Origin of the sequence: Streptomyces sp. NPDC056987, assembly GCF_042673865.1 — a bacterium.
In the GTDB taxonomy this organism is placed as follows: Bacteria; Actinomycetota; Actinomycetes; order Streptomycetales; family Streptomycetaceae; genus Streptomyces.
Genome location: NZ_JBHURV010000010.1, coordinates 77236 through 133994, shown reverse-complemented (window position 1 = coordinate 133994; position 56759 = coordinate 77236). Strand labels below are relative to the sequence as shown.

Genomic DNA, 56759 nt, shown 5'->3' with positions numbered 1-56759 from the left:
GATGGCCGCGACCGCCTGCTGCACCAGCGGTTCGGCGAAGAGCAGCGGCCGGGTCGCCCGCACGGCGGGGAAGTGACCGGTGCACAGCAGAAGGGTCGCGGCGGCGCCGTCGCGCTCCGCGCGGGCGACGGCCTCTTCCATACGGGGGATCAGCGCCGCGTGCCCGAGCACCACGGAGCCGCCGTCCCGCAGCCGGGAGACCAGCGGCGCCTCACCGGGCTCCGGGGCCAGCAGGCGGCGGGTCTCCTGCCCGGCCTCGCCGTCGAACGGGTCGTTGTCGAGCGCGCCGTGCTCGACCAGGCGTACGCCCGGCAGCAGCGGTTCGGCGTCGGGCCGCAGATCGGAGCGCGGGGCCTGGCCGATGGTGACCAGTCCGAGAGCGGGCGGGGCCGGCTGATGCGCGGCGCTGTCCGGGACGTCCATGTGTCACTCCTTCAGAGAGCTGGAGGGGAGTCGGAGGGGAAGCTGGATGGCTCCGGGCGGAGTTCCCCGCCCGGGTCACATGACCTTGGTCAGCTGGCCCACGTCGTTCAGCGAGCTGCCCGCGACCAGTCCGGCGCCGACCAGGGACAGATCGTTCTCGGCCTGCTCGTCGGACTCCTTGCGCGCGGCACGGTCGGTCAGCCCGCGGCGGCGCCACATCGTGTAGCCCCGCCGGACGACGAGCGCCCCGAGCACCATCCAGCCGGCGTTGGGCGTGGCCACGAGCAACCCGGTGGCCAGCAGGACACCCATCTGCCGGGACGAACCACCGATGAACTGGATCAGCGCGCCCGGGATGGCCCACAGCAGCATGGTCCGCAGGGTGTCGGGGTCGAGGCCGGTCTTGATGGTGGTGACATAGACCTCGGAGACCGGCGGTATCCGGCCGTCCGCGAAGAAGGACTTCCAGGCGATGGCGACCACGACGAGCGCGACGCCGAAACCGACGAGCTGGGCCAGGTACTGCTGGCGCCGCCCTTCCATCTCGAAGGGGAGCCACGGGGCGGCGTCCTTGCGCAGCAGCCACCCGGCCTTGAAGTCGTAACCCAGGTCGGCGAAGGCGGGGCCGGTGGAGGCGGTGTACCCCACCAGCAGGGCGAGCGGCACGGTGGGAATGTGCAGGACCAGGCCGACGATCAGCACGATCAGGGTGACGGCGAAGGCGGGGAACCAGCCGGAGTGCATCGCCGCCAGACCCACGATGAGCTGGTGCACGAGGGCGGCGGCACCGGCCAGCGCCACCCAGCCGATCAGGGCGGGCAGGGACATCCCGGCCACCACCCCGCCCGCGACGGCGACCACGACCGCGCCGCAGAGGAAGAGCACCATGCCTTCCAGCAGCCCGCGGCGCAGCCGGGCGGCCCCGACCGTGGGTCCGTGCTCGGCGTCGTCCGCCGGACTGCCCGTGGTGTCCACGGCATCCGTCGCGCCGGTGTCGTCCGAGCCGCCGGTACGGCCCCGTCCCTTGCGGCCCCTCATCAGCAGCAGGGCCTGCACCAGGGCGACCAGCCCGGCGCCTATCATCAGGCCGTGCGGCACCCGGTCGGCGGTGAGGTTCACATCGAGCAGCTCGGGGGCGTACTGGGCGACGGTCAGGCCGGTGCCGAACATCAGCAGCGCCCATATGTTGCCCAGGAAGCCGACACCGGCGGCGCTGGTGGGGAGCTTGAACAGGGCGCCGACCAGGCCGACGACCGCGCTCACCCCGAGCACCGCGGCCTTGCGTCCGCCGCTGTCCCCGGCCTTGATCGTCTCCGCGGCGGCGATGCCCGCGGGCCAGGAGTTGGTGGCCGGCAGCAGCTTGGAGTCGAAGACCCGGTACAGCACCCAGCTGTCGACCGCCAGCCCGATGGCGGCGCCGCCCAGCATGGGCCACACCAGGTCGGTACGGCCCAGCGCGAAGGGCACCGCGATCGGCGTGAGCAGCGAGTTGGCGGCGGCGAACGTGGAGCCGGAGATCGCCGACTGCACCAGGTTCTGCCGGTGCTGGGAACGCATCCGCATCAGCGCGCCGAGCGGGATACGGCCGATCATCATCGCGATCAGGGCGCCGATCACCGCCGTGTTGGGGGAGATGCCGAGCGAGGTGATCAGCACGATGCCGATCAGGGCGCCGAGGACCGACATCGCGAGGGTGATGACGAGCGTGATCGGCTCGAAGGCTCTGGGGTGCCGTTCCGTCGGCGCCGCCGTGGCCGGCGCGGCGGTCGAAGCTCTCGGGTTCAAGGGGACTCCTGGGTGGGGACGACGCGACGCGACGGGACGGTGGCGGGGAAGGGCGGAGGGAGCGGAGAAACAGCGGTCCGACGGTCGTCGGGTCCGGCGGTCGGGCTCAGGTGGCGGCGGTGAGCCGGTCCGATTCACGGGCGGTGAGCCGGTCCGGGCAGGGGTTGAGCCGGTCCGATTCACGGGCGGTGAGCCGGTCCGAGCAGGGGTTGAGCCGGTCCGATTCACGGGCGGTGAGCCGGTCCGGGCAGGGCCCGCCCGGACCGGCTCCGGGTCACTGCGCCGGGGCGGGCGCCTGCAGCCGGGTCATGGGGCCGTACAGCTCCACCAGCCGCGCGAACTCGTCGGCGTCGTGGAACCGGGCGACCCCGCGGCCGAACTCCTTGGCGGTCTCGATCGCGAACCGGGCGGCGGCCGCGATGTCGGTCTCGTGGCTGGCGCCGGTGGCACAGCCGGCCACCGGCGTGGCCGCGGTGATCGCGAGGCCGACCACCGGCGCCTCGGTGGCGACGGCGGGCTGGAGGATGGAGTTGATGTGGTGCACCCCGTTGCCGTACGGGGTGATGTCCTGCGTGGTGACGGGCAGCACCCGCGCGGGCTCGCCGGTCACGGTCTCCAGGACCGACAGCAGGTCCTCGCTGACCCGCAGGACCCAGCCCTGGAGGATGGTCGGCGACAGCGCGATCCCGCGGTGGCTGAGCAGCCGGTTGCCCTTGGTGGTGTCGATGGACACGACCGCGTCCATCTCGGGCGAGATCTCCTCGCGGTTGCACACCAGCGTGTCCACCGGGGAGTCCATGAACGGTACCGGGTCGTGCGGACGGGTGGGAGCCCAACCGCACACATGGGTGGAAATCATCACATCGCCGTCCAGGACATCGCCGCGGGCGTGCATGTCCAGCAGCTTCGCCGCGGCCGACAGCGCCGCGACGGCGCCGTCGGCGTCGGAGACCAGCCCGACGCGCTCCGGCCGGGCCCCCACTCCGCCGAGCCTGCCGAGCACACCGAGGGTCGGCGCGTCACCACCGGCGAGCCGGCCGTTCCGGCCGGGGACGGTCACGGAAACGAAGTCCGTGCTGCCCTGGTCGCCCTCGACCGTGCGTACCTCGATCGCCGGCGCCGTACGCGCGTCGGCGCCGGCCGCGACCTGGACGGCCCGCAGATGCGCGGCGAGCAGTTCGCCGCTGGTCTGGGGACGGTCGAGGAGTTCGATGATCTCAAGGACGTGCTTCAGCAAGGGAGGACCTCTCAACGGTGTTCAGGCAGGTGCGGCGGCCTGATGCGGGGAGTTCCACGCGGCACGCGGCTTTCGGGGGATCGCCCCGGCAGCGGATCGAGGCCGGATCAAGAACCCGGCCACGGCCGCTCAGGAACTCGGCCATCTCGACAGCGCGACGACTCGACAGCTCCCGGTCGCATTGGTTTCACGCCGACCTGGCTCAGAGTCCGCCTCCTGGCCCACAGGGCGCAATGGTTTCTCGATATCCGGGATTGTTTACGATTCAGCCATGACTGACAGAACACCGGTAACGGACACCCCGCCCCTCCAGACCGCGGACCGCGTCCTCAGCCTGCTGCTCTCCTTCGACCGCGAGCACGCGGAGTGGGGCGTCACCGAGGTCGCGACCGAGTTCGGCCTGGACAAATCCGTGGCCCAGCGGCTGCTGGCCGCGCTGGCCTACCGCGGGTTCCTGGTCTCCGACAAGCGCTCGCGCCGCTACCGGCTCGGCCCCGCCGTATGGCACCTCGCCCGGGTGTGGGAGCGGGACGGCGGACTGGCCAGCCTGGTCCGCCCACCGCTGCGCGCGGTGGCCGAGTCGGTGGGGGTCGGCGCGCTGTTCGCCGTGCCCGACGGGGTGCACATGCGCTGCGTCACGGCCGTGGACGGCGCGACGGGCCCCCTGCGCATCTACGGCCTCGCGGGCGAGCTGTACCCGGCGCACGCCGGGGCCACCTCCCGCGCCTACTTCGGTATGCTCCCGCCGGGCGACCGGGCGGCGCTGCTGTACGGTCGCCCCATGGCGCGGTTCAGCGACCGTACGCTGACCGATCCCGTACAGCTGGAGGAGCTCTTCGCCGAGGTCCGGCGCAAGGGCTACGCGTACTCCGAGGGCGAGTACGATCCGGAAACCGCGGCGCTCGCCGCCCCGGTGACGGTGGGCAGACGCGCGGTGGGCACCCTGTCCCTGGCCGCCCCGCTCGATGTGTTCCGCACCCGCAAGGCCGAACTGGTCGCGCCGCTGCTCCAGTGCGCGGCGGATCTGGGCCGGCTGCTGACACCTGTACGGCCACGGCGCGACGGAGCGTCCGGCGCCCGCTGACACCAGACCCCGAACTCCCACCTTCCCAGGAAAGGCCAAGGCCACCATGCGGTTGCTGCTGCTCTCGAACTCCACGGCCCCCGGACGCGGTTACCTCGACCACGCACAGGAGGAGATCCGCACGGCGCTCGACGGCAGGCGCCGGCTGGTCTTCGTGCCGTACGCCCTCGCCGACCACGACGGTTACACCGCGCGCGTCGCCGAGGCGCTCGCGCCCCTGGGGGTGGAGGTGACCGGCGCCCACACGGCGTCGGACCCGGCGGAACTGGTGCGGGGCGCGGAGGCGGTGTTCGTCGGCGGCGGCAACAGCTTCCGGCTGCTCAAGGCGCTGCACGAACATGACCTGGTCCGGGCGATCCGCGAACGGACCGACGCCGGCGCGCTCTACATGGGGTCGAGCGCGGGCACCAACATGGCCTGCCCGACGCTGCGCACCACCAACGACATGCCCATCGTCCAGCCGCCGAGCTTCGAGGCGCTGGGGCTGCTGCCGTTCCAGATCAACCCCCACTATCTGGACGGCAGCCCCGCCACCGCGCACATGGGCGAGACCCGGGCCGAGCGGCTGGAGCAGTTCCTGGAGGAGAACGACGTCCCCGTGGTCGGCCTCCGCGAGGGCACCTGGCTGCGCCGGGAGGGCGACCGGCTCACCCTCGGCGGCATCGAGGCCGGAGCCGTGGTCTTCCGGCGGGGCGAGCAGCCGTCGGAGATCCGTCCGGGCCACGACCTGAGCGCACTGCTCCAGGAGCGGCCGCGGTTCGACACTCCGACGGCCTGACGGCGGCCTGACCCCGCCCGGAAGCCCGCCGGAAGCGATCCGGACGCGGGCCGGACGCCGACCGGTTACGCGAGATCCAGGACGGCTTTGCCGTGGAGGCGGCGGTCGAGCAGCACCTGTACGGCCTCGGAGTGGCGAGTCCAGGGGCCGCGCCAGCTGATGCCCGGATCGAGGCGGCCCGCAGCGATCTCTCCGGCCAGCCAGGTCAGATCGGTGGAGAAGTCGGCGGCGGGGTCGCCGAAGAGGAAGAAGGTGTGGATCGACCGGTCGTGGCGCCCTTGGTCGCCCCGCAGCGCATCCGGTGGGAGCACCGCGTCGGCCTCGGAGGAGCGGCCCACGCTGAAGAGGCTGCCGCCCGGCGACAGGGCGGCGAAGGCGTCGACGAGGTACGGTCCGCCGACGTTGTCGAGTACGGCCGACACCGGCTGCCGCACGGCGGCCGGCTCGGGGTGGACCTCGTGGGCGCCCAGGGCTCGCAGCCCGTCCGCCTGGGCGGGGTTCCGGCTGATCGCGACGACGTGCGCGCCCGCGCGGGCGGCCAGCTGGACGGCGTAACGGCCGACGCCACCGGAAGCACCGGTGACCATCACCCGGCGGCCGAGCAGCGGTCCCATCCGGCGCAGCACATGCAGGGCGCTCAGTCCGGCCACGGGGATGGTGCTCAGCGCGCCCGGGTCGGCGTCCTCCGGTGCGGTGCCGAGCAGGGTGGCGGGTACGGCCCGCAGCTCGGTCCAGCCGCTCTCGCCGAGGGTGACGACCCGCTCCCCCTCGGCCGGGCCCGAGCCGTCGGCGGCCGCCCGGACGACCACGCCGGCCGCGTCCCAGCCGAGCACGGTGCCGTCGGGCGTCTCCGGATGGATCGCCCCGTGGATCTCACCGAAGTTCAGCGAGACCGCCTCGACCCGCACGAGCGCCTCGTGGGCGGCGGGCCGCGGGTCGGGGATGTCCGTCAGGGACAGATGGCCGGGTGAGGTGTGGTCGACGACGAGTGCGCGCATGGGGAGCTCCTCTCACGAAGTGCCACAGTGAGGCGTTTGTGGCCTGCAACGGCGCCTTCTCGCCTTTGTGGGCGATCTGGCCGCGGAGGCCGCGTTCGTCGAGGACTGAACGTGTTTTGGCCGAGTCGTAGCCGGCATCCAGGTGCACGGTGATGTCGTCGGGCAGCGGGCCGAGGTCGTTCAGGAGGTCCAGGGTGGGAGCGAGCAACGGGGAGTCGTGGCAGTTGGCCCCGGCCAGGACTCGGCCCAGGGGGATGCCGTAACCATCCGTCATGGCTGAGCGTTTCATCCCCCGTTTGCCTCGGTCGACGAGCGAACGTCCGGCGGTTTCCCCGCCTCCGGGGGCCTTTGCGATCGACTGTCGATGGCGATCTGCTCCAGCACGAGACCGACGATTCGGTCGTAGGCGTTCAGGACGATCTCCCTGAGCTGGGCGAAGGCGCCGAGCCGGATCCACTCGTCGCGACGGCCTCGGATCGTGGTGGCTGAGCAGGTGGAATCGGCGATGGCTTGGTAGGAGCAGCCGAAACGCAGCACCTGCAGCAGTTTGTCGAAGACGATCCGGTCGCTGACCCGGCGGCGGTGGCAGGCCGGCGGGTGGGCCGGATCGTAGACCGGCCGCACCGGCAGCAGGGTCGCGAATTGGTCCCAAAGCGGTTCGGTCAGCCATGAGGGAAGCGCAGGCACAGGTTTCCCAGTGATCACAGAGCGCCATCACTGCAGTTCCATGAGGATGTCGGCGCGGGCGTAGTAGTCGGCCACGGGGAGACGGTCGCGGGTGATCCTGCCGAACCCAGCGTCCTCGTAGAGGTGAAGGGCGGGGGCCAGCATGCTGTTCGTGCCGAGGAACAACCGGGTCCCATCGAGTGCCCGGGCGCGGTCGATCGCTGCGGCTATGAGTTGGCGGCCGATGCCGCGTCCTTGTGCGGCGGGAGCCACGGCCATCTTCGCCAGCTCGAACACGGCGTCCGGATAGGCCAGAAGTGCGACGCACCCAACTACAGTGCCGCTGCCCGGCTCGCGCGCCATGAGTACGTCGCCGCCCGGGCCCACGATGCGGCCGAACGGATCTCCGAGAACGGCCAGGTCCTCTTCCTGCAGCGTGAACAGACGCGAGATCCACTCCTCGTTCAGCGCGTAGAACGCGTCTGCGTCACTCTGTGAGCCGATCGAGGAGATCATGGTCGGGGCAGAGGTGTGCGGCATGCGAAGGGTTCCCTTTCCGGTGTGGCTTCCCGTAGCCTCCGACTTCACTCACCCATGTGTCCAATACACGCCTTGACCTCTATCAATAAGCTCAAACTATGGATCAGCGAATCGAGCTCCGTCATCTGCGGTACTTTCTGGCTGTGGCTGAGGAACTGCACTTCGGCCGCGCCGCCCAGCGGCTGCACATCGCTCAGCCCGCCCTGTCCCAGCAGATCAGGCAGCTTGAGAAGATCATCGGCGTTGAGCTGTTCCGGCGGACCTCTCGAAGTGTTCGACTCACAGAGGCGGGAGCGGCGTTCCAGCCAAGGGCCCGGAACCTTCTGGGCCGTCTGGCGGCCGACCTCGACGAGGCCGGGCGCGTCGGCCGAGGTGAGGCCGGCCGTCTGGATGTCGCCTTCATCACCTCCGCCACGGCGATCGTCAGCGAACACCTCCGTGCGTTCTCCCGCCGCCGCCCGGACGTCCAGGTCAAACTTCACGACGGTTTCACCACCGATGTCCTGGCGGCCCTGGAGCGGGGTACGGCCGACGTCGGGATCGTGCGGGACGCCGAGGAGCGCGACGCCCTCGAACTTTCTCTCCTGGCATCGGAACGGTTCGTCGCCGTCATCCCCACAGAGCACCCCGCCGCAAGGGGTGACCGCGTGGAAGCAAGGGCGCTGGCCGCTGACCCGCTGATCCTGTTCCCGCGTTCAGCAGGAACTCACGCGTTCGACTTGAACACGCAGCCGTTGCGGAACGCCGGCATCGACGTCCAGGTCGCGCAGGAGTGCTCGAACTGGCACACCATCATCATGTTCGTCGCGGCCGGACTCGGCGTCAGCATCGCCCCCTACAGCGTCACGACGCTGCTCCCCGCAGGCGCCCGCAGGCTCGAACTCGACGGGCCTCCTACCGTGAGCCGGATCTTGATGGCCACCCGCCGAGGAGACGACCGTCCTCTCCTGCAAGCCTTCATCGCAGCATCCGAGTCCAGACAGGCCATTGCCACGACCGGACGATGAGCGTGCGCTGACTTGGAGCGAGCACCTCCAAGCAAGGGCCACTCGAAGGCGTACCGTGCGCAGCCTCATCCGCCGTGCCCGGAGCACCCACCGCTGCAACAACAGCCCAAGCCGACGCCCCCGAAACCGCCCCTATCCGCGCAGCCTCTTAGCTGGGGTGCGTGCCCCGCCGGTCACTCACGGTGGGTGGGAGCGGTGGCAATCGGACCGGGTGAGCGATGGTCAGGTCGGAAGGGTGGTTCGGGGCTGCCGTTGAGGACCCGGGCGGCCCCGGATCCCCCAATCGGTACCAGGAAGTGCCCAGAACGGGACTCCCAGTACATGACTCCCCCGAAAGACACCTCCCACGTCACACCAGATCACACACGCCACACCCCTTACACCTCACGCCACCGGACCAGCCCGACAGCCCCTCCACCCACCAAGAATGACCAGCGGGGCATGAAGCCCGACCAACAACCGGACCGCAGACGCTTGACGAGACCCGGACCGCCCCAATCCACGACCGCGCGCCCCGCAGGGCGAACCGGCCCGCAAGCCTGGGTCCGACCTCGGCAACAAGCTGGCTTTCCCAGGGGACCCCTCCCCCCCCCCGCTCCCTCCCCACCGCTCTTCCAGCGGTGGAGGGACGAGGGTCAAGGGTGGAGCGCAGCGACATCGGCGAAGCCGACGCGACGAAGGAGCGCCCTTGACGCACGGCACGGAACCGCGAACATCAGACCCGGGAGGGGGCGGGCCCACGGTGATCAATGGACCACCGGCCCGCCTGGACGCCGGCCAGGAACGTCTGAGCATCCGGCCGAGCGATCACGACCGGGGTCCGCTCGGGGCACTTGGAGTCACGAATCGCGACCCGGCCACCGAATGCGGCGAGCTCAACGCAGTTGTTGGCGCCGCCGCTGTATGAACTCCTGCGCCACTGGACCCCGGTGAGATCGATCAGCTCCATGGGCCCACCCGGATGCCCTCGATGAACGCTCGGGCATCAGCACGCGCGACGACGAGCGGTGACCTGTCCGGGCACTTGGAGTCGCGAATGGCGATCCGGTCGTCGAATACGGCGAGTTCAACGCAGTCGTTGTCTCCACCGCTGTAGGAGCTCTTGCGCCACTGAGCCTGGGTAAGGTCGAGTTCGCGGTTCACTGAGGCAGCTCCTTGATGATCTGCTCGATTCGGGTACGCGTATCCGGCGGGCTGAGGGCCAGCGCGCGCAGATGGTCGAAGACATCTGCGTACCCGTCCACGTCCCCCGACTCTTCAAGGTAAACGGAGTTCTTGCGGAGCTCCAGCCATACCAGGTCCGGATTCGGCTCCGGGAAGCTCATCAGCACGAAGGGGCCATAGAAGCCCGGATGCGCTCCGCAGGCCAACGGCAACAACTGGACTGTCACATGAGGCAGTTCAAGGAGGTCAACCAGCTTCTTGAGCTGATCCCGCATTATGGCCGGAGATCCGATCGGGCGGCTCAGGGCCACTTCGTCGATGATCGCCCAGAACTTCATGGGATTGTCGCCACCCAGGCGCTCCGTCTGCCGCTTCATGCGCACATCGACCAGTGGCTTGACCTGCCGTGGAGTGAGGTCCAGCCGCATACCTGTGATGACCGCCTCCGCATAGGCGTCCGTCTGGAGCAGCCCGGGCACCAACAGCGGCTGGTAACTGCGCATCGAGACCGCACTGGCCTCCAAAGCCAGGTACCCGTCATACCGGGTCGGACTCAGCACGGTTGAGTACTTCCGCCACCACGGCCGGCTCTGCGCCCGGTCGGCTCGTACGAGGTCGAGGATGTCCTCACGTATGGCCGGGTCCTGCACGCCGTAGCAGTCGAGCATGGCATTCACCATGACCGGCGTGGTCCCCCGGTCTCCGTTCTCCAGGCGGCTGAGCGTCCCTTGATGAACCTCGATGCGGGCCGCCACCTCGGTGAGGGTGAGCCCGGCTTCGTCCCTCAACTCACCAAGTCGCTGCGCAAGCTGACGCCGGTACACCGACTGCGGGGTCATGCCCCTCTTCCATGCCATGCCGGACATTCTGTCGCGCCCGGCATCGCCCTACAACTCGTTCGGGTTCATTTTCCAGGAATGTTGCCAGGAATGAGCGCCCATCCGGCATTCTCCTGATGGGCTACCGACGCCGCAGCCCACTACTCCAAAGACACGGAGGCAGCAATGGCACACCCCCACACCTGGACCAGCGCACCCCCCGCGCCCGACCTCCTCATCCCGGACCCCGCCGACCTGCAACCGCTCTGCGGTCGCGAGGAGTTCACCGCCCTTCTCCGTGACATCGTCACCGACACCGCGCCCCGCCTCTTCGCCGTCGTCCAGGAGTACGGCGACCGCGTCGACGGCCGGGTCGCCGCCTGGGGCATGGCGTTCGAGGACCACGTCGACGTGATCAGCGTCGAGGGGCACCGCCGGGCCCGCGCCGCGTCGCCGGAACAGGCGCTACGTGCCTACCGGCTCGGGGCACGGGTCGTACCGCACCTGATGTGGCCGTAGTCGCTGACCACCCGCAACGGGCCGACGCCGAAGGCCCCACGACCGGTTGCCGGTCGTGGGGCCTTCGGGAACGCCAATAGGACAGCCCAGTAGGTAAGGACAGCCCCAGCGGGACGGAACCGCTCAGACGTTGAAGCCCAGCGCGCGCAGCTGCTCGCGGCCGTCGTCCGTGATCTTGTCCGGGCCCCACGGGGGCATCCAGACCCAGTTGATCTTCAGCTCGTTGACGATGCCGTCCGTCGCCGCCTTGGCCTGGTCCTCGATCACGTCGGTCAGCGGGCAGGCCGCCGACGTCAGGGTCATGTCGAGGGTGGCGATGTTCGCGTCGTCGATGTGGATGCCGTAGATCAGCCCGAGGTTGACGACATCGATGCCCAGCTCGGGGTCGACGACGTCGTACAGGGCCTCACGGACCTCGTCCTCCGAGGCCGGCTTCATGGTCAGGGTCTCGTTCTCGCTCATGCCGTCTCCTTCGTCGCGCTGTCGCCCAGAGCCTGGGCCGTCGCGTCCTTCCACGCCATCCAGCTCAGCAGGGCGCACTTCACACGGGCGGGGTACTTCGAGACGCCCGAGAACGCGATCGCGTCCTCCAGCAGCTCCTCCATCGCGTCGTCCGGCTCCAGCTGGCCCTTGGACTGCATCAGCTCCAGGAAGGCGCCCTGGATCTTCCGCGCCTCCGCCAGCTCCTTGCCCACCAGCAGATCGTTGAGCACGGACGCGCTGGCCTGGCTGATCGAGCAGCCCTGCCCCTCGTACGAGACGTCCGCGATCAGCGAGCCCTCGTACCGCACCCGCAGCGTGATCTCGTCGCCGCACGTCGGATTGACATGGTGCACCTCGGCGTCGCCGTCCCGCAGGCCGCGCCCGTGGGGGTGCTTGTAGTGGTCCAGGATGACGTCCTGGTACATGGAATCCAGCTTCACGGACAGCCAGCCCTTCTCGTCCTCATCCGAAGAAGTTACGGACGTGCTCCAGCCCCTCGACCAGGGCGTCGACCTCGGCCGGAGTGGAGTACAGATAGAAAGACGCCCGTGTGGTCGCGGGAATTCCGTACCGCAGGCAGACCGGCCGCGCGCAGTGGTGGCCGACCCGGACCGCGATGCCCTGCTCGTCCAGGACCTGGCCCACGTCGTGCGGGTGGATGTCACCCAGCGTGAACGAGATCGTGGCGCCCCGGTCCTCGGCCGTCGTCGGGCCGATGATCCGCAGGTCGGGGACTTCCAGCAGCCGCTGGACCGCGTACTCGGTGATCGCATGCTCATGCGCGGCGATCTTGTCCATGCCGATCGCGGCGAGGTAGTCCACGGCCGCGCCGAGGCCGACGGCCTGGGCGATCGGGGGCGTACCCGCCTCGAACTTGTGCGGCGCGGGGGCGTACGTCGACGAGTGCATCGAGACCGTCTCGATCATCTCGCCGCCGCCGAGGAACGGCGGCAGGTCCTCCAGCAGCTCCTGCCGGCCCCAGAGCACGCCGATCCCGGTCGGGCCGACCATCTTGTGACCGGTGAAGGCCACGAAGTCGGCCTGGAGCGCCTGGACGTCCAGCACCTGGTGCGGGGCGGCCTGCGAGGCGTCGATGCAGACCAGCGCGCCGACCTCCTGGGCGCGGCGGACGATCGCCTCGACCGGGTTCTGGGTGCCCAGGATGTTGGAGACCAGCACGAAGGAGACGATCTTCGTCTTCTCGGTGATGATCTCGTTGAGGTTCGAGAGGTCGAGACGGCCCTCGTCGGTGATGCCGAACCACTTCAGCTTCGCGCCGGTGCGCTGCGCGAGCAGCTGCCACGGCACGATGTTGGAGTGGTGCTCCATCTCCGTGATGACGATCTCGGTCTCGTGGTCGACCCGGTAGGGCTCGTCGGCCCAGCCGAGCATGTTGGCCACGAGGTTCAGCGACTCGGAGGCGTTCTTGGTGAAGATCACCTCGTCGCGGCTGGGTGCGTTGATGAAGGCGGCGATCCGGTCGCGGGCGCCTTCGTACAGCGCCGTGGCCTCCTCGGCGACGGTGTACACGCCGCGGTGGACATTCGCGTTGTGCCGCTCGTAGTACTGGCTCAGCGCGTCGAGTACCTGGCGCGGCTTCTGCGAGGTCGCTGCGGAGTCCAGGTACACGAGCTTCTTGCCGTCATGGATCACCCGGTCCAGGATCGGGAAGTCCTTACGGATCGCCTCGGTGTCGAGAAGGCCCGGCAACTGTGTCACGCGGTGACGCCACCCTTCACGTATGCCTCGTAGCCCTCGTTCTCCAGCTTGTCGGCCAGCTCCGCACCACCGGACTCGGCGATCCGGCCCTGTGCGAAGACATGCACGAAGTCGGGCTTGATGTAGCGGAGAATCCGCGTGTAGTGCGTGATCAGCAGGGTGCCGACCTCACCGGTTCCCCGGACGCGGTTGACGCCCTCGGAGACGACCCGCAGCGCGTCCACGTCGAGGCCGGAGTCGGTCTCGTCCAGGACGGCGATCTTGGGCTTGAGCAGTTCGAGCTGGAGGATCTCGTGGCGCTTCTTCTCGCCGCCGGAGAAGCCCTCGTTGACGTTGCGCTCGGCGAAGGCGGGGTCCATCTGGAGGCGCTCCATGGTCTCCCGGACCTCCTTCACCCAGGTGCGCAGCTTGGGGGCCTCGCCGCGCACGGCGGTGGCGGAGGTGCGCAGGAAGTTGGAGACCGAGACGCCGGGGACCTCGACGGGGTACTGCATCGCGAGGAAGAGACCGGCGCGGGCGCGCTCGTCGGCGGTCATCTCCAGCAGGTTCTCGCCGTCCAGCGTGGCGGTGCCCCCGGTGATCGTGTACTTGGGGTGGCCCGCGAGGGAGTACGCGAGAGTCGACTTGCCGGAGCCGTTGGGGCCCATGATGGCGTGCGTCTCGCCCTGCTTGACGGTCAGGTCGACGCCCTTGAGGATCTCGCGGGCGCCGTTCTCCGCCTCGACGGAGACGTGCAGGTCGTGGATTTCAAGCGTTGCCATGGGTGACTCAGGACTCCTGGGTGACGGAGACGAGCACATCGTCCCCTTGGATCTGTACGGGGTATACGGGGACGGGGCGCGTCGCGGGAAGACCGGACGGCTTTCCGGTACGGAGGTCGAAGCGGGAACCGTGCAGCCAGCACTCGATCGTGCAGTCGTCCACCTCGCCCTCGGAAAGGGAGACGTTCGCGTGCGAGCAGATGTCGTTGACCGCGAACACCTCGCCCTCGGTGCGTACGAGGGCGACCGGCGTGCCGTCGAGTTCCACCCTCTTGGGGGTGTCCTCCTCCAGCTCGTCGAGCGCACAGACACGGACGAAGGTCATCAGACGGACGCCTCCAGTTCGGCCTCGATCTTGGCCAGCAGGCGCTCCTCGACGTCCGGCAGTCCGATCTGCTGGACCAGCTCGGCGAAGAAGCCGCGGACGACGAGGCGGCGGGCCTCGGTCTCCGGGATGCCGCGGGCCATCAGGTAGAAGAGCTGCTCGTCGTCGAACCGGCCGGTGGCCGAGGCGTGACCGGCGCCGGCGATCTCACCGGTCTCGATCTCCAGGTTCGGTACGGAGTCGACCCGCGCGCCGTCCGTGAGGACCAGGTTGCGGTTCATCTCGTACGTGTCGGTGCCCTCGGCCTGGACGCGGATGACGACGTCACCGATCCAGACGGCGTGGGCGTCCGAGCCCTGGAGCGCTCCCTTGTAGACGGCGTTGGACTTGCAGTGCGGGGCGTTGTGGTCGACCAGGAGGCGGTGCTCCTGGTGCTGGCCCTGGTCGGTGAAGTAGAGGCCGAACAGCTCGGCCTCGCCGCCGGGGCCCGCGTACTGCACGCGCGGGTGGAGCCGTACGACATCGCCGCCGAAGGTGACGACGATGGACTTGAACGAGGCGTCGCGGCCGACCAGCGCGTTGTGCTGGCCGACGTGGACGGCCTTGTCGTCCCAGTCCTGGACGGAGACGACGGTGAGCTTGGCGCCGTCGCCGATCAGGTAGTCGACGTTGGCGGCGAGCACCGCGTCGCCGGTGTGGTCGATGACCACGACCGCCTCGGCGAAGGCGCCCAGCTCGACGACCTGGTGGCCGTAGGCGGTGCCGCCCGCGCCGTGGACGGCGATCCGGATCGGCTCGGTGACGACGGTCTCCTTGGGCACCGAGACGACGGACGCCTTCTCGAAGGAGGAGTACGCCTGGGCGGCGACCCGGTCCACCGGGGTGCCCGCCCTGCCGATCCGCGCGTCGTCGCGGCCCACGGTCTCGACGGTGACGCCCTCGGGGGCGGTCACCTCGACCGTGACGCCGCCGTCCACCGCGACGGCGGTGCCGTCGTGGAGCCCGCGCAGCCGCTCCAGCGGCGTGAACCGCCACTCCTCCTCGCGGCCGTGCGGGACGGGGAAGTCCGCCACGTCGAAGGACGGGGGCGCACTCATGCGCGTGGCGACGGTCGACTCGGCGGCCACCGCGATCGATCCGGCAGTCGTGGAGCCCGCCGGAATGTTCTGAGCCTCAGCCATGGCTGTCGTCGTGCTCTCTCTCTGCCTCTGCGTAAGGAAATCGGTCCGCTGCTCCGGTACGCCGATCCGGACGTACGGGCCGCGCGGGGGCCTGCTCCGTCGGGCCGGCCGGCCCGACGGAATGACCCGGACTGGTGGGCGGCTAGCCGACGGAGCCTTCCATCTGGAGCTCGATCAGCCGGTTCAGTTCCAGCGCGTACTCCATGGGCAGCTCCTTGGCGATCGGCTCGACGAAGCCGCGCACGATCATCGCCATCGCCTCGAACTCGGAGAGGCCGCGGCTCATCAGGTAGAAGAGCTGGTCCTCGGAGACCTTGGAGACGGTCGCCTCGTGGCCCATCGACACGTCGTCCTCGCGGACGTCGACGTACGGGTACGTGTCGGAGCGCGAGATGGTGTCGACGAGCAGCGCGTCGCAGAGCACGTTGGACTTGGAGCCCTCGGCGCCCTCGCCGATCTCGATCAGACCGCGGTAGGAGGTACGGCCGCCGCCGCGCGCCACCGACTTGGAGACGATGTTCGACGAGGTGTTGGGGGCCATGTGGACCATCTTGGCGCCCGCGTCCTGGTGCTGGCCCTCGCCCGCGAAGGCGATGGAGAGCGTCTCGCCCTTGGCGTGCTCGCCCATCAGGTAGACGGCCGGGTACTTCATGGTGACCTTGGAGCCGATGTTGCCGTCGACCCACTCCATGGTCGCGCCCTCGTACGCCACGGCGCGCTTGGTGACCAGGTTGTAGACGTTGTTCGACCAGTTCTGGATCGTCGTGTAGCGGCAGCGGCCGCCCTTCTTGACGATGATCTCGACGACGGCGCTGTGCAGCGAGTCCGAGGAGTAGATCGGGGCGGTGCATCCCTCGACGTAGTGGACGTAGGCGTCCTCGTCGACGATGATCAGCGTCCGCTCGAACTGGCCCATGTTCTCCGTGTTGATACGGAAGTAGGCCTGGAGCGGGATGTCGACGTGCACGCCCTTCGGCACGTAGATGAACGATCCGCCGGACCACACGGCCGAGTTCAGCGAGGCGAACTTGTTGTCGCCGACCGGGATGACCGTGCCGAAGTACTCCTTGAAGAGCTCCGGGTGCTCCTTCAGCGCGGTGTCGGTGTCGAGGAAGATGACGCCCTGCTCCTCCAGGTCCTCACGGATCTGGTGGTAGACGACCTCCGACTCGTACTGGGCGGCGACACCGGCCACGAGGCGCTGCTTCTCCGCCTCCGGGATGCCGAGCTTGTCGTACGTGTTCTTGATGTCCTCCGGCAGTTCCTCCCACGAAGCGGCCTGCTTCTCGGTGGAGCGGACGAAGTACTTGATGTTGTCGAAGTCGATGCCCGACAGGTCGGAGCCCCAGTTCGGCATGGGCTTCTTGTCGAACAGCCGCAGACCCTTGAGCCGCAGCTTCAGCATCCACTCCGGCTCGTTCTTCTTCTCCGAGATGTCGCGCACGACAGCCTCGGAGAGGCCGCGCTTGGCGGCTGCGCCGGCGGCGTCGGAGTCCGCCCAGCCGAATTCGTACGTACCCAGGCCTTCGAGCTCAGGATGGGCAGTCTCGGTGGGGAGCGTCATGCGGGGTTCCTCCCGGCTGTGCTTTCGGATGCGTGATCGGTGGTCTGTGGGGTGGCTGTCTGGGGGATGGCTGTCTGTGGGGCGGCGCGCGGAATGAAGGTCGTGCACACGCCGTCGCCGTGGGCGATGGTGGCGAGCCGTTGCACATGTGTCCCGAGAAGCTGGGAGAAGAACTCCGTCTCCGCCTCGCAGAGCTGCGGGAACTTCTGGGCGACATGCGCGACCGGGCAGTGGTGCTGGCAGAGCTGCTCGCCCTGCTGGCCGGGAGCGCCGCGCGCCGTAGCAGCGTACCCGTCGGCGCTCAGCGCCTTGGCGAGCGCCTCGGTGCGGCCGCCGGGCCCGGCGTCGTCGACCGACTTCCGGTAGCTCTCGGCCTGGGCGGCGATCCGGGCGCGGGCGAACGCGGCGACGGCCGCCTCGCCCTGCGCTCCGCCGCCGGCGGAGGCCGCGATCCACTTCAGCGCGTCGGCGGCGAGCTGGTCGTAGGACTGGTCGAAGGCGTCCCGGCCGCAGTCGGTCAGGGCGAACACCTTGGCGGGCCTGCCGCGCCCGCGCGAGCCGTAGACCCGCTGGTCACGCGGCTCCACCACGGACTCGGCGGCCAGCGCGTCGAGGTGCCGGCGGACGGCCGCCTGGGTGAGCCCGAGGCGCTTCGCCAGGTCGGAGACCGTGGAAGGGCCGTGGTCCAGGATGGAGCGCGCGACCCGGTTGCGAGTGGAGTGCTCACCGGTCGCGAGTTCCTCCTGCGGAGCCTCGCCCACGTATTTCACAACGCCATTGTTGCGTAATTCCTTCGGCGCTGACAACCGAGGTGCTGGACGGCCTCCGGTGCCCTTCATCACTTAGGGTTACCTAAGCAAGGGTGGTTTCCGGCCCTCCTGGCGCCCCTTTCACCCACCTCGCGCCCCCGCCGGGCCGGGCCGCCCACCGCCCTGCCTACACTTCCGGGCATGCGCAGCGTCTTCCCGGGCGGCCCCCTGCCCGACAGCGGCACGACCTCGGGCCCGCCCTCGGGAACACCCCTCGTGGAGGTCCGTGGCCTGGTCAAACGGTACGGCACCACCACCGCCGTGAACGGCCTCGACCTGGTGGTACGCGCCGGTACGGTCACCGCGGTCCTCGGTCCCAACGGCGCCGGCAAGACCACCACCGTCGAGACCTGCGAGGGGTACCGGGTGCCCGACGCGGGCTCGGTACGGGTCCTCGGTCTCGACCCGGTCGCGGACGCCGCCGCGCTGCGCCCGCGCATCGGCGTGATGCTCCAGTCGGGCGGCGTGTACTCCGGCGCCCGTGCCGGCGAGATGCTCCGCCACATGGCCCGGCTGCACGCCCACCCGCTCGACGTGGACGCCCTGATCGAACGGCTCGGCCTCGGCGGCTGCGGCCGGACGACGTACCGGCGGCTCTCCGGCGGCCAGCAGCAGCGGCTCGCACTGGCGCTGGCCGTCGTCGGCCGCCCCGAGCTGGTCTTCCTGGACGAGCCGACCGCCGGACTCGACCCGCAGGCCCGCCGGGCCACCTGGGAACTGGTCCGCGAGCTGCGCGCCGACGGCGTCGGCGTGGTGCTGACCACGCACTTCATGGACGAGGCGGAAGAACTCGCCGACGATGTCGTGATCATCGACGCGGGCCGGGTCATCGCCCAGGGCAGCCCCGAGGAGCTGTGCCGCGGCGGCGCGGAGAACACCCTGCGCTTCACCGGGCGCCCCGGGCTCGACCTCGGCTCGCTGCTGAAGGCGCTGCCCGACGGCTCCGAGGCCGCCGAGCTGGCACCGGGCGCGTACCGCATCGGCGGTTCGGTCGACCCGCAGCTCCTGGCGACGGTGGCGTCCTGGTGCGCGCAGCACGGCGTCATGGCGGACGGGATCTCCGTCGAGCGGCACACGCTGGAGGACGTCTTCCTCGAACTGACCGGCAAGGAGCTGCGGCCATGAGCATGACCACGGACAGCGCCGCGGGCGGGAGTGGGAGCGGGGGTGCGGGCGGGGGTACGTACGCGCCGGCGCCCGGCGCGGCGCCGCTGGCGCGCATGATCGCGGCGCAGACGGCGTTCGAGACGAAGCTGCTGCTGCGCAACGGCGAGCAGCTGCTGCTGACCGTGATCATCCCTTCGCTGCTGCTGGTGCTCTTCTCCACGGTCGATGTGGTCGACACGGGGAAGGGCGAGGCGGTGGACTTCCTCGCGCCGGGGGTGCTGGCGCTGGCGGTGATGTCCACGGCGTTCACCGGGCAGGCCATCGCCACCGGCTTCGAACGGCGGTACGGGGTGCTCAAGCGGCTCGCGGTGTCGCCGCTGCCGCGCTGGGCCCTGATGACCGCGAAGACGCTCTCCGTGCTGGTCACGGAGGTCCTCCAGGTCGTGCTGCTGGCGGTGATCGCGCTGGGGCTGGGCTGGTCGCCGCAGGGCAACCCGCTCGCCGTGCTGCTGCTGCTCGTGCTCGGCACCGCCGCGTTCTCCGGGCTCGGGCTGCTGATGGCGGGCACGCTCAAGGCGGAGGCGACACTGGCCGCCGCCAACCTGGTCTTCCTGCTGCTCCTGGTCGGCGGCGGGGTGATCGTGCCGCTGGACAAGTTCCCCGACGCGGCGCGCGCGGCGCTGGAGCTGCTGCCGATCTCGGCGCTCTCGGGCGGGCTGCGCGACATCCTGCAGCACGGTGCGGGGCTGGACTGGGGCGGTGTCGGGGTGCTGGCCGTCTGGGCGGTGCTCGGTCTGGGCGCGGCGGGCCGGTTCTTCCGCTGGGAGTAGGGGCCGGGAGCGGAGTCCACCAGGGTGAATGAGGCATACGTACCCCTCGTGAAATCCTGCACAAGCTCCGTCCTACGATGGTGGCCGTGTTGAACCCCCTCGCGTACATCGCCCAGCGCTGGACCCCCTCACCCCGTATGCTCCGGCGTGCCGCGCTCAGCGCCGTCGTGATGAGCGTGGTGATCATCGTGACCGGCGGCGCGGTCCGGCTGACCGGGTCCGGCCTCGGCTGCGACACCTGGCCCAAGTGCACGGACGACAGCCTCGTCGCCACACCCGAGCAGGGGCTGCACGGGGCGATCGAGTTCGGCAACCGGATGCTGACGTACGTGCTGAGCGCGGCGGTCGGCTGGGCGATCATCGCGGCGCGCTCCGTCAAGCCCCGGCGGCGCGGTCTGAGCAGGCTCGCCTGGTCACAGTTCTGGCTCGTCATGTTCAACGGCGTCCTCGGCGGCATCACGGTCCTCACGGAGCTCAACCCGTGGACCGTGGCGGGCCACTTCCTGGCCGCCACCGCCCTGCTCACGGTCACCACCCTCACCTGGCTGCGCACCCGCGAGGGCGACGGCACGCCGCGCCCGCGCGTGCCGCGTCCGGTGCGCAAGCTCTCCTGGGCCCTGATCGTCTCGTCGGGGGTGCTGATCGCCGCGGGCACGCTGGTGACGGGCTCCGGGCGGCACGCGGGCGACAGCAGCGATGTGCCGCGGATGCCCTTCGACTACGTCAACGTCGCCCATGTGCACGCGGTGTTCGCCTGGGTCGTCTGCGCGCTGGCGGTCGCGATGTGGCTGGTGCTGCGGGTGGTGGACGCCCCCGCCGACACCCGGGCGCGCGCCCGCGATCTGCTGCTGGTGCTGCTCGCGCAGGGCGCCATCGGGTATGTGCAGTACTTCACCGACACTCCTGAGCTGCTGGTCGGCGCCCACATGCTCGGCTCGTGCGCGGTGTGGATCGCGGTACTGCGGGTCGCGGTCAGCATGCGGGAGCGCCCCCGTACGACGGCGGAGATCCCCGCCCAGGCGGACCACCAGACGCCCGCGACCGTCTGAGGCCGGTGGCCCCTTGCGGGGCCTGGCTCAGGCCTCCGCGAGGCCGTGGACGCGGCGGGCGTTGCCCGCCGCGATCAGCCCGGCCACCCGCCGGGCGTCCGCCGCCGACCAGGCCCCGTCGCGCACCCAGCCGCCGAGGACCCGCTCCAGCGCCACCCGGAAGACCCGGGCCCCCACCAGATGCAGCTCGGGCAGGCCCCGCGCGCCGGTCGAGAAGAGCAGCTTCCCGAACGGCGCGCTCTCCAGCATCTCGGCCAGCACGCCCGCCGCCCCGGCCCCCGTACGGGTGAGGACGGAGCCCAGGTCGGCGTGGACCTGCGATAAGAGGCCGGCGAGCAGGGCCGCGTCACGGTGGTACGGATACGTGTCCCGCAGCACGAGCGCGCCGCCGGTCCCGGCCGTGGCGGCGGCGAAGGGGTACGGGTCGGCCCCGCCGCCCGCGCCGAGGTGCAGCGGCAGCCCGGTGCGGACGGCGCTCCAGTGGAGATGGCGCAGGAGTACGGGGTCGGTGAGCCTCCCGTCACCGGGGCCGCCGCAGGCGCGGGCCGAGAGCCAGCGGCCCGCCGCGCCGCGTACCTCCCCGGGCCCCGGCGGCTCGGGGTCGAGCGCGTGACCCGGATGGGTCGTGGCGGCGGCGCTGAGGGCGACGGCCGAGGCGGCGGCGGTGTGCACGGCCTCGGCGAGCCCGGTGAGGAAGGCGCCCACGCCGCCCGCGGTGGCGGCGACCCGCACGGCGAGGGGTTCGAGCCGGACGATCTCCCGGCCGCGGGCCGCCCCCGCCGCGGCGGTCTCGGCGGCGCCGGTCAGCTCGCCCGCCGGGTCCGTGCCCCCGGAGCCGGTGTCGACCAGATAGGTGGAGATCCCCGTGGCACGCAGCAGCCGCCGGGTGACCTCCGGGGTGCCGAGTTCCCGGCGGCGGGCGAGATAGCGGGCCGGTGTGCAGTGCGGCTCCAGGCCGAGCAGCGGCGGGCACCAGCGCCGTACCGCCGCCCCGAGCTGGGTGTCGAAGAAGGTGGTGCCGGGGGCGGGCAGGGCGGCGGCCCCGCCGAGCTGGGCCTCGAAGGCGCCGAGCCCCAGCTCCGTGGTGAGTACGCCGTGGCAGTACTGGTCCACGAGGGACGCTGTCTCGATCATCGGGATTCCCGTCGTGGACCGTGGATCATGGACCGCATGACCGACTGAACCGGTGACCGACGGTCTGACGGACTGGTGCGCGACAACGAGCGGGCTCGCGACGCCCAGGCCGTACTCCTACAGTCCTAACGGGTGAACCCGGGTTCCGGTGGCGTCTCGGGGATCTCTCCGGGAGCGCGCGGGGAGCATTTCAGGGGCGCACCCCCGGATCAGGGGCGCACCGCCGGATCAGGGGAGCGCTTCAGGCGGGCCGGCGGTCGTCGGGCCGGCCGCCGAGCTGGAGTCCGGCCATCCGTCGCCACTCGTACGGTCCGGTGCGCACCTTGGCCGCGAACTCGCCGTCGAAGGAGTCGTGCACGGTGAGCCCGGCCCGCTCGGCCGCGGCGCTCGCGACCGCGGGCGTGGGGGCGACGAGATCGCCCCACGCGCCGTCCTCGCCGACGAGCACGATCCGGGTGCCGGCCTGTCCCAGGTACGCGAGCTGGCCCTCGGCGCCGCCGTGCTTCCCCGCGAAGGCGCCGATCTGCTTCGCGAGCCGGGCGGCCGTACGCTCTGCGCGCGCCTCGTGCCGGCTCCGCGCGCGCTTTTCGGTACTCCCACCGGTCCCACCGGCCCCGCCGGTCCCGTCGTCGCCGCCGCTCTGATCTGCCTGCTGGGTCTCTGCCATGCACGGGATGCTACCGACGGGTAGATCAACTGGCGACGGGCGGGCCACGTGGCCTTGACCACGTACCCGCCCGTAACCGGAAAGTCTTTCCCTAACGGAGGAAGGGGTCCACCGCGACGGCCACGAAGAGCAGCGACACATAGGTGATGGACCAGTGGAACAGCCGCATCTCCTTGAGCTTGGCGCCCGACTCCCCGGCCTTGGCACGCGACTGGAGTCCGTGCGCCTCCCAGAGCCAGAAGCCGCCGGACAGCAGTGCCACCACCGTGTAGAACCACCCGGTGTACCCCAGCGGCGTCAGCAGCAGCGAGACGCCGACCATCACCCAGCTGTAGAGGACGATCTGGCGGGCCACCACGCGGTTGGTCGCGACGACCGGCAGCATGGGGACGCCGGCCCGCTCGTAGTCCGCCTTCACGCGCATCGACAGCGGCCAGTAGTGCGGCGGGGTCCAGAAGAACATGACCAGGAAGAGGATGACCGCGGCCCAGGACATCGAGTTCGTCACGGCCGACCAGCCGATGAGCACCGGCATGCAGCCCGCGATCCCGCCCCAGACGATGTTCTGGGCGGTACGGCGCTTGAGGATCATCGTGTAGACGACGACGTAGAGAAGGAGCGCCCCCAACGAGAGTGCCGCGGACAGCCAGTTGACGAGAAACCCGAACCAGAGGGTCGAGACGACCGTCAACGTCAGGCCGAAGACGAGTCCCTCACGCGGCGAGACCATTCCCGTGACAAGAGGGCGCTGCGACGTCCGGTCCATCAGCGCGTCGATGTCGCGGTCGATATACATGTTGAGCGCATTCGCGCCACCGGCGGAGAGGTAACCGCCAATACACGTAGTGAGCACCAGCAGCAGATTCGGTACGCCCTGCTGCGCCAGGAACATCACCGGAACGGTGGTGATCAGCAGCAGTTCGATGATCCGCGGCTTGGTCAGCATCACGAACGCCTTGACGCGGGCACCGAACGGCCGGTGGCCCCCCGAGCTCGGAGTCAAGGCGACCCCTGCGGGTCGGGACTCGACGGCCGTCACGCACACCCCTGACAGAGAAATCCCAGCAAGCATCCGGGCGTGAAGGCCCCGTAAAGACTTGCGCTTACCACGCCACTCTAGACGTTGCCCATATCGCGATTGCCGCCGGGGTCGGAGCGTGCGGAGCCGTGTTGAACGCCGGGTTGAACGCGGTCCCGACCTGTCCCGTACACCCTGCCGACAGCTTGCCGAGAGGCGAAGTCCCCGCACGCACCGCACCCTGGAAAGACGCTCGGAAAGATGTCGGTTGCTGCGGGTAGGCTCGACAATGAACCGGTGCGCCCTCAGACACCGGGATTCGAACATGTGGAGAGGAGCCCTGACTCAGGGTGAGCACCAAGCCGACCACCACAGACCTTGAATGGACCGAATTGGACCGTCGGGCTGTAGACACCGCCCGCGTCCTGGCCATGGATTCCGTACAGAAGGTCGGCAACGGCCATCCGGGTACGGCCATGAGCCTGGCTCCGGCCGCGTACGTGCTGTTCCAGAAGCTGATGCGGCACGACCCCTCCGACGCGCAGTGGACCGGCCGTGACCGGTTCGTCCTCTCGGTGGGCCACTCCTCGCTGACGCTGTACATCCAGCTCTACCTGGCCGGGTACGGCCTGGAGCTGAACGACCTGGAGTCCTTCCGCACCTGGGGTTCGAAGACCCCGGGCCACCCGGAGTACGGACACACGGTCGGCGTGGAGACCACGACGGGCCCCCTCGGCCAGGGTGTCGCGAACGCGGTGGGCATGGCGATGGCCGCCCGGTACGAGCGCGGGCTGTACGACCCGGACGCCGCGGCGGGCACGTCGCCGTTCGACCACACCATCTACGCGCTCGCGGGCGACGGCTGCCTCCAGGAGGGCATCTCCGCCGAGGCGTCCTCGCTGGCCGGGCACCAGAAGCTCGGCAACCTGGTCCTGCTGTGGGACGACAACCACATCTCGATCGAGGGTGACACGGAGACCGCGGTCTCCGAGGACACCATGAAGCGGTACGAGGCGTACGGCTGGCACGTCCAGCGCGTCGAGCAGTCCGCCGACGGCGACCTCGACCCCCAGGCGCTGTACGCGGCGCTGGAGGCGGCCAAGGCCGAGACGGAGCGCCCGTCGTTCATCGCGGCGCGCTCGATCATCGCCTGGCCCGCGCCGCACGCGCAGAACACCGAGGCGGCGCACGGCTCGGCGCTCGGCGCCGAGGAGGTCGCCGCCACGAAGAAGGTCCTCGGCTTCGACCCCGAGAAGTCCTTCGACGTCGCCGACGAGGTCATCGCGCACACGCGTGAGGCGCTCGACCGGGGCCGCGAGGCCCGTACGGCGTGGGAGAAGACCTTCGCCGCCTGGCGCACCGCCAACCCGGAGCGCGCGGCCACGTTCGACCGGGTGCGGGCGGGCGAGCTGCCCGAGGGGTGGCAGGACAAGCTGCCCGCGTTCGAGACCGGCAAGGCCGTCGCCACGCGCGCCGCGTCCGGCAAGGTCCTCCAGGCGCTGGGCGAGGTCATCCCCGAGCTGTGGGGCGGCTCCGCCGACCTCGCGGGCTCGAACAACACCACGATCGACAAGACGTCGTCGTTCCTGCCCGTGGGCAACCCGCTGCCGGAGGCGTCGCCCTACGGCCGCACGGTGCACTACGGCATCCGCGAGCACGCCATGGGCTCGACGATGAACGGCATCGCGCTGCACGGCAACACCCGTATCTACGGCGGCACGTTCCTCGTGTTCTCCGACTACATGCGCCCCGCCGTCCGGCTCGCCGCGCTGATGCGGGTCCCCGTCACGTACGTGTGGACGCACGACTCCATCGGCCTCGGCGAGGACGGCCCGACGCACCAGCCGGTCGAGCACCTGTCGGCGCTGCGCGCCATCCCGGGGCTGAACATCGTCCGCCCGGCCGACGCCAACGAGACGGTGATCGCCTGGGGCGAGATCCTCAAGCGCCACGACAAGGGCGCCCCGCACGGCCTGGCGCTGACCCGCCAGGGTGTGCCGACGTACGAGGCCAACGAGGACGCCGCCAAGGGCGGTTACGTCCTGTTCGAGGCGACGGGCGCGGACGGGCGGGCCACGGCCCCCGAGGTCGTGCTGATCGGCACGGGCTCCGAGGTGCAGCTCGCGGTGGAGGCGCGCGAGCAGCTCCAGGCGTCCGGGGTGCCGGCGCGGGTCGTCTCGATGCCGTCGGTCGAGTGGTTCGACGAGCAGGACCAGGCGTACAAGGACAGCGTTCTGCCGCCGTCGGTGAAGGCGCGGGTGGCGGTCGAGGCCGGCATCGGGCTCACCTGGCACCGTTTCGTGGGCGACGCGGGCCGCATCGTGTCGCTGGAGCACTTCGGGGCTTCGGCGGACGCCAAGGTCCTCTTCCGCGAGTTCGGTTTCACCGCCGACGCGGTGGCCGCCGCCGCGCGGGAATCTCTTGAGGCCGCGGCGCGCTGACGCCCATATACGAACTGTAGGAGATGCAAACCTCATGACAGACGCACTCAAGCGCCTCTCCGACGAAGGCGTCGCGATCTGGCTCGACGACCTGTCGCGCAAGAGGATCACGTCCGGGAACCTGGCCGAGCTCCTCGACCAGTCCCACGTGGTCGGCGTGACGACCAACCCGTCGATCTTCCAGAAGGCCATTTCCGGCGGCGACGGGTACGAGACCCAGCTGACCGACCTGGCGGCCCGGAAGGTCACCGTCGAGGAAGCCGTCCGCATGATCACGACGGCGGACGTCCGGGACGCCGCCGACATCCTGCGCCCCGTCTTCGACGCCACGCAGGGCCAGGACGGCCGGGTCTCCATCGAGGTCGACCCCCGTCTGGCGCACAACACCACGGCGACCATCGCCGAGGCGAAGCAGCTCGCCTGGCTGGTGGACCGCCCGAACACCCTCATCAAGATCCCGGCGACGAAGGCGGGGCTGCCCGCGATCGCCGAGACCATCGGCCGGGGCATCAGCGTGAACGTGACGCTGATCTTCTCGCTGGAGCGGTACCGCGAGGTCATGGACGCCTACCTGACGGGCCTGGAGAAGGCGAAGGCCGCCGGCCTCGACCTCTCCACGATCCACTCGGTGGCGTCCTTCTTCGTGTCCCGCGTGGACACGGAGATCGACAAGCGCCTCGACGCGCTGGGCACGCCGGAGGCCAAGGAGGCCCGCGGCAAGGCGGCGCTGGCCAACGCGCGGCTCGCGTACGAGGCGTACGAGGAGGTCTTCTCCTCCGACCGCTGGGCCGCCCTGGACCGCGCGCAGGCCAACAAGCAGCGTCCGCTGTGGGCCTCGACGGGCGTCAAGGACCCCGCGTACAAGGACACGCTGTACGTGGACGAGCTGGTCGCGCCCAACACGGTGAACACCATGCCGGAGGCCACGCTGGAGGCCACGGCGGACCACGGGCAGATCACCGGTGACACGGTGCGCGGCACGTACGACCAGGCGCGCGCCGACCTGGAGGCCGTCGAGAAGCTGGGCGTCTCGTACGACGACGTCGTCCAGCTCCTGGAGGACGAGGGCGTCGAGAAGTTCGAGGCGTCCTGGAACGATCTGCTCAAGTCGACCGAGGCGGAGCTCAAGCGCCTCGCTCCTTCGGAGGGCTGAACCCTTGACCGCAACCCACGGAGCGAACCCGCTCCGTGACGCCGCGGACCGACGGCTCCCGCGTATCGCGGGGCCGTCGGGCCTGGTCATCTTCGGCGTCACGGGCGATTTGTCCCGCAAAAAGCTGATGCCTGCGGTGTACGACCTCGCCAACCGTGGTCTGCTGCCGCCGGGTTTCTCGCTCGTCGGCTTCGCCCGCCGCGAATGGCAGGACGAGGACTTCGCGCAGGAGGTGCACGACGCGGTCAAGGAGCACGCGCGTACGCCGTTCCGCGAGGAGGTCTGGCAGCAGCTGGTCCAGGGCATGCGTTTCGTCCAGGGCGACTTCGACGACGACGACGCGTTCGAGAACCTGAAGACGACCATCGCCGAGCTGGACAAGGCGCAGGGCACGGGCGGGAACTTCGCGTTCTACCTCTCCGTGCCGCCGAAGTTCTTCCCGCAGGTCGTCCAGCAGCTCAAGAAGCACGGGCTGGCCGACCAGAAGGAGGGCTCCTGGCGCCGCGCGGTCATCGAGAAGCCCTTCGGTCACGACCTGACCTCCGCCAAGGAGCTGAACAAGGTCGTCCACGAGGTCTTCCCGTCCAACGAGGTCTTCCGGATCGACCACTACCTGGGCAAGGAGACCGTCCAGAACATCCTGGCGCTGCGGTTCGCCAACACCCTCTTCGAGCCGATCTGGAACCGGTCGTACGTCGACCACGTGCAGATCACCATGGCCGAGGACATCGGTATCGGCGGCCGGGCCGGCTACTACGACGGCATCGGCGCCGCCCGTGACGTCATCCAGAACCACCTCCTCCAGCTGCTCGCGCTGACCGCGATGGAGGAGCCCGCCTCCTTCGACGCGGACGCGCTGGCCGCGGAGAAGACCAAGGTGCTGGGCGCGGTCAAGCTGCCCAAGGACCTGGGCGCGGACACGGTGCGCGGGCAGTACGCCGCGGGCTGGCAGGGCGGCGAGCAGGCCGTCGGCTATCTCCAGGAGGACGGGATCGACGCCCGTTCGAAGACCGACACCTACGCCGCGGTGAAGCTGGAGATCGACAACCGCCGCTGGGCGGGCGTCCCCTTCTACCTCCGCACCGGCAAGCGGCTCGGCCGCCGGGTCACGGAGATCGCGGTCGTCTTCCAGCGCGCGCCGCACTCCCCCTTCGACCACACGACCACGGAGGAGCTGGGGCAGAACGCCCTGGTCATCCGCGTCCAGCCGGACGAGGGCGTGACGATGAGGTTCGGTTCGAAGGTCCCCGGCACCTCGATGGAGGTCCGGGACGTCTCGATGGACTTCGCGTACGGCGAGTCCTTCACGGAGTCCAGCCCCGAGGCGTACGAACGGCTCATCCTCGATGTGCTGCTCGGCGACTCGAACCTCTTCCCGCGGGTGGAGGAGGTCGAACTGTCCTGGAAGATCCTCGACCCGATCGAGCACTACTGGGACAAGCACGGCAAGCCCGCGCAGTACGAGTCCGGGACCTGGGGTCCGGTCGAGGCGGACGAAATGCTCGCACGAGACGGACGGAGCTGGCGCCGGCCATGAAGATCGACCTTACGGACACCACGTCCAGCAAGATCAACAAGGCGCTCGTGCAGGGGCGTCGCGCGATCGGCACCCCCGCGGTCGGCATGGTCCTCACGCTGGTCATCGTCACCGACGAGGAGAACGCGTACGACGCGCTCAAGGCCGCCAACGAGGCGTCCCGCGAGCACCCGTCGCGCAAGCTCGTCGTCGTGAAGCGGATCTCGCGCTCGGCGCGCGACCGGGCCCAGGCCCGGCTCGACGCCGAGGTGCGGGTCGGCACGGACGCGGGCACCGGCGAGACGGTCGTCCTGCGGCTGTACGGCGAGGTGATGGACCACGCCCAGTCGGTGGTGCTGCCGCTGCTGCTGCCCGACGCCCCCGTCGTGGTGTGGTGGCCGGTCAACGCGCCGGTCAACCCGGCGAAGGACGCGCTGGGCAGGCTGGCGCAGCGCCGGGTGACGGACACGTACGCCGCCGAACACCCGGTGCAGGAGCTGACGGCCCGCGCCGACGCCTACACCCCGGGCGACACGGACCTGTCCTGGACGAGGATCACCCCGTGGCGCTCGATGGTCGCGGCGGCCCTGGACCAGGTGGACTGCTCGGTCACCTCGGTGGAGGTGGAGGGCGAGGAGCACAACCCGAGCGGCGAGCTGCTCGCGATGTGGCTGGCGAACCGGCTGCGGGTGCCGGTGCGGCGCTCGGTCTCGGCGGGCCCCGGGCTCACGGCCGTACGGATGGAGACGACCTGCGGGCCGATCACGCTCGACCGGGCCGACGGCGCGCTCGCCACGCTCTCCATCCAGGGGCAGCCGGACCGCGCGGTCGCGCTGAAGCGCCGGGAGACCTCGGAGCTGATCGCGGAGGAGCTGCGCCGGCTGGACCCGGACGACATCTACGCCTCGGCTCTGAAGTTCGGTGTGCACCGGCTGGGGGAAGCGAAGTCCTCCCTGCCGCCGCTGCCGACGAGGGAGGCGGGGTCGTCGGAGCACGCGCCCGCGCATCCGGTCACGCCCGCGAGCATGCCGGTGAAGAAGGCGGCGTCGAAGTGAGCGCTCCCCAGCTCGTCGTGCACCGCGACAAGGAGCTGATGGCGCAGGCCGCGGCGGCCCGGCTGATCACGAAGATCGTGGACGCCCAGGCCGCGCGCGGCTCCGCGTCGGTGGTCCTGACCGGCGGGCGCAACGGCAACGGTCTGCTGGCCGCGCTGTCGGCGGCGCCCGCCAGGGACGCGATCGACTGGTCGCGGCTCGATCTGTGGTGGGGCGACGAACGCTTCCTCCCGGAGGGCGACCCGGAGCGGAACATCACCCAGGCGCGGGCGGCGCTGCTCGACTCGGTGCCGCTGGACCCGAAGCGGGTGCACGCGATGGCCGCCTCGGACGGTCCGTACGGCAGCGATGTGGAGGCGGCGGCGGCCGCGTACGCCACGGAGCTGGCGGCGGAGGCCCGGCCCGAGGACCACGGTCCGGTGCCGACGTTCGACGTGCTGATGCTGGGCGTCGGCCCCGACACCCATGTCGCGTCGCTCTTCCCGGAGCTGCCGGGTGTCCGGGAGACCGAGCGCACGGTGGTCGCGGTGCACGGCGCGCCCAAGCCGCCGCCGCTGCGGATCTCCCTCACCCTGCCCGCGATCCGCGCGGCGCACGAGGTCTGGCTGCTGGCGGCGGGCGAGGACAAGGCGAAGGCGGCGGAGATCGCGCTGTCCGGCGCGGGCGAGATCCAGGCCCCGGCGGCGGGCGCGTACGGCCGCAGCCGCACGCTGTGGCTGCTGGACGCGGCGGCGGCCTCGGCCCTCCCCCGCGCCCTGTACCCCCCGGCCTCCGCCTGAGGCCCGGTAATCGGTGTACGCATGCGCGGCCCGGCTCGCCACCCCGGCGACCGGGCCGCGCGTGTGTGTAAGGGCCCGCCCCCGCCGGGCGGATTCAGTGCTTCCGCGGCTCGACCGGCGCCATCGGCTCCAGGAACGGCGTCAGCAGGCCCGGGACCGCCGTCTCCGCGAAGGCGAGCGCCTCGCCCTCCGCTGCGTCGTACACGTGGTACGCGCCCTCTCCCGCGGCCGTCGTCGCCGTCAGGGTGACCAGGCCGGCCCGGCGCTGGAAGAGGGACTGCTTGACGGTCCAGCCGATCACCCCGGAGCGCTGGAGCGCCACCGTCGAGCGGCGGACCGTACCCGAGCGGGCCACCAGATAGCCGCCGCCGAGTCCGTGGCCCAGATTGCGGTAGGCGTCGAGCGCGAGCAGGACCGCCGCGGGGAGCAGCAGCACCGCGCAGGCCGCCGCCACCCGCAGGAGCACATCGGTCAGCAGCAGGCCGAGCCCCGCGAGCAACGCCACCGGGAGCAGGGCGGCGGCCAGGGACCAGCGCAGTCTGCGGCCCCGGGCGGCGCGCGGGTGCCGGGTCAGCGGCGCCCCGCCCGCCGGGTCCGTCGGGGAGACGGCCTCGCGCAGCACACGGGCGGCCACCGTGTGGGCCACCGCGCGGGGCGCGGCGGGCAGCAGCGCCTTGTTGTCGGCGTGCTCGTCCTCCTCGTCCTGGGTGAGGCCGGTGGCGACCGCGTCCACCCGCGCCGCGCCGGCCAGCCGGACGCCCAGCGGTTCGACCAGCTCCACGCCGCGCAGCCGGCGCTCCTCGATGGAGACCGAGCGGGAGGTGAGCAGTCCGCGGCGGACCCGCAGGGTGCCGCCGGGCTCGCGCTCCAGCCGGTAGTTCCACCACATCTCGATCCACAGACCGAGCGCGCCGACGACGCCCGCGAGGGCCGCCGCGGCCACCAGGGCGAGGATCGTCCAGACGAGCGGGGTGGATTCGAAGAGGTCCCGCACCCAGTCGATGACCTGGGTCTGCGCGCCGAACCACTCACTGATCTGGAGCAGTCCGCCGGCCGCGGCGCCGCCGAGCACCGGGGCGACGAAGGAGATCGGCGCGTACCGGATCCAGCCGGGGTCGAGGGCGGCCAGCATGCCCTCGGGGTGGGTCCCCGGCTCACCCGGTGGCCGGTCGAGCAGTTCCGTACGGAGCCGTTCGCCCTCGGCGCGGGTGACCGGGTCGAGTTCCAGCGTGGATTCGCCGCCGGAGTGCTCGCCGGTGCCGATACGGACCTTCACCAGGCCGAGGATCCGCAGCAGCGGATGCGCTGTCAGGTCGACGCTGCGGATCCGCTCCCGGGCCAGTGAGCGGCGCTTGACCAGGAACAGCCCCGTGTGGAGTTCGGCGCGCTCGGGCCCTATCCGGTAGCGGGTGCGGCGCCAGCGGACGTACTCGCCGCCGGTGCCGGCGACGACCAGCAGCGCGGCCCCGGCCACCACCCAGGCCACCGACTCCCACAGCGGCATCCGGCCGGCCATCCCGACGGCGGTGGGCAGCCCGGCGCCGAGGACGACCCCGGCCAGGACGAGGGCGGTGACCAGCAGGGTGCGCCGGTCGAGCCGCCGCCACTCCGCCTCGGCAGCCGGGGAATCCGCCCCGGGGACGGGGACGGGACCCGCGGCCTCCGCCTCGGGAGCGGGGACCGGGGCCGGGACCTCGGCCGGGACCGGGACCCGCCCCACCGCCTCCGGCGCCGGTTCCGGGGGGCCGCTCATGTCGCGTCCCCCGGTGTGGCCTGGGTGATGTGGGTCAGCCGCTCGGCGAGGTCCGCCGCCAGCTCGTGGTCGAGGCCCCGGATGTGCACGGCGCCCTTGGACGAGGCGGTCGTGACGATGACCGTGGAGAGCCTGAAGAGCTGCTCCAGCGGGCCGCGCACGGTGTCCACGGTCTGGATCCGGGACATCGGCGCGATCCGCCACTCCTGCCGGAAGAAGCCGGTCCGTACGTAGACGGCCTCGTCCGTCACCTCCCAGCGGTGCACCCTGAACCACCACACGGGTATGAGCGCCGTACCGGCGAGGCCCAGCACCGCGAGGACGGCCGCCGGGCCCAGCAGCCATCCCCGCGCGGGGGCGATGAACACGCCGAGCACGGTCAGCACGGCCACCGGGACCAGGGTCGTCAGCAGGCACTGCGCGCGCCACCAGCCGACGGCCCGCTCGTCCAGCGTGTTGTTCGGCGGCCGCATCCTCCGCACCCCCTCCCCCATCGGCTCAGCGGCCCCGCAGCGAGCGGTACGTGGCGACGAGCGCCGCCGTCGAGGCGTCGAGCTGCTCGCCCGGGGCCTCTCCGGTGAGCACGGGCTCGATCTCCTTGGCGAGGACCTTGCCGAGTTCGACGCCCCACTGGTCGAAGGAGTCGATGTTCCACACGGCGCCCTGGACGAACACCTTGTGCTCGTACAGCGCGATCAACTGGCCCAGGACGGACGGGGTCAGCGTCTCCGCGAGGATCGTCGTGGTCGGGTGGTCGCCCCGGAACGTCTTGTGCGGCACCAGTTCCTCGGCCACCCCCTCGGCCCGCACCTCCTCGGGCGTCTTGCCGAAGGCGAGCGCCTGGGTCTGGGCGAAGAAGTTGGCCATCAGCAGGTCGTGCTGGGCGACCAGGCCCGGCAGCAGATCGTCCACGGGCCGGGCGAAGCCGATGAAGTCGGCCGGGATGACCTTCGTCCCCTGGTGGATGAGCTGGTAGTAGGCGTGCTGGCCGTTGGTGCCCGGGGTGCCCCAGACGACGGGCCCGGTCTGCCAGTCCACCGGATTGCCGTCCCGGTCCACGGACTTGCCGTTGGACTCCATGTCGAGCTGCTGGAGGTAGGCCGTGAACTTCGACAGGTAGTGGCTGTACGGCAGGACGGCGTGCGACTGGGCGTCGAAGAACGCGCCGTACCAGACCCCCAGCAGCCCGAGCAGCAGCGGCGCGTTCTCCTCGGGGGGCGCGGTGCGGAAGTGCTCGTCGACGAGGTGGAAGCCGTCCAGCATCTCGCGGAACCGGCGGGGGCCGATCGCGATCATCAGCGAGAGCCCGATGGCCGAGTCGTACGAGTAGCGTCCGCCGACCCAGTCCCAGAACTCGAACATGTTCGCCGTGTCGATGCCGAAGTCGGCGACCTTCTCGGCGTTCGTGGAGAGCGCCACGAAGTGCTTGGCGATCGCCTCGGGACCGACCCGCAGCTCCGTCAGCAGCCAGTTGCGGGCCGAGGTGGCGTTGGTGATGGTCTCGATCGTGGTGAACGTCTTGGACGCGACGATGAAGAGCGTCTGGGCCGGGTCCAGGTCCCGTACCGCCTCGTGCAGGTCCGCGCCGTCCACGTTCGAGACGAAACGGACCGTCAGGTCGCGGTCGGTGAAGGAGCGCAGCGTCTCGTAGGCCATGGCGGGGCCGAGGTCGGAGCCGCCGATGCCGATGTTGACGATGTTCCTGATGGGCAGGCCCGTGTGGCCCGTCCACTCGCCGTGCCTGACCTGGTCGGCGAAGGCGGCCATCCGGTCGAGGACGGCGTGCACCGCCGGCACGACGTTCTCCCCGTCGACCTCGATCACGGCGTCGCGCGGGGCGCGGAGCGCGGTGTGCAGGACGGCGCGGTCCTCCGTGGTGTTGATCTTCTCGCCGCGGAACATCGCGTCCCGCAGCTCCGTGACCCCGGTGGCCGCGGCCAGCTCGCGCAGGAGCGCCAGCGTCTCGTCCGTCACCAGGTGCTTGGAGTAGTCCAGGTACAGGTCACCCACCTGGAGGGTGTAGCCGGTGCCGCGCGCCGGGTCGGCGGCGAACAGCTCCCGCAGGGAGGTCCCCGCCAACTGCTCCCGGTGCTTGCCCAGGGCGCTCCACTCGGGCGTCCGGTTGAGCCTCGTACGGCTTTCCGCGTTCATCTCGGACATCAGCCCACTTCTTCTCGTGCCTGTGTGCGTGCGTGTCTGTGTACGCCTGCGAGTCTGTCTGCCCCCACTGCCGGTCCCAACTTAATTGATCAGAGTGCCGAGCGAGGCGACAGCCAGTACGAAGAGCCCGGCGGCGAGCAGGGCGGGGGTGTTCAGTCCCCAGCCGGCCGCCGCGGCCCCCGCCAGCAGCGCGCCGAGCGGCGCCCCGGCGAGCGAGAGCGTACGGAAGGCCGAGCTGATCCGGCCCAGCATCTCGCGGGGGCTGCGCTCCTGCATCAAGGTGGTCTGGCTGACGTTCCACACCATGTTCATCGTGCCGAACACCCCGAGGCAGAGGGCGGGCACCCAGATCTCCCGCACCGAGCCCAGCGCCACCAGACAGCAGATCTGCACGGCCCCGGCCAGAAACACGGCCCGGACGCGCCCGATCCGCTCGGTGAGCCGCCCGGCGAGCAGACCGCCCACCACGCTCCCCGCGCCGAAGGCCGTGAGGGTCAGCGCGTACGCCCGGTCACCGCCGCCCAGCCAGCCGGTGACGTGCAGCACCAGCGTGGCGATCAGTCCGCCCATCGCGACGTTGCAGAGCGTCGTGGCCAGGCACAGCCCGCGCAGCGTCCGGTCCGCCGCCAGGAACCGGATCCCCGCCGCGATCTCGGCGCGCAGGGTGGATCCGGATTTACGGGCCGGCCGCTCCGGCGCCGCGATCCGCAGGGAGGCGATCAGCAGCGCCGCCACCCCGTACGTGAGGGCGTTGGCCGCGTGCGGCGCGGCCACCCCGACGAGCAGCAGCACGGGGACCAGCGGGGCGGCCACGAAACCGCTCGCTATCTGCTGCCCGGTCATCAGCCGGGCATTGGCTCCGGCGAGGGCCGGCTGCGGCACGAGCGAGGGCAGCAGGGCGGTGGCCGCGTTGTCGAAGAGTGTCTGGAGCGTCGTGAGGAGAAAGGCGAGGGCGAGGAGGAGCGCGATCGACGCGTGTCCGAGGCCGACGGCCACGGCGAACCCCGCCATCAGCGCGCCGCGCACCAGGTCGACACCCCACATCGCCCGCCGCTGGTCCACCCGATCCGCGATCGCCCCGCCGACCAGCCCGAACAGCAGCCACGGCAGATAGCCGCAGGCCGTCACCGAGGCGATCAGCACCGGATCGTCCGTGAGCGAGGCGGCGAGCAGCGGCAGGGCCGCCGTCCGCAGCGCGTCACCGAACCGCGAGACGACCGCGGCCGACCACAGCCGCCCGAACCCCCCGCGCCAGGCGGGCGCCCGTACCTCCACCGTGCCGACAGCCGTCATCACTTCTCCCCTCCGGTCGACTGCTACAGACCGTAAGGGGAGCCACTGACAATGCCGCCGGAGAGCGGCGGCGCCGAAAGGACGCGACGCGGGCAAAAACGGTTCGGCCGGACACGCGCCACGTGTCCGGCCGGAAAATCTCTCCCGTACCGGAAGCGGTACGGTCCTTAAAGTTCGCCGCGCAGTTTGGCGAGGGCTTCGGCGAGAATCGCCTCGCCGTCCGCGTCACTGCGCCGCTCCCGCACATAAGCGAGATGGGTCTTGTACGGCTCCGTGCGCGGCGGGTCCGGCGGATTGTCCCGGTCCTGACCGGCCGGGAATCCGCAGCGCGGGCAGTCCCACGTCTCCGGAACCTGTGCGTCACTGGCGAAGCTCGGCACCGTCTCGTGCCCGTTCGAGCACCAGAAGGAGATGCGCAGGCGGGGCGCGGACTCGCCGCGCTCGGCCTCACCCATCGGCCCCGCTCCGACCCGGCTTCCCCGGATCGCGTTGCCACTTGCCACGGTCGTAACTCCCTGCGTGATGGTGCCGCAAAGCATCGGTAGGCAGCTCCGCTGCCGGGCGCCCCAGTCTACGTAAGGCCCAACGCGCGTCCAGTGAAGGGAGTTACCCTCCTGCCGCCGGTCGCGCAACCCATGATAGGCCGCGCCCGCGGCCCCGTACCGCGGCCGTACCCGGGGTCCGGGTCAGCTGTCCAGCTTGAGCACGAGGCCAAGCACGACAATGCACGCGAACCACAGCAGCCCGACCACGACGGTGATGCGGTCGAGGTTGCGCTCGGCGACCGAGGACCCGCCGACGGAGGACTGCATTCCGCCACCGAACATGTCGGAGAGGCCGCCGCCCTTTCCCTTGTGCATCAGCACCAGCAGCATCAGCAGCAGGCTGAAGACGATGAGGGCGATCGAGAACCCCATAACCACGGCTGGACCAACTTCCTCGGACTGATCGACCTGTCGGCTTGATCGAACTGACAGGATCAACGGGACTGATTATCGGCAGAACGCATAAAGCATAAAGAACAGCGGGGGCCGGGTGGCATCTCCCGCGATAACGCACCGGAAATACCCACTCGACCCCCGCCAGGGTACGACGGATCCGTGTCCCCGCATACCGGGACCGACCGGGTCGGTCCTACTGGTCGCGGAACCTGACGATCTTGACGAACTCGTCGGCGTCCAGCGCCGCGCCGCCCACCAGAGCGCCGTCCACATCGGGCTGCGCCATGATCGCGGCGACATTGCCGGACTTCACCGAGCCGCCGTACTGGATCCGGACCCGGTCGGCCAGCTCCTGCGAGTACAGCTCGGCCAGCCGGCCGCGGATCGCGCCGCAGACCTCCTGCGCGTCCTCGGGGGTGGCGACCTCGCCGGTGCCGATGGCCCACACCGGCTCGTACGCGATCACCACGGACTCGGCCTGCTCGGCCGGGATGTCCTTGAGACCGCCGTCGAGCTGGCTGAGCGTGTAGGAGACCTGGTCACCGGCCTTGCGGATGTCCAGGCCCTCGCCGACGCAGAGGATCGGGGTCAGGCCGTGCTTGTACGCGGCCTTCACCTTGGCGTTGCAGATCTCGTCCGTCTCGGCGTGGTACTGGCGTCGCTCGGAGTGACCGACGGCCACGAAGGCGCACTTCAGCTTGGCCAGCATGGGGCCGGAGATCTCGCCGGTGTACGCGCCGGAGTCGTGCGCCGAGATGTCCTGGGCACCGTATTTGATCTTGAGTTTGTCGCCGTCGACGAGCGTCTGTACGGAGCGCAGGTCGGTGAAGGGCGCCAGGACGGCGACCTCCACGGCGTCGTAGTCCTTGTCGCCCAGGGCGAAGGCGAGCTTCTGGACGTGGGCGATGGCCTCAAGGTGGTTGAGGTTCATCTTCCAGTTGCCCGCCATCAGCGGCGTGCGGCCGGTCTTCTCGGTCGAAGCGGTCATGCGGGTTCAGTCCTCCAGTGCGGCGAGGCCGGGAAGCGTCTTGCCCTCTAGGTATTCGAGGCTCGCGCCGCCACCGGTCGAGATGTGGCCGAATGCCTTCTCGTCGAAGCCCAGGATCCGGACGGCGGCGGCGGAGTCGCCACCGCCGACGACCGAGAAGCCCGGGGAGTCGACGAGCGCCTGGGCGACGGCCTTGGTGCCCTCGGCGTAGTCGGGGTGCTCGAAGACGCCCATGGGACCGTTCCAGAAGACGGTCGCCGCGTCGGCGAGCTTCGAGGCGTACAGCCGGCCGGTCTCGGGGCCGATGTCCAGGCCCATCTGTCCGGCCGGAATGGCGTCCACGGCCACGGTCGCGGGGTGCGTGGGCGCCTTGGCCTTGAGGTCCGGGAACCCCGCGGAGACGAGGACGTCGACGGGGAGCACGAACTCCACGCCGCGCTCCTCGGCCCGCTTGAGGTAGCCCTGGACGGCCGGGATCTGGTCCTCCTGAAGGAGCGAGGTGCCGATCTCGTGGCCCTGCGCCTTCAGGAAGGTGTAGGCCATGCCGCCGCCGATCAGGATGCGGTCGGCCTTCTCCAGCAGGTGGTCGATGACGCCGAGCTTGTCGGAGACCTTGGCGCCGCCGAGCACGACGGCGTACGGCCGCCGCACATCGTCGGTGAGCCGCTTGAGGACGCCGACCTCGGTGGCGATGAGTCCGCCCGCGGCGTGCGGCAGCCGGGCCGGGAGGTCGTAGACGGAGGCGTGCTTGCGGTGCACGGCGCCGAAGCCGTCGCCCACGTACAGATCGGCCAGCGCGGCGAGCTGTTCGGCGAAGGCGCCGCGCTCGGCGTCGTCCTTCGCGGTCTCGCCCGCGTTGAAGCGGAGGTTCTCGATGACGGCGACCTGGCCGTCGGCGAGCGCGGCGACGGTGGCGCGGGCGGAGTCGCCGACCGTGTCGGTCGCGAAGGCCACCTCGGCGCCGAGGAGTTCACCGAGGCGCGCGGCGGCGGGGGCGAGCGAGAAGGCCGGGTCGGGGGCGCCCTTGGGGCGGCCCAGGTGCGAGGCGACGATCACCCGGGCGCCGGCCTCGGCGAGCCGGGCGACCGTCGGCTGTACGGCGCGGATCCGGCCGTCGTCGGTGATGGTCGTGCCGTCGAGCGGCACATTGAGGTCGGCACGGACGAATACGCGCCGGCCGGCGACCCCTTCTGCGAGGAGTTCGTCGATCGTCTTCACTGCTGCTGGGCTCCTTGGGATCTCTGGACAGACAGACCAACAGGGCTCGAACGGCGCCTCATGCGCGCCGGCCGAGCCCTGTCACTCATATCGAGCTGCCTGGTGCGTGTCGCGGAGTGTCCGTCAGAGCCGGGCGCCGACGAAGACGGTCAGGTCGACCAGGCGGTTGGAGTAGCCCCACTCGTTGTCGTACCAGCCGATGACCTTGACGCTCTTGCCCTGGACCATGGTCAGGGAGGAGTCGAAGGTGCAGGACGCGGGCCAGTTGACGATGTCCGAGGAGACGATCGGGTCCTCGGTGTAGTCCAGGTAGCCCTTGAGCTCGCCCTGGGCGGCCTTCTGGAACGCGGCGTTGACCTCGTCCTTGGTCACCACGCGCTCCGTCTCGACGACCAGGTCGGTGACGGACCCCGTCGGGACGGGCACGCGCATCGCCATGCCGTTGAGCTTGCCGGCCAGCTCCGGGATGACCAGGCCGAGGGCCTTGGCCGCGCCGGTGCTCGCCGGAATGATGTTCTCGGCGGCGGCGCGGGCCCGGCGCAGGTCCTTGTGCGGGAAGTCCTGGAGACGCTGGTCGCTGGTGTAGGCGTGGACCGTGGTCATCAGGCCGGAGACGATGCCGAAGTTCTCCAGGAGGACCTTGGCCATCGGCGCCACACAGTTGGTGGTGCAGGAGGCGTTGGAGATGATGTGGTGGCTGGCCGCGTCGTACTTGTCCTCGTTGACACCCAGCACGATCGTAATGTCCTCGTCCGAGGCCGGAGCCGAGATGAGGACCTTCTTGGCGCCGCCCGCGATGTGCTTCTCGGCGTCGGCCTTCTTGGTGAAGATGCCGGTCGACTCGATGACGATGTCGACGCCCAGCTCACCCCAGGGGATGTCGGCCGGGTTGCGCTCGGAGAGCACCTTGATCGTGTGACCGTCGACGGTGATCGTGTCGGCGGTGTGGGTCACCTCGGCCTTGAGGCGGCCCAGGATGGTGTCGTACTTCAGCAGATGCGCGGTGGTCGCGGTGTCACCCAGGTCGTTGACAGCCACGATCTCGATGTCTGCACCCTGCTCCAGCAGCGCGCGGAAGTAGTTACGACCGATGCGGCCAAAGCCGTTGATGCCTACGCGGATCGTCACGAACCGATCTCCTCGTTAGGTACGCCGGGTTTCGACGCCGGCGAGTTGTATGGGATGTCCCCGACCGCTTACGACCCTACCTCTCCACGGCCCCGCCGGTGACATCGAGTGTCCCCGGAAACCGGCGGCGCTCCGTACCAGGCGCGCGCCTGGCCCCGTACCCGTGCCGGCGCGCGGTTGCCGGCACGGGTACGGGCGCGCGCCCGGCGCGCGCTGACGGAATCAGCGCCGGAGCGAGCGCAGCGCCTTGTCCAGGAGCGCGGCGCGCTCCCCCGCGTCGGTCAGGTGCTCCAGACCGAATCCGAAGAGCACGGTGTCACGCGTGGTGACCGAGGCGTACGAGGCGAAGAGCGTCCGGGAGCGCGCCCAGTCTCCCGCGACCGCCGGGGAGCCGCCCGGCGGTCCCGGCACGCTCCAGGCGCCCAGCGAGGTCTCGAAGCCCTCGGTCTCCCGCTCCGCGCCGCCCACGACCAGGCGCGCGTCGTCCGCGAAGAGGCCGCGCCCGCCGCTGCCGGGGTCGGTGACGTAGCTCAGCGACAGCTCGGCCTTGGTGCCCGCGTACGCGCTCAGGTCGAAGGAGACCTGCTGCCAGCCGTCGGAGGCACCGGTGAGGCTGTTCCAGGCGCCGCTGGTGCCGGTGGCGGTGCAGCCGTCGGCGCCGAGGGTCAGGTAGTGGCCGAGGAACGGGTGGCCCTGGAGGAAGAAGCCCGCCTCGCACTCGGCGGGTACGGCGGTGCTGCTCGCGCCGCCGGCCTCGGGCAGGGTGGTCCAGTCCTCGCCGCCGCTGGTGCGGGCCTCCAGGAGGGCGTGGTCGTACCCCTCCTCCGTGTTCCAGTTGAGCGCGAGGCGCAGCTCGGGCCGGTCGGCCGCGCCGACCCCGGTCAGGTCGACGGTGCGGGTGAGGCGGCGCCAGGCGTTGTCCTGGTGGGCGGTGGCGGCCATCCACTGGCCGGCGTAGGGCGCGTACGGGTTGCTCACGCCCGCGTACGAGCCCGCCTGGGCGCTGGTGAACTGCGGATACGCCGCCGGGTCCAGCGTGTCGGAGGTGACGGTGTACGCGCCCACCGGGTTCAGCGGGGTGCCGGGCAGGGCGGTCAGGGCGCCGCCCGCGCCGGTGAGCGTCCCGGCGCCGGTGAAGCCGGTGGCGCCGGGGGTGGCGGTGCGGCCGTACGCGCCGAAGTAGTACTGGCTGATGTCGTTGGTGGCGGCGCGGCCGATCTGGGTGCTGCCGCCGGCGAGCCGGCCGGCCTCGATCAGCTTGCCGCCCTCGTTGAGGAAGGCGCGCAGCGCGAGCTGGGTGGCGCCGCCGGGGGCCGTGGCGCCGGTGTAGTGGACCGCGGCGGAGAAGTGGCCGAGGACGCCGAGCGGGTGCGGGGCGCCCTGGGTGGCGACGTCCCAGACGGCGGCGGTCCGGCCGGTGGCGCGCAGCGCGTCGACGTAGGCGCCGGTCCGCTGGGCGGGGGCGCCCTCCTCGGCGATCACGAGGGTGTCGGCGCGGGGGCGTTCGGCCACGGTGTAGCTGAAGTGTTCGCTGGCGGTGGGCTTTCCGCTCGCCGTGCGCGCGGTGAACCAGACCTCGACCTTGTCACCCGTACGAGCGAGGCCGGTTGTTCCGCGGTACTCGTCGAAGTGGAGGTTGTCCTCGCCGCCGTAGGTCTCGCCGCCCTTCCAGGCGTGGAGTTTCCCGGTCTGGACGCGGCCGCCGTTGACGCGGTACTTCAGCTCCTTGTTCCGGAGCGCCTTGCGGGCGGTGACGGAGACCTCCTGGCCCGTGCCGCGGGCGTACGAGGTGGTGAAGGGGTCGGTGGTGAAGTCGGGCGCGGTCAGGCCGACCGCGGAGGACGGCTGGTCGGGGTGGGCGGCGGTCTCGGCGACGGAGAGCGCGAAGGGGATGTTCTTGGCGAACTCGCCCTGGATCAGCTTCTCGTCGTCGGGGAAGTTGAAGCCGGAGCGGCAGTCCCTGGCCTCCCAGGCGTCGTCCGGGTCGAGCCCGGACGCGGTCTGACAGGTCGTCATCTCCGGGGTGAACATCATCGTGCCGTTGACGTTCGCGGCGTGCCCGTCGGCCTCGCCGTTGGTGGTGTACAGCTCGGAGGAGACCTGCGGGTAGTAGCCGGGGACCGCCGGGTTCTCCGGGGTGCCCGCGAGTGCCTTGTAGAGCACGTCGTCGGGGGTCGGGGTGGCGACCTGCCAGCCGACGCCGTAGAGGAGCAGTTCGGCGGCGGAGTGGTAGTTGATGCCGTAGTCGAAGCCGATGCGCTTCTGGAACCGGTCGATGGCCTGTGTCTCCGGCTCGGAGCCGGGGCCGCCGCCGCGGTAGGTCTCACTGGCGGGCCGCGGTGACGAACCCTCGTCGTCGTAGCCCCACTTGTAGGCGAAGTTCCGGTTGAGGTCGACGCCGTCCCCGGAGGTGATCTGCCCGTCCCCGTTGACGTCACGGAGGTTCTTGCGCCACAGCCGGTTGCTGTCGGAACTGTGGGTGAAGTCGTAGCCGTCGGGGTTGGCGGACAGGACGAACCACAGCTCGGTGGAGTCGACGATCTTCGTGATCCGCCGGTCCTTGCCGTAGTTGTCGATGTAGTGGTGCATCAGCCGGCGGGTCATCTCGGGAGTGATCCACTCCCGGGCGTGCTGGTTGGACATGTACAGCACGGACGGCTTGGCGCCGTCCTTGGTGGTCCGCGCGCCCTTGCTGAGCTTGAGGGCGAGGATGTCCTGGCCGCGCAGGGTCTTGCCGAGGGAGACGACCTTCGCTATCCGGGGGTTGGCCTGCCCGGTGGTGACGATCTCCTCCTGGAGGTTGCCCGGACCGCTGTACGGGCGGAAGACCCCGTCCCCGGCGGCCCGCAGCCGTCCGGTGGTCCCGGCGGACACCGTGCGTTCGGTGAGGGTGACGCCCTGCCGCTCCAGGTCGCGCGCCTGGGCGTCGGTGAGGAAGACCTCGACCTTCGCCGTGCCCTTCTCGGGGGCCCGTTCGCTCAGTTCGTGCGCGTCCTGGCCGGCCGCGAGGAGCAGGGCTCCTCGGTGACCTCGGCGTCGAAGACCTTCACCGCGTCGGCGGCGGTCCCCTCCCCGGCCGTCGCGCCGGGCGCCGGCTGTGCCTGGGCGGTGGTGGCCGCCGTCATTCCGCCCAGCAGCAGCGCGCCCGCCACCAGGATCGATCCCGCTCTTCGTCTCATGTGCCCCTCTTGCCGTCGACGTCGACTGCCGTGTCCATGAACAGACGTCAGGCTGACCAGGCTTCATGATCATGTCAAGAGTGCCCCAAGGGGCCGCAAAATACCTGCTGCCGGCACCTTTCGGTACCGGCAGCGGTGGTGCGCGGGGGCAGGCCCGGGTGGTGCACCAGGGCACGGGCGAGGCCCGGCTACCCGACGAGGCCGTCGGCCAGCTCCTCGCTCAGGTTGGACTCCGTACCCGGGATCCCGAGGTCCTGCGCCCGCTTGTCGGCCATCGCCAGCAGCCGCCGGATCCGGCCGGCCACCGCGTCCTTCGTCAGCGGCGGGTCGGCGAGCGCGCCCAGCTCCTCCAGGGACGCCTGCTTGTGCTCCATACGGAGCCGGCCCGCGGCGGCCAGATGCTCGGGCACCTCCTCGCCCAGGATCTCCAGCGCGCGCTGCACCCGGGCCCCCGCGGCCACCGCCGCGCGGGCGGAGCGGCGCAGGTTCGCGTCGTCGAAGTTGGCGAGCCGGTTGGCCGTGGCCCGGACCTCGCGGCGCATCCGCCGCTCCTCCCAGGCCAGCACCGACTCGTGCGCGCCGAGCCGGGTGAGCAGCGCGCCGATGGCGTCACCGTCCCGTACGACCACCCGGTCCACCCCGCGCACCTCGCGCGCCTTGGCGGCGATCTGGAGCCTGCGGGCCGCGCCGACCAGCGCGAGCGCGGCCTCCGGGCCCGGGCAGGTCACCTCCAGCGAGGAGGAGCGGCCGGGTTCCGTGAGCGAGCCGTGCGACAGGAACGCGCCGCGCCAGGCGGCCTCCGCGTCACAGGTGGCCCCCGAGACCACCTGGGGCGGCAGCCCCCTGATCGGGCGTCCCCGCCCGTCGACCAGACCGGTCTGCCGGGCGAGCTGGTCACCCCCCGTAATCACCCGTACGACGTAACGGCTGCCGCGGCGCAGTCCGCCGGGTGCCATCACCACGAGCTCGGAGTTGTGTCCGAAGATCTCCAGGATGTCCTTGCGGAGCCGGCGCGCGGCGATGCTGGTGTCCAGCTCCGCCTCGATCACGATGCGCCCGCTCACCAGGTGCAGCCCGCCGGCGAACCGAAGGATCGCCGAGACCTCCGCCTTCCTGCAGCACGTCCGGGTGACGGGGAGGCGGGCGATCTCGTCCTTCACCGCTGGCGTCATCGCCATGGGCCGATCCTTCCATGCATCCGAAAAATACGGTCGTACGCGGCTGCCAGCAGCTCCGGGTCGTGCTTGGGGGAACTGCCGGTCGCTGCCACCGGCGCCAGCTCGACGGCGGCACCGAACCGCCGGGCGGCATCGGAGAGCGATTCGCTGTCGGGCACGGCGGCCTCGTCGGCCAGCACCACGTCCAAGGCGAGTTTAGGGGCGTGTCGCCCCAAAACCTCCAAATGACGCTGCGGTGAGAAGCCATCGGTTTCGCCGGGTTGCGGTACGAGGTTCAGCGAGAGGACCCGGCGGGCCTTCGTCTCGACGAGCGCGTCGAGCAGTTCGGGCACCAGCAGATGCGGGATCACCGAGGAGAACCAGGAGCCGGGGCCGAGCACCACCCAGTCGGCGTCCAGGACCGCGGCGACCGCCTCGGGGACCGCCGGCGGGTCGTTCGGCACCAGGTGGACGGACTGCACCTCACCGGGGGTGAGCGCGACGGTCGCCTGGCCGCGCACCGTGTCGACCTCGTCCGGGCGCGCCGGGTCGTGGCCCCGTACCAGCGCCTGGAGCTCCAGGGGGACGGCCGACATGGGCAGCACCCGGCCGTGCGCGCCGAGGAGCTTGCCGACCAGGTCCAGCGCCTGGACATGGTCGCCCAGCTGCTCCCAGAGCGCGACGATCAGCAGATTGCCGACCGCGTGCTCGTGCAGGTCGCCCTGGGACTGGAAGCGGTGCTGGATCACCCTGGCCCAAGTCTGGCCCCAGTCGTCGTCGCCGCAGAGCGCGGCGAGGGCCTTGCGCAGGTCGCCGGGGGGCAGCACCCCCAGCTCCTCGCGGAGCCGGCCGCTGGAACCGCCGTCGTCGGCCACCGTGACGACCGCTGTGAGGTCGCCGGTGATCCGGCGGAGCGCGGCGAGGGACGCGGAGAGCCCCATGCCGCCGCCGAGCGCGACGACCTTGGGCTGGGCGGCCGCTCCGCGCCCCGACAGCGCGGGGATGCCCCGGCGCAGCCGGCGCATCCGGAAGGTGCGTCCGGTCACTCGCGCCCCATGTCCCGGTGGACGACGACGGTCTCCATGCCCTCGGAGACGAGACGGGCACCGAGCTTCTCGGACATGGCTACGGAGCGGTGCTTGCCGCCCGTACAGCCGACGGCGACGGTCACGTACCGCTTGCCCTCGCGCCGGTATCCGGCGGCGATGAGCTGCAGCAGCTCGGTGTAGCGGTCGAGGAACTCCTTGGCGCCCGGCTGGTTGAAGACGTACGCGGAGACCTCGTCGTTGAGCCCGGTGAAGGGGCGCAGCTCGGGGACCCAGTGCGGATTGGGCAGGAAGCGGCAGTCCACCACCAGGTCGGCGTCGACGGGCAGGCCGTACTTGTAGCCGAACGACATGACCGTGGCCCGCAGCTCCGGCTTCTCGTCGCCGGCGAACTGGGCGTCCATCTTGGCGCGCAGCTCGTGGACGTTGAGGCTGGAGGTGTCGATCACCAGGTCGGCGTCGCCGCGCAGCTCCCTGAGCAGATCGCGCTCCGCCTCGATGCCGTCGACGATCCGGCCGTCGCCCTGGAGGGGGTGCGGGCGGCGTACGGACTCGAAGCGGCGGACCAGCGCCTCGTCGGAGGACTCCAGGAAGACGATGCGCCGGGTGACCTGCTTCGCGTCGAGGTCCGCCAGCGACTCGCGGAGGTTGTCGAAGAAGCGCCGGCCGCGGACGTCCACGACGACGGCGATCCGTGCCACGTTGCCCTGCGAGCGGGCGCCCAGCTCCACCATGGTGGGGATCAGCGCGGGCGGCAGGTTGTCCACGACGAACCAGCCGAGGTCCTCCAGGCACTTGGCCGCGGTGCTGCGGCCCGCGCCGGACATGCCGGAGATGATCACCAGCTCGGGGATGGCCGCCTCGCCGGCCTCGCCGTTCTCCTTCGTGGTGCCCGTACTCACGTGCCCTGCTCCGTCCCGGTCGTGCTCAGTCATGCGCCGTTCCCCCGTTGTCTTCCATGATCTCTCCTGTCGCCGTGTTCACGGCGGGTGCCGCCGGGGCCGCCGCGGCCAGGGCCACGGCGACGGACTCGGCCGTCTTGCGGCCCACGCCCGGCACCTCGCAGATCTGGTCGATTGTCGCCTGCCGGAGCCGCTTCACCGAGCCGAAATGCTTGATGAGCGCCTGTTTGCGGGACTCACCGAGGCCCGCGACGTCGTCCAGCGGGCTCGTCCTGACCCGTTTGGCCCGCTTCGCCCGCTGATAGGTGATGGCGAAGCGGTGCGCCTCGTCCCGTACCCGCTGGAGGAGGTAGAGGCCTTCGCTGGAGCGGGGCAGCACCACGGGGTCGCTCTCGTCGGGCAGCCAGACCTCTTCGAGGCGCTTGGCGAGACCGCAGACGGCGACGTCGTCGATGCCCAGCTCGTCCAGGGCCCGCTTGGCCGCCGCGACCTGGGGCTGTCCGCCGTCGACGACGAGCAGCTGGGGCGGGTAGGCGAAGCGCTTGGGCCTGCCGTCGTCCTCGGTGAAGGGCTCGGACTGCTGCTCGGGCTGCTGGTCGGACCGCGGCTGGGTCTGCTGTCCGGGCAGTGCGGCCCCTGCCTGCTGCTCGGTCTGCTGCTCGGCCTGCTGTTCCGCCTGTTCCGACCACTCCCCGGTCTTCTCCTTCTCCAGGAGGTAGCGGCGGAAGCGGCGGCTGATCACCTCGTGCATCGACCGGACGTCGTCCTGGCCGGCGAAGGTCTTGATCTGGAAGCGGCGGTACTCGCTCTTGCGCGCGAGGCCGTCCTCGAAGACCACCATCGAGGCCACGACGTCGTCGCCCTGGAAGTGCGAGATGTCGTAGCACTCGATGCGCAGCGGCGCGCTGTCCAGGCCGAGCGCCTCGGAGATCTCCTCCAGGGCGCGGGAGCGGGTGGTGAGGTCGCTGGCGCGCTTGGTCTTGTGCAGGACGAGGGACTGCTGGGCGTTCCGCCCGACGGTCGCCATCAGGTCCTTCTTGTCGCCGCGCTGCGGGATCCGCAGGGAGACCTGGGCGCCGCGCCGCTCGCTCAGCCACTCGGTGAGGGCCTCGGTCTCGGCGGGGTCCGTGGGCAGCGCGGGGACCAGCACCTCCTTGGGGACCGCGTCGCCGCGCTCCTCCCCGTAGAGCTGCTGGAGGGCGTGCTCGACGAGGCCGGCCGTGCTGACGGCCTCCACCTTGTCGGTGACCCAGCCCCGCTGGCCGCGGACCCGGCCGCCGCGTACGTGGAAGATCTGGACGGCGGCCTCCAGCTCGTCCTCGGCGACCGCGATGAGATCGGCGTCGGTGGCGTCGGCGAGCACCACCGCGTTCTTCTCCATCGCGCGGCGCAGCGCGCCTATGTCGTCACGCAGCCGGGCGGCCTTCTCGTACTCCATCTCCTCGGCCGCCTCCGTCATCCGCCGCTCCAGACGGCGGATGTACGTGCCGGTGCGGCCGGCCATGAAGTCGCAGAACTCCTCTGCCAGTTCGCGGTGCTCCTGCGGGGTGACGCGGCCGACGCAGGGCGCCGAGCACTTGCCGATGTAGCCGAGGAGGCAGGGCCGGCCGGTGCGGGCCGCGTTCTTGAACACCCCGGCGGAGCAGGTCCGTACGGGAAAGACACGGAGCATCAGGTCGACCGTCTCGCGGATGGCCCAGGCGTGTCCGTACGGTCCGAAGTAGCGCACACCCTTCTTCTTGGCGCCGCGCATCACCTGGACGCGCGGGAACTCCTCGTTGAGCGTGACCGCGAGCGACGGATAGCTCTTGTCGTCGCGGTACTTGACGTTGAAGCGGGGGTCGAACTCCTTGATCCAGGAGTATTCGAGCTGCAGCGCCTCAACCTCGGTGGAGACGACGGTCCACTCGACGGAGGCGGCGGTGGTGACCATCGTGCGGGTACGCGGATGCAGACCCGCCAGGTCCTGGAAGTAGCTGGCGAGCCGCTGCCGGAGGCTCTTCGCCTTCCCGACGTAGATCACCCGGCGGTGATCGTCGCGGAATTTGTAGACCCCCGGCGAGTCGGGGATCTGTCCCGGCTTGGGGCGGTAGCTGGAGGGGTCGGCCATGCACTCCACCCTACTGTCGGGGACCGACAGCAGGACCTCCGCGCGGCCTCGGACCGGGGGTGCCCGACCGGCTCTCAGGCCTCGGGGCCCGCGACGAGCTTTCCGTCCCGCTCCGTGACGGGCACCTCGGGCAGCGGGGCGGTGGCCGGGCCGTGCAACACCTGCCCCGTCGTGACGTCGAACTTGCTGCCGTGGCACGGGCAGTCGCCCACCGTGCCCTCCAGCTCCCCGAGCAGACAGCCCGCGTGGGTGCACTGCGCGCTGAACGCCTTGTACCGGCCCTTCGCCGGGCAGCTCACCACGACGCGCTGCTTCTTGTAGAGCCTGGCGCCGCCGACGGGGACGTCGGAGGCCGCGCCCAGCTCGACGGGGGTGGTGGGCGTGGGCGTCTCCGCATGGCCGAGCTTCGACTCGGTGGAGCAGGCCGCCACCCCCAGCCCGGCGGCACCGGCGAGCGCGGCGCCCTTCAGCACGGTACGGCGGGGGGCGGACGAGCCGGCCATGGTGTCTCCACTGTTCTGGGGGTCCGAACGGGTGCCCTCGGCACGGAGGGGTGTCGGTGACATACGTGACGATACCGGGGCCGTTCCGGCGGCCGTTCAGCGGCCGCCGACGAGCGGATCGCCCGGCCGGCGGGCGCCCGAGATCCGGCGCAGCACCTCGATCGCGTAACCGATCCGGTCGGCGGGCACCCCTTCGAGACTCTCGGCGAGCAGCGCCTGGGCCGCCCGGTCGAGCCGCGCGAGGGTGTCGAGCCCCTTGCCGGTGGGCGCCACCCGCTGGGCCCTCCGGTCCGCCGCCTCCGCCACCCGCACGAGGAGACCCTGCCGCTCCAACTCCCTGACCTGCCGGGTGACATGCGGAGCGCGGACGCCGAGCCGCTCCGCGATCCGGCCGATGCGCAGCGGCTCCCCCTCGTGCGCCAGGACGCGCAGCAGCGCGACGCCCGCCCGGTCGACGGGCGCCCCGGCCATGCTCACGAGCAGTTCGTGGGAGCGGGGCCGGGTGATGTCGTACGCGAGGGCACTCAGCAGAACCTGCAGCTCGGCGATGCCGCCGGGAGCATCGCGCTCGTGGGCAGGGGGACCGTCCATCCGCCCCATCATGCCGGTTCCGGATGGCCGAAGAAGCACTTGCCCCATACACACATCCGGAGTAGAAAATACTTTGGGTAACTAACATCCAGGCTCGCACCGCCCCGCACCGCCCCCCGCACCGCCCCCGCTCTGCCCCGGAGGACGTGTCATGACCGAGACGGCCATTCCCGCTTTTCCCCTCAGCCGCGCGGCCGGCTGCCCCTTCGACCCGCCGCCGCGGTACGCGGCGCTGCGCAAGGAAGCGCCTGTCTCCCCGATCCGGCTGTGGAACGGCGCCGTGGCCTGGCTCCTCACCCGTTACGAGGACCAGCGCGCCGTGCTCGCCGACCCGCGGTTCAGCGCGGACGTCACCCGTCCGGGGCACCCGGTCCAGAGCGCGGGCGTCCACGCCCGGCGCGACCCCGACCATCTGCCCTTCCTCGTCCAGGACGACCCCGAGCACCACCACACGCGGCGCATGTTCACCTCCCACTTCACGGTCAAACGCATCGCCGCCCTGAGGCCCCGTATCCAGGAGGTCATCGACCAGCTGCTGGACGCCATGGAGGCGGCGGGCCCGCCGACCGACCTGGTGAGCGCGTTCGCCCTGCCGATGCCCTCCCTGGTCATCGGCGAACTCCTCGGGGTCCCCCACCGGGATCACGCCCTCTTCCAGCGCGCCGCGCGCACCCTGGTCACGCTCGGCAGCACACCGGAGGAGGCGAAGGCGGCCGCCGGGGAACTCGCCGGATATCTCGATGATCTGATCACCGTCAAGGACCGGGATCCGGCCGACGATCTGCTCAGCACCCTGGTCGTGGAGCGGGTGCGCACCGGTGAGCTGGACCGCGCGCAGCTCGTCGAGAACGCGGTCCTGCTGCTGGCGGCCGGGCACGAGACCACCGCGAACATGACCGCCCTGGGCACGCTCGCCCTGCTCCACCACCCGGAACAGCTCGCCGCGGTCCGGGACAGCGAGGACCCGGCCCGGGTGGCCAACGCCGTGGAGGAGCTGCTGCGCTACCTCACCATCACCCACAGCGGGCGCCGCCGGTTGGCCACCGAGGACGTGGAGATCGCGGGCACGCTCATCCGCGCGGGCGAGGGGGTCGTCCTGGCCAACGACGCGGGGAACCGTGACGAGACCGTCTTCCCCGATCCCGACCGGCTCGACATCGACCGCGCCGGGGTACGGCGCCACATCGCGTTCGGCCACGGCACCCACCAGTGCCTGGGCCAGAACCTGGCCCGCGCCGAGTTGCAGCTCGCCTATCCGGCGCTACTGCGGCGCTTCCCCGGTCTGCGCGCCACCGTCCCCGACAGCAAGCTCCGCTTCAAGGAGGACATGCTCGTGTACGGCGTCCACGAACTGCCCGTGACCTGGTGAGGGGGCGTTCGTCCGGGCACCGGGTGACCGGGGACGGGGGCGGGTGTCAGGTGACGGGGGACGGGGCTCAGCCGAGGAACGCGGCGACCGCGGCGCGGAAGCCCTCCGGGTCCTCCGTCCACGGCAGGTGGCCGGCACCGGCCAGGGTGGTCCTGGTCACCCGCGGCAGGGCGCGCTCCAATGAGTCCACCGCCCAGCGGGGCCTGATGTCCCGCTCGCCGTCCACGATCAGTACGGGGACCTCCAGCGCCGCGCACCGTTCGCGCGGCGCCCCGGTGGCGAGGCTCTGCCGCATCTCCGCGACCAGGGCTGTGTTGCACGGGTAGTTGACGCCGAACCAGGGGGTCGCCATGGCCTCGGCGTACTCCCGCGCCCGGTCCGGTGCGGCCTCGAAGTCCACCGACCACTGGAGGACGGCCAGTTCACGGCTCTCCTCCGGGGTGCGGTCCTCGCCCCGGTCGCACAGCTCCTCCCAGCGCCGCCGGTGCGCGCCCAGCTTCCGGTGGAGGGCGTCCTTGTAGTGCGGGTGCCAGGTGGCGTCCTCGTCGATGCCCGTACCCGAGACGTAGATCAGCGCGCTGACCCGGGCGGGGTGGGCCAGGGCGTAGCTCAGGGCGAGGTGCGCGCCCCAGGAGTGGCCGAGCAGCGCCGTGCGCTCCAGGCCGAAGTGGCGCCGTACGGTGTCGAGATCGGCCACCGAGCGGTCGGCGCGGTACGGCCCGGAGCGCTGGGAGCGTCCGCAGCCCCGCTGGTCCCACCGGACGACGGGGCGGCCCCGTGTCTCCTCGCTACCGCCGGTGCCGGCGAGCAGCGCGGCCGGGGCCTCCAGGGTGTCCCAGAGGCCCGGGCCGCCGTGGCAGAGGATCACGGGCTCGCCCGGCCCGTCCGCCGCCCGCGTGGCCCAGAGCCGTACCCCGTCGTCCGTCCGCACCGTCTCGTCCACCCTGCGGATTGTGCCGGATCCGGGCCGGACGGCACGGTCCTACGGGCGAACCGGGGGCCCGGGGCCGCCGGTGTCAGGAGCGGCGCGAACCGGTGGCGGACTTCTTGGCCGGAGCCTTCTTGGCGGCGGCCGTCGTCTTCGCGGTGACCGTCGTCCGCGCGGCGGCCGTCCTGGCCGCCGCCGTCGCCTTCTTGGCCGCCGTCTTCCTCGCCGGGGCCTTCTTCGCCGGGGTCGCCGCGTCGCTGATCCGCTCGGGGTCCAGGATCTCCCGCAGGAACTTGCCGGTGTGGCTGGCCGGGACCCCGGCCACCTGCTCCGGAGTGCCCTCCGCGATGACCAGCCCACCCCCGTTGCCGCCTTCGGGCCCCATGTCGACCACCCAGTCCGCCGTCTTGATGACGTCCAGGTTGTGCTCGATGACGATCACCGAGTTGCCCTTTTCGACCAGTCCCGACAGCACCGCGATCAGCTTGCTGATGTCCTCGAAGTGCAGACCCGTGGTGGGCTCGTCCAGGACGTAGACCGTACGGCCCGTGGAACGCTTCTGCAGCTCGCTCGACAGCTTCACCCGCTGCGCCTCGCCGCCGGAGAGGGTCGGCGCGGACTGACCGAGCCGGACATAGCCGAGGCCCACCTCGTTGAGGGTCCTGAGGTGGCGCGAGATCGTCGGCACGGCCTCGAAGAAGTCCAGCGCCTCCTCGATCGGCATGTTCAGCACTTCGGCGATGGACTTGCCCTTGTAGTGGACCTCCAGCGTCTCCCTGTTGTAGCGGTCGCCGTGGCAGACCTCGCAGGGGACGTAGACGTCCGGCAGGAAGTTCATCTCGATCTTGATCGTGCCGTCGCCCGAGCAGTTCTCGCAGCGGCCGCCCTTGACGTTGAAGGAGAAGCGGCCCGGGAGGTAGCCGCGGACCTTCGCCTCCATCGTCTCGGCGAAGAGCTTGCGGACATGGTCGAAGACACCGGTGTACGTGGCCGGGTTGGAGCGGGGCGTACGGCCGATGGGCGACTGGTCGACATGGACCACCTTGTCGACCAGATCGTCGCCGTCGACCCGGGTGTGGCGCCCCGGCACCGACTTCGCGCCGTTCAGCTCGCGGGCGAGATGCGTGTACAGGATGTCGTTGACCAGCGTCGACTTGCCGGAGCCCGAGACGCCCGTGACCGCCGTGAACACCCCCAGCGGGAAGGACACGTCGATGTCCCGGAGATTGTTCTCCCGGGCGCCGTGCACCGTGAGCCGCCGTCCCGGGTCGACGGGCCGGCGCACGTCGGGGGTCGGGATGGACCGCTTGCCGGAAAGATACTGGCCGGTCATCGACTCCTTGTTGGCCAGCATCCCCTTCAAGGGTCCCGAGTGGACGACCTTGCCGCCGTGCTCACCCGCGCCGGGGCCGATGTCGACCACCCAGTCGGCGACCTTGATCGTGTCCTCGTCGTGCTCGACGACGATCAGGGTGTTGCCCATGTCGCGCAGCCGGACGAGGGTCTCGATCAGCCGGTGGTTGTCCCGCTGGTGCAGTCCGATGGACGGCTCGTCCAGTACGTACAGCACCCCGACCAGACCGGAGCCGATCTGCGTGGCGAGCCGGATGCGCTGGGCCTCACCGCCGGAGAGGGTGCCCGCGGCGCGGTTCAGCGAGAGGTAGTCGAGGCCGACGTCGACCAGGAACCTCAGTCGTTCGTTGACCTCCTTGAGGACCCGCTCGGCGATCTTCTTGTCGCGCGCGTTGAGCGTGAGCCTGGCGAGGAAGTCGGCGCAGTCGCTGATCGAGAGCGCGGAGACCTCGGCGATGGACTTGTCCATGACCGTGACGGCCAGGACGATCGGCTTGAGCCGGGTGCCCTCGCAGGTCGGGCAGGGCACCTCGCGCATGTACCCCTCGAAGCGCTCCCTGCTGGTGTCGCTCTCGGCCTCGGTGTGGCGCCGCTTGACGAAGGAGACCGCCCCTTCGAAGGCGGGGGTGGTGTAGGCGCGCTCGCGGCCGTACCTGTTCCGGTAGCGGACCTCGACCTGCGTCTTGTGGCCGTGGAGCAGAGCCTTCTTGGCGCGCTGCGGCAGCCCCGCCCAAGGGATGTCCGTACGGAACCCGAGGGCCTGGGAGAGGCCGCCGATCATCCGTCCGAAGTACTCCTTGGTGTGGCCGTGCGACCAGGGGTGGATCGCGCCCTCGTCGAGGGACTTCTCCTCGTCGGGGACGATCAGCTCCGGGTCGACCTCCATGCGCGTACCGATGCCGGTGCAGTCGGGGCAGGCTCCGAAGGGCGAGTTGAAGGAGAAGGAGCGCGGCTCCAGCTCCTCGAAGGAGAGGTCGTCGTACGGGCAGTACAGATGCTCGGAGTACATCCGCTCGCGCTCGGGGTCGTCCTCCGGCAGGTCCACGAAGTCGAGCACGACCATGCCGCCGGAGAGCCCGAGCGCGGTCTCGACCGAGTCGGTCAGCCGTCGCTTGGCGCTGTCCTTCACCGTGAGGCGGTCGACGACCACCTCGATGGTGTGCTTCTCCTGCTTCTTGAGCGTGGGCGGCTCGGTGAGCTGGATCGTCCGGCCGTCGACCCTGGCCCTGCTGTACCCCTTGGTCTGGAGGTCCGCGAAGAGGTCCACGAACTCGCCCTTGCGCTCGCGCACGAGCGGCGAGAGGACCTGGAAGCGGCTGCCCTCGGGCAGTTCGAGCACCCGGTCCACGATGGCCTGCGGCGACTGGCGGGAGATCGGCCGGGAGCACTCGGGGCAGTGCGGCTTGCCGATCCGGGCGAAGAGCAGCCGGAGGTAGTCGTAGACCTCGGTGATCGTGCCGACCGTCGAGCGCGGGTTGCGCGAGGTCGACTTCTGGTCGATGGAGACGGCCGGGGAGAGCCCCTCGATGAAGTCGACGTCCGGCTTGTCCATCTGACCGAGGAACTGCCGGGCGTACGAGGAGAGCGACTCGACGTACCGGCGCTGCCCCTCGGCGAAGATCGTGTCGAACGCGAGGGAGGACTTGCCCGATCCCGAGAGCCCGGTGAAGACGATGAGTGAGTCACGGGGCAGGTCGAGCGAGACGTTCTTGAGATTGTGCTCGCGCGCGCCACGGACGATGAGACGGTCGGCCACGCCGGTCCGCACCTTTCTGAAGAGAAGCAAGGGCAGAGCCCCCGTCCCAGAGTACGGGGGACCGCCAGAAGGATGAATTTGCGAGAGACGGAGCACCCGGCGCGGGAGTGCCGGACGGGATTCTCCTCTTGGCCAGGTTGCCTCCGCCGAGCTTATAGCACGCGCATTCGATTTACGGCGGCTCTCCACCGACTTCACCCGATCGGGTGGCGGCGCTATCGTCGGCGCCATGATCGACCACGCGCGTGACCTGGCAGCAGTACGCGAAGCGACCGAGCGACTCCTCAGCGCGGCCGCCGCACTGGACAACGCGGCCGTCGCCGCACCGTCACGGCTCCCGGGGTGGAGCCGTGGCCATGTCCTGGCGCATATCGCCAGGAACGCGGACGCACTGGTCAATGCCCTCGAAGGCCGGCCGATGTACCGGGACGCGGCGACCCGTGACGCGGACATCGAGCGGGACGCCCCGAGGCCGCTCGCCGCGCACCTCGCCGACGTACGCGACTCCGGCGACCGTTTCCTGGAGACCGCCGGGCGGCCCGCCGACTGGGGCCGCGTACTCACCCTGCGCAACGGCGTCACGGACGTGGCGGCCCGGGTGCCGTTCCGGCGGCTGGTCGAGGTCGAGCTGCACCATGTCGACCTGGGGATCGGCCGGGCGCTCGAAGATCTGCCCGAGGAGTTCACCGGACGGGAGATCGACTTCCTGGTGGAGCGGTTCGCCGGCCACGCCGAGGTCCCGCCGCTGGCCCTGACCACCCCCGACGGCCGCCACTGGCGGACGGGGCGCCCGGACGGCACCCCCCGCACCGTCACCGGCCCCGCGCCGGAGCTGATGGGGTGGCTCGCGGGCCGCCGCGAGGGCGCGGCCCTGACCTCCCCGGCCGGCCCCCTGCCCGTACTGCCGCCGCTCTAGACCCTGTCGCACCCCTCGCGTTCCCCGGTCCGCCGCGTGCCGACTCGCCTAGGGTGATCCATATGACATACAGCGGAACCGTGACGGTCGGCGGACCGGCGGACGTCCATGAACTGCCCGCTCTGATGATCTCCAAGGTCGCCGTCGGGCCGATGGAGAACAACGCCTATCTGCTGCGCTGCCGGGCCACCGGCGAACAGCTCCTGATCGACGCGGCCAACGACGCCGCCACCCTGCTGACCCTGATCGGCGACGGGGGCATCGCCTCCGTCGTCACCACCCACCGGCACGGCGACCACTGGCAGGCCCTCGCCGAGGTGGTGGCGGCCACCGGGGCACGGACCTACGCGGGCCGGTACGACGCGGAGGGCATCCCCGTGCCGACCGATGTGCTCGTCGACGACGGGGACACGGTCCGGGTCGGTGACGTCGCACTCACCGCCGTCCACCTCATGGGGCACACACCGGGGTCGATCGCCCTCGTCTACGACGACCCGCACAACCACGCCCATGTCTTCACCGGCGACTGCCTCTTCCCGGGCGGCCCCGGCCGGACCACGGACCCGGCGGACTTCGCGTCGCTGATGGACGGCCTCGAAACGAAGATCTTCGGGAAGCTGGCCGACGAGACCTGGATCTACCCCGGCCACGGCAACGACTCCACCCTCGGCGCGGAGCGCCCGCACCTCGCGGAGTGGCGGGCGCGCGGCTGGTGACCGCGCCCCGCCGAGGCGGCGGGGCGCGCCGTGACAACCCGTAACAGCACGAAGCGGGGCGGGGGGGCGGGGGGCCCCCCCCCCCCCCACCGGTGTGGCGGCCGCCCCCCCGCGCCGCGGCCGCAGCCCGGAAGGATTACAT

At 70.9% G+C, this 56759-nt stretch carries 51 protein-coding genes and 2 pseudogenes (1 of these 53 running past the window's edge); 15 read left to right on the top strand and 38 right to left on the bottom strand.

Translation table 11 applies throughout. The features are described 5' to 3' along the window. From ACFTZC_RS14420 to ACFTZC_RS14410, 3 genes are all read right to left on the bottom strand, one after another. Positions 1-423 carry the 5' portion of an AroM family protein gene (locus ACFTZC_RS14420; RefSeq protein WP_382889376.1) on the bottom strand. Its footprint begins 333 nt before the window's first position, so 423 of the gene's 756 nt are visible here — the first part of the coding sequence; it begins with the start codon at positions 421-423; its stop codon lies off the left edge, out of view. A 75-nt stretch (positions 424-498) separates the two neighbouring features. Next, positions 499-2208 (bottom strand): OPT family oligopeptide transporter, encoded by a 1710-nt coding sequence (locus ACFTZC_RS14415; RefSeq protein WP_382889374.1) that lies wholly within the window; start codon positions 2206-2208, stop codon positions 499-501. A gap of 274 nt (positions 2209-2482) precedes the next feature. After that, positions 2483-3445 carry a DUF1177 domain-containing protein gene (locus ACFTZC_RS14410; protein WP_382889372.1) on the bottom strand — a complete coding sequence of 321 codons (963 nt, stop codon included), beginning with the start codon at positions 3443-3445 and terminating at the stop codon, positions 2483-2485. A gap of 271 nt (positions 3446-3716) precedes the next feature. Between ACFTZC_RS14410 and ACFTZC_RS14405 the strand changes: the two genes are divergently transcribed. Continuing rightward, positions 3717-4529 carry an IclR family transcriptional regulator gene (locus tag ACFTZC_RS14405; protein ID WP_382889370.1) on the top strand — a complete coding sequence of 271 codons (813 nt, stop codon included), beginning with the start codon at positions 3717-3719 and terminating at the stop codon, positions 4527-4529. A 46-nt stretch (positions 4530-4575) separates the two neighbouring features. Then, a complete protein-coding gene (gene pepE, locus ACFTZC_RS14400) occupies positions 4576-5307 on the top strand; it encodes a dipeptidase PepE (RefSeq protein ID WP_382889368.1) in 732 nt (243 codons plus the stop codon). 65 nt (positions 5308-5372) lie between these two features. Here the strand turns inward: pepE and ACFTZC_RS14395 are convergent, their stop codons facing one another. The 3 genes and pseudogenes from ACFTZC_RS14395 to ACFTZC_RS14385 all read right to left on the bottom strand — a co-directional run bounded on the left by ACFTZC_RS14395 (position 5373) and on the right by ACFTZC_RS14385 (position 7511). Further along, positions 5373-6305, bottom strand: coding sequence for a zinc-binding dehydrogenase (locus tag ACFTZC_RS14395; RefSeq protein ID WP_382889366.1), 933 nt, complete (start codon positions 6303-6305; stop codon positions 5373-5375). A 40-nt stretch (positions 6306-6345) separates the two neighbouring features. Next, positions 6346-6992: pseudogene (locus ACFTZC_RS14390) on the bottom strand (IS5 family transposase); the annotation flags it as partial. 27 nt (positions 6993-7019) lie between these two features. After that, positions 7020-7511, bottom strand: a complete 492-nt coding sequence (locus ACFTZC_RS14385; RefSeq protein ID WP_228023395.1) for a GNAT family N-acetyltransferase — start codon at positions 7509-7511, stop codon at positions 7020-7022. A 98-nt stretch (positions 7512-7609) separates the two neighbouring features. Here ACFTZC_RS14385 and ACFTZC_RS14380 point away from each other — a divergent pair, with 98 nt between their 5' ends. After that, positions 7610-8518 carry a LysR family transcriptional regulator gene (locus tag ACFTZC_RS14380; RefSeq protein WP_382889364.1) on the top strand — a complete coding sequence of 303 codons (909 nt, stop codon included), beginning with the start codon at positions 7610-7612 and terminating at the stop codon, positions 8516-8518. Between the two features lie 715 nt (positions 8519-9233). Here ACFTZC_RS14380 and ACFTZC_RS14375 read toward each other — a convergent pair. Genes ACFTZC_RS14375 through ACFTZC_RS14365 form a run of 3 tightly spaced genes read right to left on the bottom strand, consistent with a single transcriptional unit; the run spans position 9234 to position 10521 of the window. Beyond that, positions 9234-9467, bottom strand: coding sequence for a DUF397 domain-containing protein (locus ACFTZC_RS14375; RefSeq protein WP_382889362.1), 234 nt, complete (start codon positions 9465-9467; stop codon positions 9234-9236). After that, complete coding sequence (locus tag ACFTZC_RS14370; protein ID WP_382889360.1) at positions 9458-9661, bottom strand: DUF397 domain-containing protein; 204 nt, start codon at positions 9659-9661, stop codon at positions 9458-9460. Before ACFTZC_RS14370 ends, ACFTZC_RS14375 begins: the two co-directional genes overlap by 10 nt. Then, positions 9658-10521 (bottom strand): helix-turn-helix domain-containing protein, encoded by an 864-nt coding sequence (locus tag ACFTZC_RS14365; protein WP_382889358.1) that lies wholly within the window; start codon positions 10519-10521, stop codon positions 9658-9660. The genes ACFTZC_RS14370 and ACFTZC_RS14365 overlap by 4 nt, the downstream gene beginning before the upstream one ends. Before the next feature lie 165 nt (positions 10522-10686). On the opposite strand from ACFTZC_RS14365, the gene ACFTZC_RS14360 reads away from it, so the two are divergent. Continuing rightward, positions 10687-11019, top strand: a complete 333-nt coding sequence (locus ACFTZC_RS14360) for a hypothetical protein (RefSeq protein WP_382889356.1) — start codon at positions 10687-10689, stop codon at positions 11017-11019. A gap of 123 nt (positions 11020-11142) precedes the next feature. On the opposite strand, the gene ACFTZC_RS14355 is transcribed toward ACFTZC_RS14360, so the two are convergent. The 8 genes from ACFTZC_RS14355 to ACFTZC_RS14320 form a co-directional block, all read right to left on the bottom strand. Further along, entirely contained in the window at positions 11143-11481 is a 339-nt protein-coding gene (locus ACFTZC_RS14355; RefSeq protein WP_365808662.1) for a metal-sulfur cluster assembly factor, read from the bottom strand. Beyond that, entirely contained in the window at positions 11478-11942 is a 465-nt protein-coding gene (gene sufU, locus ACFTZC_RS14350; RefSeq protein WP_382889354.1) for a Fe-S cluster assembly sulfur transfer protein SufU, read from the bottom strand. Before sufU ends, ACFTZC_RS14355 begins: the two co-directional genes overlap by 4 nt. Positions 11943-11964: 22 nt before the next feature. Further along, positions 11965-13221 carry a cysteine desulfurase gene (locus ACFTZC_RS14345; protein ID WP_382889352.1) on the bottom strand — a complete coding sequence of 419 codons (1257 nt, stop codon included), beginning with the start codon at positions 13219-13221 and terminating at the stop codon, positions 11965-11967. Further along, positions 13218-13982, bottom strand: coding sequence for a Fe-S cluster assembly ATPase SufC (gene sufC / locus ACFTZC_RS14340; RefSeq protein ID WP_382889350.1), 765 nt, complete (start codon positions 13980-13982; stop codon positions 13218-13220). The genes ACFTZC_RS14345 and sufC overlap by 4 nt, the downstream gene beginning before the upstream one ends. A 7-nt stretch (positions 13983-13989) precedes the next feature. Next, entirely contained in the window at positions 13990-14307 is a 318-nt protein-coding gene (locus ACFTZC_RS14335) for a non-heme iron oxygenase ferredoxin subunit (RefSeq protein ID WP_382889348.1), read from the bottom strand. After that, positions 14307-15488: a Fe-S cluster assembly protein SufD gene (sufD, locus tag ACFTZC_RS14330; RefSeq protein ID WP_382889346.1), complete on the bottom strand. Its 1182-nt coding sequence runs from the start codon at positions 15486-15488 to the stop codon at positions 14307-14309. Before sufD ends, ACFTZC_RS14335 begins: the two co-directional genes overlap by 1 nt. A gap of 142 nt (positions 15489-15630) precedes the next feature. Further along, on the bottom strand, positions 15631-17052 hold the full coding sequence (sufB, locus tag ACFTZC_RS14325; RefSeq protein ID WP_382889344.1) for a Fe-S cluster assembly protein SufB: 1422 nt from the start codon (positions 17050-17052) through the stop codon (positions 15631-15633). Then, complete coding sequence (locus tag ACFTZC_RS14320) at positions 17049-17822, bottom strand: helix-turn-helix transcriptional regulator (protein ID WP_382889342.1); 774 nt, start codon at positions 17820-17822, stop codon at positions 17049-17051. Before ACFTZC_RS14320 ends, sufB begins: the two co-directional genes overlap by 4 nt. 180 nt (positions 17823-18002) lie before the next feature. Between ACFTZC_RS14320 and ACFTZC_RS14315 the strand changes: the two genes are divergently transcribed. The 3 genes from ACFTZC_RS14315 to ACFTZC_RS14305 all read left to right on the top strand — a co-directional run bounded on the left by ACFTZC_RS14315 (position 18003) and on the right by ACFTZC_RS14305 (position 20847). Continuing rightward, on the top strand, positions 18003-18986 hold the full coding sequence (locus ACFTZC_RS14315) for an ABC transporter ATP-binding protein (protein WP_382889340.1): 984 nt from the start codon (positions 18003-18005) through the stop codon (positions 18984-18986). Then, positions 18983-19798, top strand: a complete 816-nt coding sequence (locus tag ACFTZC_RS14310; RefSeq protein WP_382889338.1) for an ABC transporter permease — start codon at positions 18983-18985, stop codon at positions 19796-19798. Before ACFTZC_RS14315 ends, ACFTZC_RS14310 begins: the two co-directional genes overlap by 4 nt. Before the next feature lie 77 nt (positions 19799-19875). Next, a complete protein-coding gene (locus ACFTZC_RS14305; protein ID WP_382889336.1) occupies positions 19876-20847 on the top strand; it encodes a heme A synthase in 972 nt (323 codons plus the stop codon). Between the two features lie 27 nt (positions 20848-20874). On the opposite strand, the gene ACFTZC_RS14300 is transcribed toward ACFTZC_RS14305, so the two are convergent. The 3 genes from ACFTZC_RS14300 to ACFTZC_RS14290 form a co-directional block, all read right to left on the bottom strand. Then, positions 20875-21981, bottom strand: coding sequence for an amidohydrolase (locus ACFTZC_RS14300; protein ID WP_382889335.1), 1107 nt, complete (start codon positions 21979-21981; stop codon positions 20875-20877). A gap of 241 nt (positions 21982-22222) precedes the next feature. After that, positions 22223-22648, bottom strand: a complete 426-nt coding sequence (locus ACFTZC_RS14295) for a hypothetical protein (protein ID WP_382889333.1) — start codon at positions 22646-22648, stop codon at positions 22223-22225. A 91-nt stretch (positions 22649-22739) separates the two neighbouring features. Next, positions 22740-23693, bottom strand: a complete 954-nt coding sequence (locus tag ACFTZC_RS14290; RefSeq protein ID WP_382889331.1) for a heme o synthase — start codon at positions 23691-23693, stop codon at positions 22740-22742. Between the two features lie 323 nt (positions 23694-24016). Between ACFTZC_RS14290 and tkt the strand changes: the two genes are divergently transcribed. Genes tkt through pgl form a run of 5 tightly spaced genes read left to right on the top strand, consistent with a single transcriptional unit; the run spans position 24017 to position 30610 of the window. Beyond that, positions 24017-26107 (top strand): transketolase, encoded by a 2091-nt coding sequence (tkt, locus tag ACFTZC_RS14285; RefSeq protein WP_382889329.1) that lies wholly within the window; start codon positions 24017-24019, stop codon positions 26105-26107. A gap of 34 nt (positions 26108-26141) precedes the next feature. Beyond that, complete coding sequence (tal, locus tag ACFTZC_RS14280) at positions 26142-27260, top strand: transaldolase (RefSeq protein ID WP_382889327.1); 1119 nt, start codon at positions 26142-26144, stop codon at positions 27258-27260. A 4-nt stretch (positions 27261-27264) separates the two neighbouring features. After that, complete coding sequence (gene zwf, locus ACFTZC_RS14275) at positions 27265-28797, top strand: glucose-6-phosphate dehydrogenase (RefSeq protein ID WP_382889325.1); 1533 nt, start codon at positions 27265-27267, stop codon at positions 28795-28797. Beyond that, on the top strand, positions 28794-29831 hold the full coding sequence (gene opcA, locus ACFTZC_RS14270; RefSeq protein ID WP_382889323.1) for a glucose-6-phosphate dehydrogenase assembly protein OpcA: 1038 nt from the start codon (positions 28794-28796) through the stop codon (positions 29829-29831). The genes zwf and opcA overlap by 4 nt, the downstream gene beginning before the upstream one ends. Next, positions 29828-30610 (top strand): 6-phosphogluconolactonase, encoded by a 783-nt coding sequence (pgl, locus tag ACFTZC_RS14265; protein WP_382889321.1) that lies wholly within the window; start codon positions 29828-29830, stop codon positions 30608-30610. Before opcA ends, pgl begins: the two co-directional genes overlap by 4 nt. Before the next feature lie 94 nt (positions 30611-30704). On the opposite strand, the gene ACFTZC_RS14260 is transcribed toward pgl, so the two are convergent. From ACFTZC_RS14260 to ACFTZC_RS14185, 16 genes and pseudogenes are all read right to left on the bottom strand, one after another. Then, positions 30705-32363: a PH domain-containing protein gene (locus ACFTZC_RS14260; RefSeq protein ID WP_382889319.1), complete on the bottom strand. Its 1659-nt coding sequence runs from the start codon at positions 32361-32363 to the stop codon at positions 30705-30707. Further along, positions 32360-32836 (bottom strand): PH domain-containing protein, encoded by a 477-nt coding sequence (locus ACFTZC_RS14255; protein ID WP_382889317.1) that lies wholly within the window; start codon positions 32834-32836, stop codon positions 32360-32362. Before ACFTZC_RS14255 ends, ACFTZC_RS14260 begins: the two co-directional genes overlap by 4 nt. Before the next feature lie 25 nt (positions 32837-32861). After that, a complete protein-coding gene (gene pgi, locus ACFTZC_RS14250; RefSeq protein ID WP_382889572.1) occupies positions 32862-34514 on the bottom strand; it encodes a glucose-6-phosphate isomerase in 1653 nt (550 codons plus the stop codon). A 90-nt stretch (positions 34515-34604) separates the two neighbouring features. Then, positions 34605-35816 carry an MFS transporter gene (locus ACFTZC_RS14245; protein ID WP_382889314.1) on the bottom strand — a complete coding sequence of 404 codons (1212 nt, stop codon included), beginning with the start codon at positions 35814-35816 and terminating at the stop codon, positions 34605-34607. Positions 35817-35983: 167 nt separating this feature from the next. Then, positions 35984-36319 carry an RNA polymerase-binding protein RbpA gene (locus tag ACFTZC_RS14240; RefSeq protein WP_078854845.1) on the bottom strand — a complete coding sequence of 112 codons (336 nt, stop codon included), beginning with the start codon at positions 36317-36319 and terminating at the stop codon, positions 35984-35986. A gap of 183 nt (positions 36320-36502) precedes the next feature. Continuing rightward, positions 36503-36733, bottom strand: coding sequence for a preprotein translocase subunit SecG (secG, locus tag ACFTZC_RS14235; RefSeq protein WP_030353663.1), 231 nt, complete (start codon positions 36731-36733; stop codon positions 36503-36505). Positions 36734-36950: 217 nt separating this feature from the next. Further along, a complete protein-coding gene (gene tpiA / locus ACFTZC_RS14230) occupies positions 36951-37745 on the bottom strand; it encodes a triose-phosphate isomerase (protein ID WP_382889312.1) in 795 nt (264 codons plus the stop codon). A gap of 6 nt (positions 37746-37751) precedes the next feature. Continuing rightward, entirely contained in the window at positions 37752-38963 is a 1212-nt protein-coding gene (locus ACFTZC_RS14225) for a phosphoglycerate kinase (protein WP_382889310.1), read from the bottom strand. A 123-nt stretch (positions 38964-39086) separates the two neighbouring features. Further along, positions 39087-40091, bottom strand: a complete 1005-nt coding sequence (gene gap, locus ACFTZC_RS14220) for a type I glyceraldehyde-3-phosphate dehydrogenase (protein WP_382889308.1) — start codon at positions 40089-40091, stop codon at positions 39087-39089. Between the two features lie 222 nt (positions 40092-40313). Further along, positions 40314-43270, bottom strand: a pseudogene (locus ACFTZC_RS14215) (M14 family zinc carboxypeptidase). Positions 43271-43458: 188 nt separating this feature from the next. Continuing rightward, complete coding sequence (whiA, locus tag ACFTZC_RS14210) at positions 43459-44448, bottom strand: DNA-binding protein WhiA (RefSeq protein ID WP_365630621.1); 990 nt, start codon at positions 44446-44448, stop codon at positions 43459-43461. Beyond that, positions 44439-45473 (bottom strand): uridine diphosphate-N-acetylglucosamine-binding protein YvcK, encoded by a 1035-nt coding sequence (yvcK, locus tag ACFTZC_RS14205; protein WP_382889306.1) that lies wholly within the window; start codon positions 45471-45473, stop codon positions 44439-44441. Before yvcK ends, whiA begins: the two co-directional genes overlap by 10 nt. Then, positions 45470-46408: an RNase adapter RapZ gene (gene rapZ, locus ACFTZC_RS14200; RefSeq protein WP_382889304.1), complete on the bottom strand. Its 939-nt coding sequence runs from the start codon at positions 46406-46408 to the stop codon at positions 45470-45472. Before rapZ ends, yvcK begins: the two co-directional genes overlap by 4 nt. Continuing rightward, a complete protein-coding gene (uvrC, locus tag ACFTZC_RS14195; protein ID WP_382889302.1) occupies positions 46401-48485 on the bottom strand; it encodes an excinuclease ABC subunit UvrC in 2085 nt (694 codons plus the stop codon). Before uvrC ends, rapZ begins: the two co-directional genes overlap by 8 nt. A 74-nt stretch (positions 48486-48559) precedes the next feature. Continuing rightward, positions 48560-48988, bottom strand: coding sequence for a Rieske (2Fe-2S) protein (locus ACFTZC_RS14190; RefSeq protein ID WP_382889300.1), 429 nt, complete (start codon positions 48986-48988; stop codon positions 48560-48562). Between the two features lie 96 nt (positions 48989-49084). Beyond that, positions 49085-49579, bottom strand: a complete 495-nt coding sequence (locus ACFTZC_RS14185) for a MarR family winged helix-turn-helix transcriptional regulator (RefSeq protein ID WP_382889298.1) — start codon at positions 49577-49579, stop codon at positions 49085-49087. 151 nt (positions 49580-49730) lie between these two features. Between ACFTZC_RS14185 and ACFTZC_RS14180 the strand changes: the two genes are divergently transcribed. Next, on the top strand, positions 49731-50948 hold the full coding sequence (locus tag ACFTZC_RS14180; protein WP_382889296.1) for a cytochrome P450: 1218 nt from the start codon (positions 49731-49733) through the stop codon (positions 50946-50948). A gap of 67 nt (positions 50949-51015) precedes the next feature. Here ACFTZC_RS14180 and ACFTZC_RS14175 read toward each other — a convergent pair whose 3' ends face one another. Both ACFTZC_RS14175 and uvrA read right to left on the bottom strand, forming a co-directional pair. Further along, the gene (locus ACFTZC_RS14175) at positions 51016-51891 is read right to left on the bottom strand and encodes an alpha/beta fold hydrolase (RefSeq protein ID WP_382889294.1); all 876 of its coding nucleotides are present in this window, start codon (positions 51889-51891) and stop codon (positions 51016-51018) included. A gap of 73 nt (positions 51892-51964) precedes the next feature. Next, entirely contained in the window at positions 51965-54985 is a 3021-nt protein-coding gene (uvrA, locus tag ACFTZC_RS14170) for an excinuclease ABC subunit UvrA (protein ID WP_382889291.1), read from the bottom strand. 229 nt (positions 54986-55214) lie between these two features. On the opposite strand from uvrA, the gene ACFTZC_RS14165 reads away from it, so the two are divergent. Continuing rightward, positions 55215-55901 carry a maleylpyruvate isomerase family mycothiol-dependent enzyme gene (locus ACFTZC_RS14165; RefSeq protein ID WP_382889289.1) on the top strand — a complete coding sequence of 229 codons (687 nt, stop codon included), beginning with the start codon at positions 55215-55217 and terminating at the stop codon, positions 55899-55901. A 62-nt stretch (positions 55902-55963) separates the two neighbouring features. Next, complete coding sequence (locus ACFTZC_RS14160; protein ID WP_382889288.1) at positions 55964-56617, top strand: MBL fold metallo-hydrolase; 654 nt, start codon at positions 55964-55966, stop codon at positions 56615-56617. Positions 56618-56759: the final 142 nt, after the last annotated feature.

Excerpts from the sequence above, each read along its gene's own strand:
- sufC (WP_382889350.1), bottom strand. The coding sequence starts at position 13,982 with ATGGCAACGCTTGAAATCCACGACCTGCACGTCTCCGTCGAGGCGGAG.
- sufD (WP_382889346.1), bottom strand. The coding sequence starts at position 15,488 with ATGGCTGAGGCTCAGAACATTCCGGCGGGCTCCACGACTGCCGGATCG.
- whiA (WP_365630621.1), bottom strand. The coding sequence starts at position 44,448 with ATGGCGATGACGCCAGCGGTGAAGGACGAGATCGCCCGCCTCCCCGTC.
- ACFTZC_RS14380 (WP_382889364.1), top strand. The coding sequence starts at position 7,610 with ATGGATCAGCGAATCGAGCTCCGTCATCTGCGGTACTTTCTGGCTGTG.
- ACFTZC_RS14300 (WP_382889335.1), bottom strand. The coding sequence starts at position 21,981 with ATGATCGAGACAGCGTCCCTCGTGGACCAGTACTGCCACGGCGTACTC.
- ACFTZC_RS14260 (WP_382889319.1), bottom strand. The coding sequence starts at position 32,363 with ATGAGCGGCCCCCCGGAACCGGCGCCGGAGGCGGTGGGGCGGGTCCCG.
- pepE (WP_382889368.1), top strand. The coding sequence starts at position 4,576 with ATGCGGTTGCTGCTGCTCTCGAACTCCACGGCCCCCGGACGCGGTTAC.
- ACFTZC_RS14335 (WP_382889348.1), bottom strand. The coding sequence starts at position 14,307 with ATGACCTTCGTCCGTGTCTGTGCGCTCGACGAGCTGGAGGAGGACACC.
- tal (WP_382889327.1), top strand. The coding sequence starts at position 26,142 with ATGACAGACGCACTCAAGCGCCTCTCCGACGAAGGCGTCGCGATCTGG.
- opcA (WP_382889323.1), top strand. The coding sequence starts at position 28,794 with ATGAAGATCGACCTTACGGACACCACGTCCAGCAAGATCAACAAGGCG.
- ACFTZC_RS14405 (WP_382889370.1), top strand. The coding sequence starts at position 3,717 with ATGACTGACAGAACACCGGTAACGGACACCCCGCCCCTCCAGACCGCG.
- ACFTZC_RS14305 (WP_382889336.1), top strand. The coding sequence starts at position 19,876 with ATGGTGGCCGTGTTGAACCCCCTCGCGTACATCGCCCAGCGCTGGACC.
- ACFTZC_RS14310 (WP_382889338.1), top strand. The coding sequence starts at position 18,983 with ATGAGCATGACCACGGACAGCGCCGCGGGCGGGAGTGGGAGCGGGGGT.
- ACFTZC_RS14245 (WP_382889314.1), bottom strand. The coding sequence starts at position 35,816 with ATGACGGCTGTCGGCACGGTGGAGGTACGGGCGCCCGCCTGGCGCGGG.
- ACFTZC_RS14255 (WP_382889317.1), bottom strand. The coding sequence starts at position 32,836 with ATGCGGCCGCCGAACAACACGCTGGACGAGCGGGCCGTCGGCTGGTGG.
- ACFTZC_RS14315 (WP_382889340.1), top strand. The coding sequence starts at position 18,003 with ATGCGCAGCGTCTTCCCGGGCGGCCCCCTGCCCGACAGCGGCACGACC.
- ACFTZC_RS14295 (WP_382889333.1), bottom strand. The coding sequence starts at position 22,648 with ATGGCAGAGACCCAGCAGGCAGATCAGAGCGGCGGCGACGACGGGACC.
- tpiA (WP_382889312.1), bottom strand. The coding sequence starts at position 37,745 with ATGACCGCTTCGACCGAGAAGACCGGCCGCACGCCGCTGATGGCGGGC.
- ACFTZC_RS14355 (WP_365808662.1), bottom strand. The coding sequence starts at position 11,481 with ATGAGCGAGAACGAGACCCTGACCATGAAGCCGGCCTCGGAGGACGAG.
- uvrC (WP_382889302.1), bottom strand. The coding sequence starts at position 48,485 with ATGGCCGACCCCTCCAGCTACCGCCCCAAGCCGGGACAGATCCCCGAC.
- ACFTZC_RS14180 (WP_382889296.1), top strand. The coding sequence starts at position 49,731 with ATGACCGAGACGGCCATTCCCGCTTTTCCCCTCAGCCGCGCGGCCGGC.
- secG (WP_030353663.1), bottom strand. The coding sequence starts at position 36,733 with ATGGGGTTCTCGATCGCCCTCATCGTCTTCAGCCTGCTGCTGATGCTG.
- ACFTZC_RS14395 (WP_382889366.1), bottom strand. The coding sequence starts at position 6,305 with ATGCGCGCACTCGTCGTCGACCACACCTCACCCGGCCATCTGTCCCTG.
- rapZ (WP_382889304.1), bottom strand. The coding sequence starts at position 46,408 with ATGACTGAGCACGACCGGGACGGAGCAGGGCACGTGAGTACGGGCACC.
- ACFTZC_RS14375 (WP_382889362.1), bottom strand. The coding sequence starts at position 9,467 with ATGGAGCTGATCGATCTCACCGGGGTCCAGTGGCGCAGGAGTTCATAC.
- sufB (WP_382889344.1), bottom strand. The coding sequence starts at position 17,052 with ATGACGCTCCCCACCGAGACTGCCCATCCTGAGCTCGAAGGCCTGGGT.
- ACFTZC_RS14160 (WP_382889288.1), top strand. The coding sequence starts at position 55,964 with ATGACATACAGCGGAACCGTGACGGTCGGCGGACCGGCGGACGTCCAT.
- ACFTZC_RS14190 (WP_382889300.1), bottom strand. The coding sequence starts at position 48,988 with ATGGCCGGCTCGTCCGCCCCCCGCCGTACCGTGCTGAAGGGCGCCGCG.
- ACFTZC_RS14360 (WP_382889356.1), top strand. The coding sequence starts at position 10,687 with ATGGCACACCCCCACACCTGGACCAGCGCACCCCCCGCGCCCGACCTC.
- pgi (WP_382889572.1), bottom strand. The coding sequence starts at position 34,514 with ATGAACGCGGAAAGCCGTACGAGGCTCAACCGGACGCCCGAGTGGAGC.
- ACFTZC_RS14365 (WP_382889358.1), bottom strand. The coding sequence starts at position 10,521 with ATGACCCCGCAGTCGGTGTACCGGCGTCAGCTTGCGCAGCGACTTGGT.
- ACFTZC_RS14185 (WP_382889298.1), bottom strand. The coding sequence starts at position 49,579 with ATGGACGGTCCCCCTGCCCACGAGCGCGATGCTCCCGGCGGCATCGCC.
- ACFTZC_RS14165 (WP_382889289.1), top strand. The coding sequence starts at position 55,215 with ATGATCGACCACGCGCGTGACCTGGCAGCAGTACGCGAAGCGACCGAG.
- ACFTZC_RS14385 (WP_228023395.1), bottom strand. The coding sequence starts at position 7,511 with ATGCCGCACACCTCTGCCCCGACCATGATCTCCTCGATCGGCTCACAG.